Genomic DNA, 57,307 nt, shown 5'->3' with positions numbered 1-57,307 from the left:
CCCACAGCAAGGCACTCGATGCGCAACTGGCCAAGGTCAAGGATTCGTCCCTGACGCCTTCGGCCCAGGTGCTGGCGGCGATGGCCGCGCACAAGGAAAGCTTCGCGCAATTCTCCCTGCGCCAGAGTCAGGCCCATGCCGAGTTCTTCCGCAGCGAGCCGTTGGCGGCTGAGGAACAAGCGAAGTTTGAAGAACTGGCGCGTTCGTCGCTGGCGCAACAGGCTGACCTTGAGCAGAACGAGGTGGGCGATTTCGACGTGTTTGTCGGGTCTTATCAGGCGAGTATTTTGGCGATCAGCAACTGATCGTTTGTCTTTGGATTGATCGTTCCCACGTCGAGGCATCGAACCGCCTGTGTGGTAACGCCTCACGCTGATGATCATTCTCACGCTCTGCGTGGGAATGCCTCAAGGGACGCTCTGCGTCCCAGTGACGCGGAGCGTCACAAGCTGAATTCCCACGCAGAGCGTGGGAACTATCAAATACTCCCCGGCTTAGATTTTTCCGCTCATAAGCTAATTCTAAAAAGTTATTTATTTCTAGATTCTTAGATCATTTAGTCTCCTTTCACGCCGACGCTCGGTCGCCTGATATGGAGCTCTTCAATGAAACTGAATTTCCCGCTTCGCCTGCTGGCCGTGGCCTCTCTGGCTGCCGCGAGTTTCCTGGCTCAGGCCGCCGACCTCACCGTCGCCTACCAGACTACCGTTGACCCGGCGAAAGTCGCCCAGGCCGACGGCACCTACGAAAAAGCCACCAAGGCCGACATCAACTGGCGCAAATTCGATAACGGTGCCGACATCATTGCCGCCATCGCCTCCGGCGACGTGCAGATCGGCTACCTCGGTTCCAGCCCACTGACCGCTGCGATCACCCGCAAAGTCCCGGTGGAAACCTTCCTCATCGCCACCCAGATCGGCGCCGCCGAAGCGCTGGTCGCCCGCGACGGCTCCGGCATCAAGACGCCACAGGATCTGGTCGGCAAGAAAATCGCCGTGCCGTTCGTGTCCACCGGTCACTACAGCCTGTTGGCCGCACTGAAGCACTGGAACATCGACCCGTCGAAAGTCACCGTCCTCAACCTCGCCCCACCAGCGATCATTGCTGCGTGGAAACGCGGTGACATCGACGCCACCTACGTCTGGGATCCAGCGCTGGGTGTGGCCAAGGAAAACGGCAAAGTGCTGATCACTTCCGGTGAACTGGCCAAGTTCGGCGCGCCGACCTTCGACGCCTGGATCGTGCGCAAGGACTTCGCCGAGAAGCACCCGGAAATCGTCACCGCGTTCGCCAAGGTCACCCTCGACGCCTACGCCGACTACCGCAAGGATCCGAAAGCCTGGCTCGCCAATCAGAGCAACGTCGACAAGCTGGTGAAGCTCTCGGGCGCCAAAGCCAGCGACATCCCATTGCTGCTGCAAGGCAACGTCTACCCGCTGGCGGCGGATCAGGTCAGTGACCTCGGCGCGCCGACCACCAAAGCCATCACCGACACTGCTGCATTCCTCAAGGAGCAAGGCAAGGTCGAAGCGGTACTGCCGGACTACGCGCCGTACGTCAGCGCCAAGTACATCACCAACTGATCGGGAGTTAATTGCGATGGCCTTGCTACAGCTGGAGCGCATCAGCGCACAGTACCCCGGCAGCCCGGAACCGGTACTGTCCGACATTTCCCTGACCCTCGGCCCTCAGCAATTGCTGGTGGCCCTCGGCCCGTCCGGCAGTGGCAAGACTTCGCTGTTGAACCTGATTGCCGGCTTCGTCGAACCGAGCGCCGGCCGTATCACCCTCGACAACGTGCCGGTCAAAGGCCCGAGCGCCGAGCGCGGCGTGGTGTTCCAGGATGACGCCCTGCTGCCCTGGCAGGACGTGCTGGCCAACGTCGCTTTCGGTCTGGAACTGGCCGGTGTGGCCAAGGACAAACGCGAACAGCGCGCCCGGGAAATGCTCGCGCTGGTCGACCTTTCCGGCTTTGAACATCGTCGCATCTGGCAGCTTTCCGGCGGCCAGAAGCAACGCGTTGGCCTGGCCCGCGCCCTCGCCGCCGATCCGCGTGTTTTGCTGATGGACGAACCCTTCGGCGCCCTCGACGCCTTTACCCGCGAACAGATGCAGGAGCTGTTGCTGCAAGTCTGGCAACGCACCGCCAAACCGGTGTTCCTGATTACCCACGACATTGAAGAAGCGGTGTTCCTCGCCACTGACCTGATTCTGCTCGCGCCGAATCCGGGGCAGATCGTCGAGCGCCTGCACCTCGACTTCGGCCAGCGCTACGCCGCCGGCGAATCGGCGCGGGCGATCAAGTCCGATCCGCGCTTCATCGAAACCCGCGAACACGTGCTGGCCAAAGTGTTCTCGCAACGCAGCGCCGTTCAACGGCAGGAGCGCGCATGAGCAGTTACGACGTTTCCGCCACCGCCGTGAAACCCGCCGCCACATCGGTGGTGATTCCCGTGCGTCGCAGCCTCAGCACCCGCTGGATCAGCCTGCTGACCCTGTTCGCGTTGCTGGTGATCTGGTGGGCCGTCACGGCCACCGGTCTGATCGAACCGCTGTTCCTGCCGCCACCGTCCGCCGTGCTGCAAAAAGGCTGGTTGCTGGCGACCACGGGCTACATGGATTCGACGTTGTGGCAGCACCTGGGCGCCAGTTTGAGCCGCATAGGCCTGGGCCTCGGTTTTGCGATTCTGACCGCAGTGCCGGTAGGCATTGCCATCGGCGCCAACCGAATCGCCCGTGGCGTGCTCGATCCGCTGATCGAGTTCTACCGGCCGATTCCGCCACTCGCCTATCTGCCGCTGATCGTGATCTGGTGCGGCATCGGCGAGTTGTCGAAAGTGCTGCTGATCTACCTGGCGATTTTCGCCCCGATCGCGATTGCCACCGCCACCGGTGTGCGCACTGTCGACCCGGCTAAATTGCGCGCCGCGCAGTCGCTGGGCGCCACTCGCGCGCAACTGATCCGCCACGTGATTTTGCCAAGCGCCCTGCCGGACATTCTGACCGGTGTGCGCATTGGTCTGGGTGTCGGCTGGTCGACTCTGGTCGCCGCCGAACTGATCGCGGCCACCAGCGGCCTGGGCTTCATGGTGCAGTCGGCTGCGCAGTTCCTGGTCACCGATGTGGTGGTGCTGGGGATTCTGGTCATCGCCCTGATCGCCTTCGCGATGGAGATGGGCCTGCGCGCCCTGCAACGCAAACTGGTGCCGTGGCACGGCCAGGCCCACTGATTTTTCAGCACTGACTACCCCGACAGTTTCGGGGCCCCGGAATTGAAGAGAACCACCATGAGCAGCCTGAACATCACCCCTTTAAGCTCGGCCCTCGGCGCACAGATCAGCGGCGTCGACGTCAGCCAACCGCTGAACCTGGAACAGCGCGACGCCATCGAGCAGGCATTGCTCAAATATCAGGTGTTGTTCTTCCGCAATCAGCCGATCGAGCCTTCGCAGCAGGCGCGTTTTGCCGCCTATTTCGGCGACCTGCACATTCACCCGATCTACCCGAACGTGCCGGAACAGCCGGAAGTGCTGATCCTCGACACCGCCGTCACCGACGTGCGCGACAACGCGATCTGGCACACCGACGTGACCTTCCTGCCGACCCCGGCCATGGGCGCGGTGCTCAGCGCCAAGCTGTTGCCGGAGTTTGGTGGCGACACATTGTGGGCCAGCGGGATTGCCGCGTATGAAGCGCTGTCGGCGCCGATGAAAGCCATGCTTGAAGGGCTGACCGCGACTCACGATTTCACCCGCTCATTTCCGCTGGAGCGCTACGGCAACACGCCTGAAGCACTGGCGCAGTGGGAAGCGGCACGGCGCAAGAATCCACCGTTGTCGCACCCGGTGATTCGCACGCATCCGGTGAGCGGACGGCGTTCGCTGTTCGTCAGTGAAGGGTTCACGTCGAAGATCAATGAGCTGTCGGAAACCGAGGGCGAAGCGGTGCTGAAGTTTCTGTTCGCCCACGCTACGCGGCCGGAATTCACCATTCGCTGGCGCTGGCAGAAGGATGACATTGCGTTCTGGGACAACCGCGTGACGCAGCATTACGCAGTGGATGATTACCGGCCGGCGCGGCGGGTGATGCAGCGAGCTACGGTGTTGGGGGATGTGCCGTTTTTTCGTTGAGCCTTTACGTTGATCGTTCCCACGCTCTACGTGGGAACGATCATCAGTGTGTCATTACTCAGCCGTCGAAGGCTTCTCCCAAAGATTGATCCCGCCCTCCTGGGCAAACCGGTCAATCTCCGCCAGCTCTTCCGCACTGAAGCTCAAGTTCTTCAACGCCCCGACGTTTTCGATAATCTGCTCCGGCCGGCTCGCGCCGATCAGTGCCGAAGTCACTCGCGGATCCCGCAGCGTCCACGCCAACGCCAGTTGCGCCAGGCTCTGCCCACGACGCTTGGCGATTTCGTTCAGCGCCCGGACGTGAGCAATATTCGCCTCGGACAAGTGCGAAGACAGCAACGAGCCGCCGCCCGGACGATTGACCCGCGCATCCGCCGGCACGCCGTTGAGGTATTTGTCGGTCAGCAATCCTTGCGCCAGCGGGGTGAAGGCAATCACGCCGGTGCCGAGTTCGTCGGTGGTGTCGAGCAGGTCCTTTTCCACCCAGCGGTTGAGCAGGTTGTACGCCGGTTGGTGAATCAGCAGCGGCACTTTCCACTCTTTGAGCAACGCGGCGATTTCGCGGGTTTTCACCCCGGAGTACGACGAGATACCGATGTACAGCGCCTTGCCCTGCTGTACCGCAGTGGCCAGGGCGCTCGCGGTTTCTTCCAGCGGGGTGTCCGGGTCGAAGCGGTGCGAATAGAAGATATCCACATAGTCCAGGCCCAGGCGTTGCAGGCTCTGGTCGAGGCTGGCCAGCACGTATTTGCGCGAGCCGCCGCCCTGGCCGTAAGGGCCGGGCCACATGTCCCAGCCGGCCTTGCTGGAGATGATCAGTTCATCGCGATACTGCTTGAAGTCTTCGCGTAGCAAACGACCGAAATTGGTCTCGGCGCTGCCGTAGGGCGGGCCGTAGTTGTTGGCTAGGTCGAAGTGGTTGATCCCCAGATCGAACGCCGTGCGCAGCAACGAGCGCTGGGTGTCGATCGGCGTGCTGTCGCCGAAGTTGTGCCACAGGCCCAGGGACAGCGCCGGCAGCACCAGACCGCTGCGTCCGACGCGGCGGTAAGGGATGGAGTTGTAGCGATTCTCGGCAGCGGTGTAAGTCATCGAATCCTCTCTTGTCGGTCTTGAATCGGGTGTCGATTGCTACGCAAATCTATTGCCGGGCCGGGCGAGGCCAAGGTTCTGGCGCAAGGTCCGGCCCTCGTATCCGGTTCTGAACAGTCCGCGCCGTTGCAGTTCCGGGACCACGCCATTGGCGAAGTCTTCGAGCCCGCCGGGCAGGTGCGGCACCAGCACGTTGAAGCCGTCCGCCGCGCCCTGCTCGAACCATTCCTGCAAACGGTCGGCAATCTGCGACGGTGTGCCGACGACGCTGTAATGCCCGCGACCGCCAGCGATTCTGCGCCCCAGTTCGGCCAGGGTCAGATGCTCCCGGCCAGCCAGTTCGGTCAGCAGTTTCTGCCGGCTCTGCTGGCCGCTGTCAGTCAGCGGCAACTCCGGCAGCGGCCCGTCCAGCGGGTACTTCGACAGATCGAAGTTGCCCAGCATACGCCCAAGAAGGGCGACGCCAACCTCGGGTTCGACCAATTGCTGAAACGTTTCACATTTTTCCTGCGCTTCGGCTTCCGTCTGTCCGACCACGACGAATACGCCGGGCATGATTTTCAGCGAATCGGCACTGCGTCCGTACTTCGGCAAGCGTCCCTTAAGGTCGGCGTAAAACGCCTGGGCGCTGGCCAGCGAGGTCTGCGCGGTGAACACCACTTCGGCCGTCTGCGCCGCCAGTTCACGTCCGGTTTCCGACGAACCGGCCTGCACGATCACTGGCTGCCCCTGTGGCGAACGCGCAACATTCAGTGGGCCTTTGACCTTGAAGTGCTCGCCGACGTGATTCAGCACGTGCAGTTTTTCCGGGTCGTAATAGGCGCCGCTGACCTTGTCGCGGATGAAGGCGTCGTCCTGCCAACTGTCCCAGAGCCCGGTCACCACCTGATGAAATTCCCGGGCGCGGCTGTAGCGTTCGGCATGGCCGATGTGTTCGTCGCGGCCGAAATTCTGCGCTTCGGCGGCGTTGTCCGAGGTCACCAGATTCCACCCCGCTCGCCCGCCCGACAGGTGATCGAGGGAGGCGAATTTACGCGCCACGTGGTACGGCTCGTTGTAGCTGGTGGTGGCGGTGGCGATCAGGCCGATGTGTTCGGTCACTGCGCTCAGGGCCGAGAGCAAGGTCAGTGGTTCGAAGTGATCCGAACGGGCCATGCGGCTAGCAATGTCCTGGGTTGGCGCGGCGACGCTGTCGGCGACGAACAAGGTGTCGAATTTCGCCGCCTCGGCAATCTGCGCCAGGCGTTTGTAATGGGCGAAATCCAGCCCGGCGTTGGCCGGCACGTCCGGATGACGCCACGCGGCAACGTGGTGCCCGGTGGCCATGAGGAACGCGCCGAGTTTCAGCTGTCTGCTCATCTCAGAAGTCCTTGCGCAGTTGCACGCCGAAGTAGCGCTCGTCGTCGCGAGGCACAGCGCGGTAGATGTAGTTGCCACCGCTGGCGAGCAATGGCGAATACGACTTGTCGGTGAGGTTCTTGCCGAGCAACGCCACGCGCCAGCCGTTGGTGTAATCGGCCAGAGCCACGCTGGCGTTCCAGAGGCCGTAGGCGCCCTGTTTGGTGTCGGCGTTCTGGCTGATGTCGTACTGCACTTCGCTCTGCCAGCTGTAGTCGGTGCCGAGTTCGATATCCAGGCCGTTCTCCAGCGGGATGGTGTAATCGGCCCGCACGTAGCTTTTCCAGTCCGGGCTGAACGGCAGCGGTTTACCGTTGACGTTGCACGACGCCGCCGCGCCTGCCGGGCAGGCGAACTCGTCGATGCGGGCGCGGGTGTAGGCCAGCGCACCCGAGAATTTCAGTTGCTGGGTCGCCTGCAGGGCGAAATCAAGTTCCACACCCTCGGTGCTGACGCTGCCGGCGTTGATCAGGCGCGTTACGACTTGCCCGGCGACGGTGTCGAAAAAGTTCGCCTGATAGTTGTCGTAGTCGCTGTGGAAAACCGCGAGGTTGGTGGTCAGGCGATTGTTCCAGCTTGAGGCTTTGATCCCCGCCTCCCAGGTGTTGGAAGTCTCCGGTTTCAGCGCTTCGGTATCGCGTGGCTGCATGTTGAAGAACACGTTGTAGGCCGGGCCTTTGTAGCCACGCGAGTAGGTCAGGTAAGTGGTGACGGTATCGCTCAGGTCGTACTGCAAACCGAGCCGGCCCGACCAGCCGTCCTCATCCACCGAACCGGAACTGCGGGTGGCCGGTTGAATGCCGCTGACGGTGGTGGCGGAAGTCGAAACACGACGGTGATCGTATTCCAGATCGTCGTGGGTGTAGCGCAGGCCGGCGATGCCACGGAAGTCCGAAGTGAAATTCAGCGTGCTTTCGCCGAACACCGCGTAACTGTCGCTGGTGGTGCTGTAATCGGCGACGCCGCGATCAGTTCGTGTGGTGGTGGTCAGCGTGCGCTGATAGGTCTCGTCATCCTTGCCGTGCATGTAGAACAGGCCGCCGACGTATTCGAGGAACTCGCCTTTCGGCGACGCCAGACGCAGCTCCTGCGAGTACTGGTCGAAGGCCAGATCGCCCTTGTCCGCTGTGCCCGGGAACGCCGCCGTTACCGTGCCGAGGCGGTCACCGTCCTGATACTGGGTGTTGTCCCAGCCGCGCCACGCGGTGATCGAGGTCAGGGTGTAATCCCCCAGTTGCCAGTCGAGCTGGCCGGACAGGCCCTTGTTGGTGTCTTCGACGTGGGTACGGGTGTCGGTGTTGATGTCGCGGTTGTGGCTGGTCGCGCCGACCGGGCTCAGCGCATTGGCGAAGGCCGGGGTCAGAGCCTTGGTGACGACGCCGTTGGGGCCGTCATCGTGGGACTGCATGTAGTCGGCGATCAGGGTGAACGTGATGTCGTCATTCGGAGTGAATTCCAGTTTGCCGCGCACGCCGCGATGGTTGTAACCGTTGACCTCCTGACCGTTGTGCTTGTTGTCGACGTTGCCGTCGTAAGTGCCGAACAAGGTGCTGATCGAGCCCTTGAGCGTGTCCGGAATCAGGCTGCCGCCGATGCCGAAACGGGTGCGGCTTTCGTTACCGCTGTAGTACGACTGATCAATGTAGCCGTGGGTCTCGGCGGTCGGCGCCTTGCTGGTGATGTTCAGCACGCCGGCCGAGGCGTTCTTGCCGAACAGCGTGCCTTGCGGGCCGCGCAAGACTTCGACGCGTTCCAGATCCAGCAGATCGAGAGTGGACTGGCCGGGACGGGCGTAGACCACGCCATCGATTACCGTGGCCACGGTCGGCTCGACGCCCGGCGAGGTGGAAATAGTCCCCACGCCACGCACGAATAGCGAGGTGTCCTTGTTCGACGCGCCAGTGCGGAAATTCAGCGACGGCACTTGCTGGACGATGCTCGCCACGCTGTTGCGGTTGTCGCGCTCCAGCTGCTCACCGTCGATCACCGACACCGCCACCGGCACCTTTTGCAGCGACTCTTCGCGGCGGGTGGCAGTGACCGTGACGGACTTGAGTGTCGGCTCCTGATCGGAGCTGTCGGCGGCGAACGCGGCCGGCAGCGGCAGCGCGGCCAGCCCGGTGAGTAGCCAGCCCGCAGCGCGGATCGATTGCGCCAGTTTGTGTGTCGCCCCAGGAATGTTGTGCATGTTTGCCCGCTCGAAAAGTTGCCCTGAACCGCTGCCGTTCTGCGACGACAGCGCCTGTCTCGGTGTCTTGGGCATTCGCTCGAGCGAGTAGCAGACAACGCGCCTTGTTAGCGCTAACATCGCCAGTATTGGCAAGTCGGACATAGACCGTCCAATACTGAAAAATTACTTTTATATGCGTTTTGGTTTTTAAGAAGGATCGAGCCTTGAGCGAAGAAAAGCCCCGCAAACGCCGTGGTGCCGGCCGCGTGACCCTCAACGCGGTAGCGCGCCAGGCCGGTGTTTCGGCGATTACCGTGTCGCGCTACTTCAACCAGCCGGAACAGGTCTCGCCCGAACGCCGCGAACGGATCGCGGCCGTGGTCGCCGAACTGGGTTACGTGCCGAATCTAGTGGCCGGCGGGCTCGCCTCGGCGCGGGGGAAAATCGTCGGCATGGTGATCCCGAACATCTCCGGGCCGATCTTCGCCAACACCATTCAGGGTTTCAGCGACACCCTCAGCCGTCACGGTTATCAGCTGTTGCTGGCCTCGAGTTACTTCAGCACAGAACAGGAAGAAAACGCCGTGCGGGCGTTCCTCGGCTGGTCGCCTGCAGCGCTGGTGGTCACCAGTCATTTCCACAGCGCGGGCACGGAAAAGATGCTCGCCGAGGCGGATATCCCGGTGATCGAAACCTGGGATTACCAACCGGATCGCGAGCCGATGCAGATCGGCTTTTCGCACTTTGAAGTGGGTGTCAGCGCCGCTCGTTATCTGCACGGCAAAGGCTATCGACGCATCGCGTTCGTGCAGAACAGCGCACCCGGCGACTTCAGCGCACTGGAGCGCCGGGACGGTTATGCGGCGACCGTGCGTGAGCTAGGACTGGAACCGTGGGTATTCGCACCCGACGCCGATCGCGCCCCGTTCGAGGCCGGCAAGCAAGCAATGGAAGCGCTGATGAACGCCTCACCCCGCCCCGACGCCATCATCTTCGCCAACGACAACCTCGCCGCCGGCGGCCTGCTCGCCGGACAACGCGCCGGCCTCAAGATCCCCGAAGACTGCGCCGTCCTCGGCTTCGGCGACTACCCGTTCGCCGAAATGCTGCTGCCGAGCCTGAGCACGATCAAACCGCCGGCGCTGGAGATCGGCGTGCTGGCGGCAACCCGGGTGCTGGAAAGTCTGGGCGTGTTGCCGAGCGATGAGGTGCAGCGGCTGAACTTGCTGCAGTGCACGGTTATTGAGCGGGAAAGTACCTGACGAATATGGCGTGGGCGGGTTTGGCTATGCTCTAAATGAAACCGAGGTGGCGCCTTCGCGGGCAAGCCCGCTCCCACAGGTTCTGTGTTGCGTACAGAATCTGTGGAGGACACAGAACCCTTGTGGGAGCGGCGGTGCGACGATTCGACTTGCCCGCGAAGGCGCCCGACCAAACACCGACTATGCCGCAGGCCTCCCCATGCACACCGCAATCATCATTTTCTTCGGCCTGATCCTGCTGGCGCTGATGTTTTACATCGGCGAGCGCATCGGCTTCAGTCGGCAGACGCTGGCCTATGGTTTCGCGGCGTTGTGGCTGGCGTTGACGGTGATCAATGGTGCGGTCGGCGTGGTGCACGCCGGGCAGCCGTTGGGGTCAGAGATTGCGATCGGCAGCGCCGTGTATGGCGTGCCGCTGGCGGCGATGGTGTTGTTCATGGTGCTGAGCGCCGAGACCTGAATCCGTCCCGGCGCCCTGCCCCGATCAACGCACCAGATGCAGGAACTGCATGTGCCGTTCGTACTGGTCGAGGATGTCGTTGATGATCTGCTCTTTAGTGTAACCGACCAGATCGTAGTCCTGACTGCCCTCGCTCAGATGCACTTCGGCGCGGTAGTAGCGGCGATTGTTCAACTGCTTGGAACCCATGCCGCCTCGCGCGAACGACGGCGTGAAGTAGCCGCGCATCTGCACCTGGTAGATGAACGGGTGCTGCTCGCCGTGACCGATTTCCAGGTTGACGCTGTCGTGCGCCGGATCCGGCTGGGTGACCACGTTCAGGCCTTTCTCGGCGAACACGGCCGTCACTTCTTCGATGGCCGGTTTCACCGTGGTGTCCATGAAGCGGTACACCTCGTCGCGCGACGGGAAGTGCACGGCCTGGCTCAGACGCTGGCGCCAGCCGCCCTTGCCACGCCGTGAGCCGGACACCGGCGCCAGCGAATGCAGTTGCGCGATCTGCTTCTGCGACTCCAGATAGAACGCCTTGTGCAGGCCCCACATCATCAGCAGCAGAATCAGCGAGAACGGCAACGAGGTCAGCACCACCGCCGACTTCAGCGCATCGATGCTGCCGGAGAACAGCAGCGCACTGGTGATCAGCGCGGTCATCGCACCCCAGAACACCCGCAGCCATTTCGGACCGTCTTCATCCGGGTTGCCGCCCTTGGCCGACAGGGTCGAGAGCACTACGGTGCCGGAGTCGGCGGAGGTGACGAAGAACACGAAGCTGATGAACACCGTCACCGCGATGACGGTCTTGCTCCACGGATAGGTTTCCAGCAGCAGGTAAAGCGTCATCGACGGGTTGTCGAGGGCCGACATGCCCAGTGCCGACATACCGTGATTGAGCACCTGGTCGATGGCGCTGTTGCCGAAGATCGACATCCACGCCAGGGTGAAACCGAGCGGAATCAGCAGCACGCCGAAGACAAATTCGCGGATGGTCCGGCCACGGGAAATACGTGCGATGAACAGGCCCACGAACGGCGACCACGCGATCCACCAGGCCCAGTAAAAGACTGTCCAGCCGCCGAGCCAGTCGCTCGGTTTGTCGTAGGCGTAGAGGTCGAAACTCTTCATCGGCAACGCGCCGAGGTAGTCGCCCAGATTCTGGATCAGGGTGTTGAGCAAATGCTGGGTGGGGCCGGCGAACAACACGAACAACAGCAGCGCACAGGCCAGCAGCATGTTGATGTCGGACATGACCCGCACGCCTTTATCCACACCGGAGACGGCGACGATGATCGCCGCGCCCATCATCAGCGTGATCAGGCCGACCTGAATCCACTGGGTGTGGGCGATACCGAACAGGTAGTCCAGACCGGAGTTGAGATGGAGCACGCCGAAGCCCATGTCCGCACCGAGGCCGAACACCGTGGCGATGATGCCGAAGCCGTCCACCGCGTAGCCGATGGGGCCGTTGATGCGCTTGCCGATCAGCGGATACAGCGCCGAACGCAGGGCCAGCGGCAGGTTATGCCGGTAGGCGAAATACGCCAGCGCCATCCCGACGAAGGCGAACACGCCCCAGCCGTGCAGGCCCCAGTGCAGGAACAGAATCTGCATCGCCTGACGCGCCGCCTCCGCGGTGCCGGCCTCGCCTTGCGGCGGCTGAAGCATGTGGGTCAGCGGCTCGGACACGCAGAAGAAAAACAGCGTGATGCTGATCCCGGCGGCGAACAGCATGCCGGCCCAGGACAGGTAACTGAATTCGGGTTCGTCGTGGTCGGCACCGAGTTTGATCTTGCCGTAGCCCGATAACGCGGTGACCACCACGAAGACCAGATACAGGGTCATCGCGAGCATGTAGTACCAGCCGACCGTATTGGCCGCCCAGTTTTGCGCTTCGAGAAGCCAGGCGCCGGCCTGTTCCGGCATGGCGATGACCGTCAGGCCGAACAGCAGGATCACCGTCGCGGCGAACCAGAACACCGGCGGATTCATGCGCACCAGACCGCTGGCGGGGGTGGACGATGCACTCATGAACGGTGCACCTCAAGGGGTTGGAAAATGGCTGAAATGATCGGACTCAGCAAAGGCAAGCCTCCTGTTGTGAGCGGGCAGCGAACCGCCGGTTTAACTTGAATGAACGTTCAAGTTAAACATGGATAGTACGCTCAGGACTAATCGCAGGGCTCAGCGGTACCTTTCGTACGCTAGCTCAAGAGGGGGTATGACGCTGTGGCGAGGACGATCGTTCCCGCGTTGCGCGGGAACGATCAGACAGAAAAATTACTTCTGCGTCCCGTCATCATGCTGCAGGTTGGCCTGGGTCAGGTTGCACCCGGCCGGCACGCTGCGGGTCAGCCACACGTTGCCGCCGATGGTCGAGCCTTTGCCGATGGTGATCCGCCCGAGAATCGTCGCCCCGGCGTAGATCACCACGTCGTCCTCGACAATCGGATGGCGTGGATGGCCCTTCTGCAACTGGCCGTCCTCGTCCGCCGGGAAGCGTTTGGCGCCGAGGGTCACCGCCTGATAGATCCTGACGCGCTCGCCGATGATCGCGGTCTCGCCGATCACCACGCCGGTCCCGTGGTCGATGAAGAAACTGCGGCCGATCTGCGCGCCCGGATGGATATCGATGCCGGTCGCCGAGTGGGCGATTTCCGAACTGATCCGCGCCAGCAGCGGCAGGCCCGCGCGATACAAATGGTGAGCCAGACGATGGTGAATAACCGCCAGAATCCCCGGATAGCACAGCAGCACTTCATCGACGCTGCGCGCCGCCGGATCGCCGTGATACGCGGCCAGCACATCGGTGTCGAGCAGGCTGCGCAAGCCCGGCAACGCGAGGGCGAAATCCTGGATGATCCTGATCGCCTGCGCCTCGACTTCAGTGTCAGCCTGGGCGCTGTGGCGGGCTGCATAACGCAGTTCCAGTCGTGCCTGGGCCAGCAATGCATTCAAGGCAACGTCGAGGGTATGGCCGACGTAAAAATCTTCGCTTTCCTCACGCAGATCCACCGGCCCCAACCGCATCGGAAACAGTGCGCCGCACAGGGCTTCGAGAATCTGCGCCATCGCATCACGGGACGGCAATTCGCGCCCGCCCTGCTCGCCGGAAGCACGGCCATTTTGTGCCCGCCACTGATCCCGCGCGGTACGCAGCTGACTGACGATGGTCTGCAATTGCCAATGGCTGGAACGCTCGCTCACGGTAAAGACTCCTCACGGGCGGCCGGACTGTCTGGCCGCGTCAACGGCGCCTACTTTACGGCAACCCCACCGGGGCGAATTAAGAACCGATAGTGCTGGGCTAAGCACATTTGGCTATAAGCGATTGGCGGTTGCCCCGGTAAATCGGCGTGCCTATAGTCCTGACATCTCCTTGCATCAGTACGGAACCATGTCCACACAACCGATCAAACAACAGCTGGATCGCTTTAACCGCCTCGACCTGCTCGGCCAACCGACCCCACTGGAAAAACTCGAGCGCCTGTCCACCTGGCTCGGCCGCGATGTCTACATCAAGCGCGATGACCTGACGCCTCTGGCCATGGGCGGCAACAAGCTGCGCAAGCTCGAATACCTCGCCGCCGATGCCCTCACCCAAGGCGCCGATACGCTGATCACAGCTGGTGCACTGCAATCGAACCATGTTCGCCAGACCGCCGCGCTGGCCGCGAAACTGGGTCTGGGCTGCGTGGCCCTGCTGGAAAATCCGCTGGGCACCGACGACAGCAACTACACCGGCAACGGCAACCGCCTGTTGCTGGATCTGTTCGACACCAAGGTCGAGCTGGTCGACAACCTCGACAACGCCGACGAACAACTGGCCGCCCTCGCCGTGCGCCTGCGCAGCAACGGCAAGAAGCCGTATCTGGTGCCGATCGGTGGCTCCAACGCCCTCGGCGCGCTGGGTTACGTGCGCGCCGGCCTGGAGCTGGCGGAGCAGATCAAGGACACCGGCCTGCAATTTTCCGCCGTGGTTCTGGCCTCGGGCAGCGCCGGCACTCACAGCGGTCTGGCGCTGGCCTTGAGCGAAGCCCTGCCGCAACTGCCGGTGATCGGCGTGACGGTTTCGCGCAGCGAAGAAGATCAGCGTCCGAAAGTCCAGGGCCTGGCCGAACGCACCGCCGACCTTCTGGGTGTGGCGCTGCCGGACAGCTTCAAGGTCGAGTTGTGGGACGAATACTTCGGCCCGCGCTACGGCGAGCCTAACGCCGGAACCCTGGCGGCGGTGAAGCTGCTGGCGAGTCAGGATGCCGTGCTGCTCGATCCGGTCTACACCGGCAAGGCCATGGCCGGGCTGCTCGACGGCATCGGTCGCGGACGTTTCGACGACGGCCCGATCATCTTCCTGCACACCGGCGGCGCCCCGGCGTTGTTCGCGTACAAGGACTTTCTGTAGGCCTGAGCGCGTTCCCGCGCCAGACGTGGGAACGCTCAGCGTCAGCTCGAATACATATTCATTAAAAGAATAACAAACGGAAAATTCATTATTTTCCATTCTAAAAGAACCGTCATATAGTCTCGCCGCAGGCGAATTTCGCGAGAGACGCATAAGCTGCTTTAAGGCAGGATAGCGCTGTCGTCCAATTCCCGGATTCGCCAACTTTCCTTAAGCGTCTTCCATAAGAAAACACAGGGGCTTGTCATGATTCTTTCCGCACTACGTCGAAATCTGCTGGTAGGTTCGCTGGGCCTGGCACTGAGCGCCGGTCTGCTGGGGCAGGCGGTTGCCGGTGAGCAACTGCAACAGATCAAGGACAAGGGCGTTATCAACGTCGGCCTGGAAGGCACTTACCCACCGTTCAGCTTCGTCGATGCCGACGGCAAGCTGTCGGGGTTCGAAGTCGAGCTGTCCGAAGCCCTGGCCAAGAAGCTGGGCGTGAAGGCCAAGATCCAGCCGACCAAGTGGGACGGCATCCTCGCAGCCCTGGAATCCAAGCGTCTGGACGTCGTGGTTAACCAAGTGACCATATCCGAAGAGCGCAAGAAGAAGTATGACTTCTCCGAGCCGTACACCGTTTCCGGGATTCAGGCGCTGGTGCTGAAAGACAAGGCAGCCGCGCTGAACATCAAATCCGCCGCTGACCTGTCCGGCAAGAAAGTCGGCGTGGGTCTGGGCACCAACTACGAACAATGGGTCCGCGCCAACGTGCCGGGTGCCGACGTGCGCACCTACGACGATGATCCGACCAAGTTCGCCGACCTGAACAACGGCCGTACCGACGCGATCCTGATCGACCGTCTGGCGGCACTGGAATACGCCAAGAAAGCGCCGAAAACCGTCGCCGCCGGTGAAGCCTTCTCGCGTCAGGAAGCCGGTATTGCCCTGCGCAAAGGCGAGCCTGAACTGCTGGCCGCCGTGAACAAGGCCCTCGACGAACTGCGTGCCGACGGCACCCTTGAGAAGCTGTCCACGAAATACTTCAACGCTGACGTCACCCAATAATGGAAGAAGCTTTCCAACTCGCACTGGACTCCGCGCCCTTCCTGTTGAAGGGCGCGTACTACACGGTAATCCTCAGCCTCGGCGGCATGTTTTTCGGCCTGCTGCTGGGCTTTGGCCTGGCGTTGATGCGCCTGTCGCGTTTCAAGTCGGTCAGTTGGCTGGCCCGCATCTACGTGTCGTTCTTTCGCGGCACGCCGTTGCTGGTGCAACTGTTCGTGATCTATTACGGCTTGCCGCAATTGGGCATGGAACTCGACCCGCTGCCGGCGGCGCTGATCGGCTTCTCGCTGAACATGGCCGCCTACGCCTGTGAAATCCTGCGGTCCGCAATCGGTTCAATCGAGCGCGGCCAGTGGGAAGCCGCTGCGAGCATCGGCATGACCCGCGCGCAGACCCTGCGCCGGGCCATCCTGCCGCAAGCGATGCGCACGGCCTTGCCGCCGCTGGGCAACAGCTTCATTTCGCTGGTCAAGGACACCGCACTGGCCGCCACCATTCAGGTGCCGGAGCTGTTCCGTCAGGCACAGCTGATTACCGCCCGGACTTTCGAAGTCTTCACCATGTATCTTGCCGCCGCGCTGATCTACTGGATTCTGGCCACGGTGCTGTCGCACTTCCAGAACAAGTTGGAAGAGCGGGTCAATCGGCACGACCAGGAGTCCTGACCCCATGATTGTCGTGGAAAAACTGACAAAGCAGTTCAAGGGTCAAGTCGTGCTCAACGGCATTGATCTGGAGGTGAAGGAAGGCGAGGTCGTGGCAATCATCGGCCCCAGCGGCTCGGGCAAGACCACGTTCCTGCGCTGCCTGAACTTCCTCGAACAACCCACCAGCGGCCGGATCAAGGTCGGCGATATCGAAATCGATACCAGCCGCCCGCTGAACCAGCAGCAGAGCCTGGTGCGCAACCTGCGCCAGCACGTGGGCTTCGTGTTCCAGAACTTCAACCTGTTCCCGCACCGCACCGCCCTGGAAAACGTCATCGAAGGCCCGATCGTGGTCAAGAAGACGCCCCGTGATGCAGCCATTGCCCTGGGCAAGAAGCTGCTGGCCAAGGTTGGCCTGGCGGGCAAGGAAGACGCCTACCCACGGCGCCTGTCCGGTGGCCAGCAACAGCGCGTGGCGATTGCCCGGGCGCTGGCGATGGAGCCGGAAGTGATCCTGTTCGACGAACCGACCTCGGCCCTCGATCCGGAACTGGTAGGTGAAGTGCTGGCGACCATCCGCGGCCTCGCCGAGGAGAAACGCACCATGGTCATCGTCACCCACGAAATGGCGTTCGCCCGTGACGTGGCCAACCGCGTGGTGTTTTTCGACAAGGGCGTGATCGTCGAACAAGGTGAAGCGAAAGCGTTGTTTGCCAATCCGAAAGAAGAACGCACTCGACAGTTCCTCAGCAAGTTCAGAAACAACGGCTGATCCGTTAACTTTCTCGAATAAAAACTTCCATGGATGGAAGTTTCGCTTACACCCCCCCAATAAAAAACTTAATCCAGCGACTGCATTACATATATATGTCCTGCAACAGTCTCGCCGCGATTAAAGTTCGCGCCCTGCAAATTTCCAGCTGTACAAACCGACCGACGACAGAACAATAAAATCCGGCAAAAGCTGTGGCCCGATTCGCTATGCAGAATAGGTAGAGTGCCTTATCCGCGTAGGAAGCTTCTGATAAATCCGTAATTCTTCAATTAACTAATCCTCTCCGTTGACACGCCATTCAGCGAACTTTTATCTAGTCACTCATCGCGCCCCCACAACATTACCTAGACCCGATAACGAATGGCCGAACGACCCTGTTTTTATTACCGGGCAATTCACGCCATTTGAACTTTCAGAAACGGATTTCGCTGCAAGGCTTCAAGGAGAGGACTTCATGACCCGCACTTCGCACATCCCCGAACTGGCCGCGCCGAGCCTGGCGCCATTCCAAAACAACGGCATCAACCTTGCGGCAGCGGCCCATCTGCTGGTCGATGTGCCCCCTTATCAGGACATGGACACCGGCGATCTGATCGAACTGTTTTGGGACAACTGCTACGTCGCCTCTCACGTGCTGACAGCACAGGACGTCGCAACCCCAGTCAGCCTGCGAGTGCCGGAAAGCTTCATCGCCAGCGGCTCGTCACGCATCCACTATCGGGTCATGCGGGTGGGTCACGGGCCATCGCTGTCGGCAGCCGCGCAGGTCACGGTCAAACTCGACTGCCCCGGCGGACAGCCTCCAGCGCTGTGTGGCGACGAAAACCAGCAACTGGCACCCGTCACGCTGCCCGAAACCATTCGTCGTCAGGGGGTCAACGCGAACCAGATCAGACGCGGCGTACCACTGACCATCGAGCCCTATCTGAACATGGACGAAGGCGACGCCATCACCCTGCGCTGGGGTGATGTACGGATGGATCTGGCACGCATCACCCCGGCCGATATCGGCAAGCCGATTCAGGTCTGGGTGCCGCCGGCGATCATCACCGAGGCCGGCGAGGACCTGCGGCTGGACGTGACCTACTGCATCCTCGACCGCGTCGGCAACAACTCGCGCTGGGCGCCGCCGCGAACGCTGAAGATCGGTTGCGTGAACCCCTACCTCAAGGTGCCGCTCAAGGAAACGCTGAAGGCAGCAGAGCCGCGAAAAAAATGAGCATCGACGGTCGGCGAGGGACGAATTCCTTCGCCACCGCACGCTTAACCAGACCGACCACGACCCCTTCTATACATATTCCTAAAAGTTAGTTTATTTAAATTTTATACGCGCTTAGGGTATATGAACCGGACCACCGGACATTCTTTCGTTCGCCGCACTTTTGCGGCGTTTTTCATGAGATGTGAGGTAGGTAGCATGGTCCGGAACACAATCACCCCAGTGCAGATCGCCAGGGCATTGCGTGCAGCCAAGGAGCGGCACTGATGTCCAGTCTGGCAGACGCAAACGTCCAGAGTGACCTGGACATCGCCCCGTTGTTGTTGCCCGCGCAAGTGCTGCGCAACGACGCTCAAGCCATCAAGGCCGCCCACGAACTGGCGCAAGTCGCCCGCGTGCAGGCCGCCAAACGTGATCGTCAGCGCAAGCTGCCGTGGTCGGAAATCGAACAGTTCACCCGCAGCGGCCTCGGCAGCATCGCGATTCCGCGCGAGTACGGCGGGCCGCAGGTTTCCTTCGTCACCCTGGCCGAGGTGTTCGCGATCATTTCCGCGGCCGACCCGGCACTGGGGCAGATCCCGCAGAACCAGTTCGGCATCATCAACCTGATCCTCGGCAGCGCCACCGAACAGCAGAAAAAACTGCTGTTGCAGAGCGTTCTGGAAGGCTGGCGCATCGGTAACGCCGGGCCTGAACGCGGTACCAAGGACACCCTGGAATTGAAAGCGCGCATCACCGCCGACGGCGATGACTACGTGATCAACGGCCAGAAGTTCTATTCCACCGGCGCCCTGTTCGCCCACTGGGTCGCGATCAAGGCGCTCAATGATGACGGCAAACAAGTCCTGGCTTTCGTCCGTCGCGGCACGCCGGGATTGCGCATCGTCGATGACTGGTCGGGTTTCGGCCAGCGTACAACCGCCAGCGGCACGATCCTGTTGAACAACGTGCGGGTCGACGCCGGCCTCGTGGTGGACAACTGGAAAATCAACGAAAAGCCCAATACCCAAGGCGCGGTGTCGCAGCTGATTCAGGCTGCAATCGACGCCGGCATCGCCCGTGGCGCGATCGATGACGCCATCGAATTCGTCAAGACCCGCGCCCGGCCGTGGGTCGACGCCAACGTCGAACGCGCCAGCGACGATCTCTACGTGATCGCCGACATCGGCAAACTGAAAATCGAACTGCACGCTGCCGAAGCGCTGCTGCGCAAGGCCGGGCAAGTGCTGGATCAGGTGCATGCCGCACCGCTGACCGCCGAGTCCGCCGCCCGCGCGTCGATTGCCGTGGCCGAAGCCAAGGTGCTGACCACCGAGATCTCGCTGCTGGCCAGCGAAAAGCTTTTCGAACTGGCCGGCAGCCGCGCCACCCTCGCCGAATTCAACCTCGACCGTCACTGGCGCAACGCCCGGGTGCACACCCTGCACGACCCGGTGCGCTGGAAGTATCACGCGGTCGGCGCCTATCGCCTCAACGGCAAGTTGCCGGCTCGCCATTCCTGGATCTGACGACCAGAACACTTTTGACCAGATCTCTGGAGAAACACATGACTTTTTCCCATCCCGTCGCGGTCATCACCAGCGACGAGCAAGCCCTGATCGTCGCCAGCGACCTGGCCGAAGACTTCCAGCGCGACAGCAACCTGCGCGATCGCGAACGCCGCCTGCCGCTGCCGGAACTCGACGTGTTTTCCCGCTCCGGCCTGTGGGGCATCAGCGTGCCCAAGGAATACGGCGGCGCTGGCGTGTCCAATGTGACCCTGGCCAAAGTCATCGCCCTGATCGCCCGGGCCGATGGCTCGCTGGGGCAGATTCCACAGAACCATTTCTATGCCCTCGAAGTGCTTCGGGTGAACGGCAGCCACGAGCAGAAACAACGGCTGTACGCCGAAGTTCTCGCCGGCCAGCGCTTCGGCAATGCCCTGGCAGAACTGGGCACCAAGACTGCCCATGACCGTGTTACCAGCCTGAAACGCGACGGCAGCGGTTATCGCATCAACGGTCGCAAGTTCTACGCAACCGGCGCCATTTACGCCCAACGCATTCCAACGTCGGTAGTCGATGAAAACGGCGTGCAACAACTGGCCTTCGTCCCGCGCGACAGCAAAGGCCTGACCGTGATCGACGACTGGAGCGGCTTCGGCCAGCGCACCACCGGCAGCGGCTCGGTGGTGTTCGAAGATGTGTACGTCGCCGCCGAAGATGTCATCCCTTTCCAGAGCGCCTTCGAACGCCCGACCCCGGTCGGCCCGCTGGCGCAGATCCTTCACGCCGCCATCGACACCGGCATCGCCCGCGCCGCTTACGAAGATGCGCTGCACTTCGTGCGCAGCAAGACCCGGCCATGGATCGATTCGGGTAACGACAAGGCCACCGAAGACCCGCTGACCCTCAAGAGTTTCGGCCACTTGAGCATTCGCCTGCACGCCACCGAAGCGCTGCTCGAACGCGCCGGCGAATTCCTCGACGCGGCCCAGGCCGAGACCAACGCCGAGATGGTTGCAGCGGCCTCGATTGCCGTCGCCGAAGCACGGGCGATCAGCACCGAAATCTCCCTGGCCGCCGGCAGCACCCTGTTCGAACTCGCCGGCAGCCAGGCCACCCTGATCGAGCACGGCCTCGACCGCCACTGGCGCAACGCCCGGGTGCACACCCTGCACGACCCGGTGCGCTGGAAGTATCACGCGGTGGGCAATTACTACCTCAACGATGAAAACCCTCCGCTGCGGGGGACCATCTGATGAGCAAGAAAAAGATCCTGCTCAATGCGTTCAACATGAATTGCATCGGCCACATCAACCACGGGTTGTGGACGCATCCCCGCGACACCTCGACCCGGTACAAGACCATCGAGTACTGGACCGAACTGGCGCAACTGCTGGAGCGCGGGCTGTTCGACGGGCTGTTCATCGCTGACATCGTCGGCGTGTACGACGTCTATCAGAACTCGGTGGACGTCACCCTGAAAGAGTCGATCCAGCTGCCGGTCAACGATCCGCTGCTGCTGGTATCGGCGATGTCCGCGGTGACCAAAAACCTCGGATTCGGCCTGACCGCCAACCTCACCTACGAGCCGCCGTATCTGTTCGCCCGACGCATGTCGACCCTCGATCATCTGAGCCGTGGACGGGTGGGCTGGAACATCGTCACCGGTTATCTGGACAGCGCCGCCAAGGCCATGGGCCTGAGTGAACAGGTCGAGCACGACCGGCGTTACGACCAGGCCGACGAATACCTCGAAGTGCTCTACAAACTCTGGGAAGGCAGCTGGGAAAACGGCGCGGTGCTCAACGATCCACAGCAGCGGATCTACGCGCAGCCGGACAAGGTGCACAAGGTCGAACACAAGGGCGAGTTCTATCAGGTCGAGGGTTATCACCTGTGCGAACCGTCACCGCAGCGCACGCCGGTGCTGTTCCAGGCCGGCAGTTCGGATCGCGGTCTGCTGTTCGCCGGGCGGCATGCCGAGTGCGTGTTCATCAGCGGCCAGAACAAGCCGTCGACCAAGGTGCAGGTGGACAAGGTCCGCGCCAGCGCCGTCGAAGCGGGTCGCAATCCCGAGGACATCAAGGTGTTCATGGGCCTGAACGTGATCGTCGGCGAGACCGAAGACGCGGCCTGGGCCAAGCACGCCGAATACCTGAGCTACGCCAGCGCCGAAGCGGGCGTGGCGCATTTTTCGGCGTCCACCGGGATCGATTTTTCCCAGTACGAAATCGACGAACCGATCCAGTACGTCAAAAGCAACGCGATCCAGTCCGCCACCAAAAACCTGCAGAACAACGACTGGACCCGGCGCAAATTGCTCGACCAGCACGCCCTCGGCGGACGCTACATCACCGTGGTCGGCTCGCCGCAGCAAGTGGCGGATGAACTGGAATCGTGGATCGCCGAAACCGGCCTCGACGGCTTCAACCTGACCCGCATCGTCACCCCGGAAAGCTATGTGGATTTCATCGATCTGGTGATTCCGGAACTGCAACGGCGCGGCTCGTACAAGACCGCGTACGACACCGGCAGCCTGCGGGAAAAACTGTTTCACGGCGAAGCGCATTTGCCGCAGCAACACACCGGCGCCCACTACCGACACTAACCCCGGCACTGATCGTTCCCACGCTCTGCGTGGGAATCAGGCTAATTTCACTGACTGGAAAACCACCATGACCAAGAAGCTCCTGTCCCACCCAGTCAAAGCACTGGCCCTGGCCTTCGGCCTGTTCAGCTCGGCGGTGTTCGCCGCCGATGCCCCGTTGAAAATCGGTACCACCGCCGCGTTCGCGATTCCGCTGGAAGCGGCCGTCGAGGAAGCCTCCAAACAAGGCCTGAAAGTCGAGCTGGTGGAGTTCACCGACTGGATCGCGCCGAACGTCAGCCTCGCCGCCGGTGACATCGACGTGAACTACTTCCAGCACATCCCGTTCCTGGAAAACGCCAAGGCCGCCTCCGGCTTCGACCTGGTGCCATTCGCCCCGGGCATCATCAACAACGTCGGCCTGTACTCGAAGAAATACAAAAGCTTCGACGAGCTGCCTGAGGGCGCCAGCGTCGCCATCGCCAACGACCCGATCAACAGCGGTCGCGGTCTGCAACTGCTGGCCAAGGCCGGTCTGATCACCCTCAAACCGGGCGTCGGCTACAAGGCCACCGAAGACGATATCGTCGCCAACCCAAAGAAGATCAAGATCCTGCAAGTCGAAGCCGTGCAACTGGTGCGCGCCTACGATGACGCCGATCTGGTGCAGGGCTACCCGGCCTACATCCGTCTGGCGAAGACGTTCGATGCGGGCTCCGCGCTGCTGTTCGACGGCCTCGACCACAAGGAATACGTGATTCAGTTCGTGATCCAGCCGAAGAGCAAAACCGACCCGCGCCTGATCAAGTTCGTCGACATCTACCAGCATTCGCCGGCCGTTCGCGCCGCACTGGATAAGGCCCACGGCAAGCTGTACCAGGCCGGTTGGGAAAGCTGAGGATGACAGCAGCCATTCAACGGCGACTGGATCTTCCAGAGCCACCCGCGCTGGCACAGCGCACCGAACTGCATCCCGAGCTGAACCGCGCCCATGTGCGTTTCGTCGGGCTCGGCAAAACCTACGACGGCAAACAAGGCCCGGTCGCCGCCCTGCAAGGCATCGACCTGGCGATCCAGCGCGGTGAAGTGTTCGGCATCATCGGCCGCAGTGGCGCCGGCAAGTCGTCGCTGATCCGCACCATCAACCGCCTCGAACAACCGACCTCGGGCCGGGTGCTGATCGATCAGGTGGACATCGGCGAATACGACGAGGATCGCCTGGTCGCCCTGCGCCGACGGATCGGCATGATCTTCCAGCACTTCAACCTGATGTCGGCGAAAACGGTGTGGCAGAACGTCGAACTGCCACTGAAAGTCGCCGGTGTCCCGAAAGAACAACGGGAGAAAAAGGTTCGCGAACTGCTGGAACTGGTGGGCCTGCAAGCCAAGCACAAGGCGTATCCGGCGCAGCTTTCCGGTGGGCAGAAACAGCGTGTCGGCATCGCCCGCGCGCTGGTGCACGACCCGGACATTCTGCTGTGTGACGAAGCCACTTCGGCCCTCGATCCGGAAACCACCCAGTCGATCCTTGGCCTGCTGCGCGAGATCAACAAACGCCTGGGCCTGACCATCGTGCTGATCACTCACGAGATGGCGGTGATCCGGGAAATCTGCGACCGCGTCGTCGTGCTGGAACATGGCCGCATTGTCGAGCAGGGCCCGGTCTGGGAAGTGTTCGGCAACCCGCAGCACGAGGTCAGCCAGACCTTGCTCGCACCGCTGCAACACGCCTTGCCCGAAGAATTGCAGAGCCGTTTGCAGGCGCAACCGTCGTCGTCCGACGCGGCCGTGGTGCTGCGTTTGCAGTTCACCGGCAGCCAGCAGGATGAGCCGGATCTGGCCGCGCTGTTCGCCGCGCTCGGTGGCCGGGTGAAATTGCTCCAGGGCGGCGTGGAACGGATTCAGGGCCACGCGCTCGGGCAATTGCTGCTGGCGGTGGCGGGATCAAAGCTGAACGCCGAGGAATTGCGTCAGCGTGCCAGCCAGTGGGCACAACGCACGGAGGTGCTGGGTTATGTGGTTTGATCGCTTGCTGCAGGGTTTTATCGACACGTTTCTGATGGTCGGCGTTTCGTCGCTGATCGCACTGCTGGCGGGTATCCCGATGGCAGTGATTCTGGTCACCAGCGACAAGGGCGGGATCTACGAAGCGCCGGTGCTCAATCGCGCGTTGGGTGCGTTCGTGAACCTGTTTCGCTCGATTCCTTTTCTGATTCTGATGGTCGCGCTGATTCCGTTTACCCGGCTGATCGTCGGCACCACCTACGGCGTCTGGGCAGCCGTCGTGCCGTTGACCATCGCGGCCACGCCGTTCTTTGCGCGGATCGCCGAAGTGAGCCTGCGTGAAGTCGACTATGGCCTGATCGAAGCTGCGCAAGCCATGGGCTGCCGGCGCTGGCACATCGTCTGGCATGTGCTGTTGCCCGAGGCGCTGCCGGGGATCGTCGGCGGTTTCACCATCACCCTGGTGACGATGATCAACTCCTCGGCCATGGCCGGGGCGATTGGCGCCGGTGGCCTGGGCGACATCGCCTATCGCTACGGCTATCAGCGCTTCGACAGCCAGATCATGCTGACCGTGATCGTGCTGCTGGTGGCGCTGGTGGCGCTGATTCAACTGGGCGGCGATCGCCTGGCGCGAGGGCTGAACAAGCGCTAGAACAATCGATGAGCGCTGCCCTCCCCGGCATCAATCATCGATCAGGCTGTCGAGCCACGCGTATTCAGTTTTGCTTCGATGTAGCGCCTGCATGCTTTTTGCCGCGTAAACAATGCTGTCGGCGTTGTTCGCGGCCAAATGCGCGCGCAGCGCCGGATTTGCATTGAACAGGCCGACCGCCGTCTGAAGATCCAGATCGTCGCCGATCCCCAGATAATCACTGATCCCGAACAGCAGGTTGTCGTGATCGTCCGTAAAAGCGTTCACGTACTCGACTGTCAATCCACCGCGCATGATCACTTCGGAAACACTGCGCTCCGGAATGTCGTAGACGGTCAGCGGCTCCAGACTCAGCAAGCCACGCTGGCTGTCACCCAGATAGAAGAAATCCGCGGCGTTGGGACCGATGGTCCTGAAGCGATCGATGCGGTTGGTATGCAGCATTTCATGGCCCAGGGACATGCCTAGAATCTCTTGCTGCATGTACTTGCGGTTGAGGAAGAAGCGGCCATGGAAATCCTTCTTGTACATCCAGGCGGCGCTGTTGTTTTCAGTTTCCACTGCGAAGAATTTTTCCTCGCCCCAAGTCCCTTGGTACTCCCTGGAAAGCGCAAGACCTCGCGCCACCGAGTCAGAGAACTGCTGCGCCACGGCCTGGTGCCCTGCGCCAAAAAAACTTTCGTAAACCGCGCTGGCACCGTCGTATTTCAAGCCAATGGCGTGAACGGCATCAGCGAAAACGCTTTCGACCACTCGCAACTCTGTGCGAATCAATGCGGCCTGCTCCGGTGGAAACTGCTTCAGCCCCCGTGCAATCAGCGTGGCTTCCTTTGCAGTCTCGTGCTCGATCGCGTCATCAATACCGGTGTGAACCCGACTGTGCTTTTCCGAATCTTTCCTGATATTGCGGATGAGCTCATCGATGTCGATATCGATGACATTGCCTGCGTCGCCGGATGACCGAGCCCGTTCCGGCGACCATTTCTTGCTGTGCGGATCGAAGAACAGGACCGGTCCCGAAGCCGTCCACTCGGACATCAAGGTCGCGCGATATTCACCGCCCGCTGGGGTTTGCCGAACCTGGACAATCTCGCCGGGGGCGACATCGACGAACGTGCGTCCCTTGATAACCCTCAACCCCAGGGCATCAGGCGCAGGCAGGGTGGCCGGCGCTTTCAGGCGATAGTCCGCAAGCGCCCCGTCCCCGAAACGACCCGACAGGACCTCGGCGGTCGGCAAGGATGAAACAATGACTGCGGCGTCTGGCATATCCGGTTGGCGAACGGCCTCCACATCCGTTTGATCCATGTCCCGAAAACTCTTGTGCGCAGGTTCGTACTCGGGAAAGTCAGCACCGGATCTTTTACGCAGTGCAATGGCGTCTGCCAGGCAGTGGCTGGAGGACGCGGTGGAGGTTTTGCGAGTATTGCCCATGAAAAAATCCTTGTTGAGTAAATCCCCCTGAAAAAATCGGGCAGACATCGCGCTAGTCGTCTATCGCGTGGGCGCTATTGCAACCGATCGGGAACGGTCAGGTGCGGTAAATATGTATTGCACTTGAACCGGCGTTTTGTGCTTTGTCCGGATCTGGATCCTCTGAACCGCGAAAGCGCTTATAGTCTGCCGATCTTCCTTTCAGCCCATGACGACCATGAAGCAGACCTCTACCGACCTCGAACAGATCACCGCCACCACCCTCGGCCATTACAACTCGGTGGCCGAGGATTTTCGTGAAGGCACCCGCGATCACGATGTCAGCCAGAACATCGACGCCCTGCTGCGGCACATCCAGGCTGAGGCGCCGTTTTCCATTCTCGATTTCGGCTGCGGACCGGGTCGGGACTTGCAGACATTCACCCGGATGGGACACGTCGCCGTCGGCCTCGACGGCGCGGAAAAATTCGCGCAGATGGCGCGGGAAGACAGTGGCTGTGAAGTGTGGTGCCAGGACTTTCTGAAGCTGGATCTGCCGGCAGAACGCTTCGACGGGATCTTCGCCAATGCGGTGCTGTTTCATGTGCCGTTGCAGGAGTTGCCCCGGGTCTTGAAGCAGTTGCACGGGACATTGAAACCGGGCGGCGTGCTGTTCAGCTCCAATCCGCGTGGGGATAACCGTGAAGGCTGGAACGGGCCGCGTTATGGCTCGTATCACGATCTTGAAGCGTGGCGCGGATTGTTGACCGCTGCCGGGTTCGTCGAGCTGGAGCACTACTACCGGCCGGCGGGGCTACCGCGTGAGCAGCAGCCCTGGCTGGCGAGTGTCTGGCGCAAAACGGTGTAATGCATTCAGACGTCATCGCCAGCAGGCTGGCTCCCACAGGGGAATGCATTCCAAATGTGGGAGCCAGCCTGCTGGCGATGAGCGCAAGGCGCTCGCCTTACTGCGCCTCTTTCTTCGGCTCGCGAATCTTGTACCAGGCCACGTATAGCGCTGGCAGAAACAGCAGCGTCAGCAGGGTCGCGATCACGATCCCGCCGATCATCGCGTAGGCCATCGGCCCCCAGAACACTTCCCGGGCGATCGGGATCATACCCATGCTCGCCGCCGCGGCGGTCAGCAGGATCGGGCGACGGCGGTGCTCGGTGGCTTCCACCACCGCATCCCACGGCGCGTAGCCTTTGCGCTCGAACTCGTCGATCTGGGTCACGAGGATCACCGAGTTGCGGATGATGATGCCGATCAGCGCCAGAATCCCGAGGATCGCCACGAAGCCCATCGGCGTGCCGGTCGGCACCAGCGCCAGCACCACGCCGATCAGCCCCAGCGGCGCAACACTGGCCACCAGGAACAGCTTCTGCACGCTGTGCAACTGGATCATCAGGAAGGTCGCCATCAGGAACAGCATCAGCGGCAACACCTTGGCAATCGGCCCCTGCGCCTTGCCACTCTCCTCGACCGTACCGCCGGTGGCGACCTTGTAGCCCACGGGTAGTTTGGCGGCGAAGTCATCAATGGACGGCTTGAGGATCTTCACCAGATCGGTCGGCTGAATCTCGTCACGCACCGACGCCTTGATGGTGATGGTCGGCAGGCGGTCACGACGCCACACCAGCGGCTGCTCCAGCTCATAACGAACCGTGGCGAAGGCCAGCAAAGGAATCGACGTGCCGTTGGGCGTGACAATCTGCAGGTTCTGCAGGGTTTCCGGCGTACCGCGTTCCGAACTCACCGCGCGACCGACTACGTTGATCAGGTAGATGTCGTCGTTGACCTGGGTCAGCGGCGCGCCACTGACGATGCTGTTCATCAGGTTCGCCACGTCTTCGGACGACAGCCCGAGCTGGCGCGCCTTGTCTTGGGCGATGTCGATTCGCAGGACTTTGCCTGGCTCGTTCCAGTCGTAAATGATCTCGCCGATGTGCTCGTTCTTGTCCAGTTCAGTCGCCAGGTCGATGGCATGCTTGCGCACCTGATCGATGTCCTTGCCGCTGATCCGGTACTGGATCGGACGCCCCACCGGCGGGCCCATTTCCAGCGCCTGCACGTAGCTGCCGATGCCGACGAAGTCTTTGTGCAGACGTTCGCGCAGGCGCTGGCTCAGGGCCTCGCGGGCTTCGAAGTCTTTGCTGACGATCACCAGTTGCGCGTAGTACGGGTTCTGCAATTGCTGGTCGAGTGGCAGGTAGAAACGGATCGCACCCTGGCCGATGTAGGTGCTCCAGCGCACGATGTCCGGGTCGCCCTTGAGCGTGGCCTCGAGCTTGTCGACGGCCTTGCGGGTTTCGTCGATCGAGGCGTTTTGCGGCAGGTTGAGGTCGACCAGGATTTCCGGTCGATCCGAGGACGGGAAGAACTGATTCTGCACAAACCGCATGCAGAACACCGCCAGCACAAACAACAGCACGGTGATGCCGATGGCCCACCAGCGATTGCGCATGCACCACAGCAAACCGCCATTGAATGCACGGCCAACGCGCCCCGGTTCGGCTTCATGGGGTTTCACGTTGGTGCTGAGAATGTGCACGCCGATCACCGGGGCGAAAAACACCGCCACGATCCAGGACACGATCATCGCCACGGCAATCACCGCGAACAGCGTGTAGGTGTACTCGCCGGCAGAACTGGCGTTGAGACCGATGGGGACGAAACCGGCGACCGTCACCAGCGTACCGGTGAGCATCGGGAACGCGGTCGAGGTGTAGGCGAACGTCGCCGCCTCCTCCTTGCTCTCGCCCATTTCCAGGCGCGTGACCATCATTTCCACGGTGATCATCGCGTCGTCCACCAAAAGGCCGAGGGCAATGATCAGAGCGCCGAGGGAAATCCGCTGCATGGTGATGCCGCTGTATTCCATGAACACGAACACCATCGCCAGCACCAGCGGGATCGAGCACGCCACCACCAGTCCGGCGCGCACGCCAAGGCTGATGAAGCTCACCACCAGCACGATCACCACCGCTTCGAACAAGGCACTGGTGAAGCCGCCAACGGCTTCCTCCACCACCACCGCCTGATCGGACACCGTGTGTACGCCCACGCCGACCGGCAGATCCGCCGTCAGCTCATCGATGCGTTTATGCAGGGCCTTGCCGAACTCCTGAACGTTGCCGCCCTTCTGCATGGCAATCGCCAGACCGATCGCCGGCTTGCCGTCGAAGCGGAATTCCGGGGTGGCCGGGTCGACGTAACCACGGGTGATGTCGGCCACGTCGGCCAGGCGATAGAAGCGGTCGTTGAGTTTGAGATTGACCTCGGCCAGGTCTTTTTCCGAAGCAAACTGCCCCGAAGTCCGCACGGAAATCCGCTCGGGTCCCGCCTCGATGACACCGGCCGGGGTCACCGCGTTCTGCGATTGCAGGCTCTGCACCACCTGACGCTGATCAATGCCCAGCGCCGCGAGTTTGCGGGTCGAGAAGTTCAGATAGATCACTTCGTCCTGCTGGCCGATCATTTCGATCTTGCCCAGCCCCGGCACATTGCGGATCTCGGCCCGCGCCTGTTCCACGTAATCGCGCAACTGACGCATGGTCAGGCCGTCGGCGGTGAAGGCGTACACCGAGCCGAACACGTCACCGAATTCGTCGTTGAATCCCGGCCCCTGAATGCCTTGCGGAAACTGCCCGCGAATGTCGTCGATCTTCTTGCGCACCTGATACCAGATTTCCGGAATGTCCTTGGCGCTGGTGGTGTCGCGCAGATACACGTACACCGTCGATTCGCCGGGGCGCGTGTAGCTTTTCACGTAATCGAGGGAGTCGAGCTCTTCGAGTTTTTTCTCGATGCGGTCGGTGACCTGCTTGAGGGTTTCTTCCTGGGTCGCGCCCGGCCATTTGGTCTGGATCACCATGGTCTTGATGGTGAACGACGGGTCTTCCTCGCGCCCCAGATTGAAGTAGGAGAACACCCCCATGAGCAATCCGACGAACATCAGATACCAGACGAAAGACTGATGCTTGAGGGCCCATTCGGAGAGATTGAAAGAGCCTTTCATTGACTGTCCTCGTCAAGTTTCACGGATTGTCCGGGTTTGAGACTGTTGACGCCGGCACTGACCACGCGCTCGCCGTTCTTCACGCCCCCCGCGAGCACCACGCTGCTGTCGGTGCGGCTGATCACGCTGACATCGCGCGGGTTGACGGTCTTGCTTTGGGTGTCGATGACCCAGATTCGCGGTTTGCCATCGACCTCCTGCAACGCGGTAACCGGCAATTCGATACGCGGCTTGATCGCCGAGCTAAGGGTGACGCTGATCGCCGTGCCGAGGCGGAAGCCGTCAGGCGTATTGGCCAGGGTCAATCGTGCGCGCCGGGTGCGCGTGGCGCTTTGTGCCTGCGGTTCGATCTCGCGCAGGGTCGCCGTGGTGTTGATGCTCGGATCGAGCTGCCCGGCCACCAGAAACACCACGTCGGACGGGATCTCATCGACCAGGGTGTCCGGCAGATCGATCACCGCTTCCTTGATGTCCGGTTGCGCCAGGGTCACCACTTGCTGGCCCGCCGTCACCACTTGCCCGGCCTCGGCGTTCCACGCGGTGACCACGGCTTTGTGATCGGAGCGCAGTTCGGTGTAATCGAGTTGATCCTTGCTTTGATTGACCGCCGCCCGCGCCTGATCCAGCGAAGCCTGGGTGGTTTTCAGGTCCGTCATGGCAATGTCCAGTTGCGCCTGCGCCCCGACGCCACGGTCGAACAGCGCTTGCTGACGGCGGGCATTGGCCTGGGCGTTGATCAGCTGTGCCTGTACCTTGGCCAGGTCGCCCTGGGCCGAACGCAGCTGGTTCTGCTGATCGGACGGATCGAGGGTGGCGAGCAGCGTGCCCTTCTGCACCTCGGTACCGACGTCGACGTTGCGGCTGGCAATGCGCCCGCCGACACGAAAACCGGTGTTGCTTTCATAGCGCGCCTGAATGCTGCCGGCGAAACGCCCGAGGTTTTCCTCGCTCATGGCTTCGACCTTGACCGACAACACCGGCCGTACCGGTTCCGGCGGTGGCTCGCTTTTCGAGCAGGCGGCCAGCAACACGCCAATGGATAACAGCCCCAGACGCTTCATGGCTGTGCTCCCGGTTGCAGATCCTTGTAGGTGTTTTCGGCAATTTCGACCTTCATGCCCGGATGCAGCAACTGCCCACCCGCAACAATGACTTTTTCCCCGCCCTTGAGGCCCTCGCTGATGATGACCTTGCCGATCAGGTAGCGGCTGACGGTGACGTTGTGCAACTGCGCTTCACCTTTATCGTCGACCATCCACACCGCCGGATCGCTGACGTTCTTGGTCAGCGCCGACCACGGTAATTCAACCGCCGACTTGCCGGTGCCCTTGGCCGTGGCGCTCACCACTGAGCCCAGTTGCATCCCCTGCGGCAGGCTGTCGAGGCTGACCTTGACCTGCACCGTGCCGGACTGCGCAGACACCGCCGGGGTGATTTCACGCACGGTGCCGGTGGTCTTGATGGCGGGGTTGTCGAGCAGACTGACGACGATCGAACGCTCCGCCGGCCGTTCGGCCAGCAGGGATTCGTAAACATTGAACACGGCGTCACGGTCGCCGTCCCGGGCCAAGCTGAAAATCGGTGCCGTGGCCTGAACCACCTGGCCGACTTCAGCCTGACGCTCAGTGATGACGCCCGGCGCATCGGCAATCAGCGAGGTGTAGCTCAGTTGATCCTTGGCATTGGCCAACTGCGCCTGGGCCGCACTCAAGGCACTCTGGCTGCTGCGCAAGGCGGCCTGCGCCGAATCGTATTCGCTCTGGCTGGTGTAGCCCTTGGGCAACAGTTTCTGCTGGCGGACGAACGCGGCGGCGCTCTGTTTGACCCGCGCCTGCTCGGCCACCACCTGGGCCTGGGCGGAATCGACGTTGGTCTGCAAATCCTTCGGATCGAGCTTGGCCAGCACTTGTTTGGCCGAGACCCGGTCACCGACATCGACCATGCGCTGGATGATCTTGCCGCCGACCCGGAACGACAGTTCGGTCTGCACGCGGGCCTGAACATCGCCGGTGAGGGTCACGGCGGCGGCGTAATTGGCGGGATTGACCTCCTGCACGAAGACCCGGGGCAGGTATTCGGCGGGGGCCTTTTTCTCGCCGCACGCGCTCAACAAAGCGAACAGACTCAGCATGACCGCTGTTTTCAATCCGGGACTCGCCATGCAGACTCCTTCCTGTGTACGAACGTGCAAGTGACGATACGACTGTGAGCTTAGAACAGGGTTCAACCTTCGTCCGGGCGATATATGCATTTCTGTGCAGCGAGTATCCTGACCCGGATTTCGGGGCACTCAAGAAGGATTTTCATGCTCAAGACCCTCGCGGTGGCCAATTACCGCTCGATCAATAAATTGGTAATCCCGCTGGGCCGTCTGAACCTGATCACCGGCCCCAACGGCAGCGGCAAGTCCAACCTTTACCGGGCGCTGCGGCTGTTGGCGGAAACCGCTCAGGGCGGCGTGGTCAATGCGTTGGCCCGAGAGGGTGGGCTCGACTCGACCTTCTGGGCCGGGCCGGAAACCATCAGCCGTCGCATGCGCAACGGTGAAGTGCCGATCCAGTCCACGGTGCGCCAAGGTGTCAAACGCCTGCGTCTGGGCTTTGCCGGGGAAGATTTCAGCTATTCGATCGCCCTGGGATTGCCGGAGCCAAGCCTCTCGTTCTTTTCCCTCGACCCGGAAATCAAAAAGGAATGCATCTGGGCCGGGCCGCTCTATCGTCCGGCCAGCCTGCTGGTGGATCGCGACGGGCCGATGATCCGTGCCCGTGAAGGTCGTGGCTGGGATGTTCTGGCGCAATACACGCCGAACTTCGACAGCCTGTTCGATCAGGTCGGCAGCCTGCGCACCTCGCCGGAAGTGTTCCAGATGCGCGAGTTCATCCGCCGCTGGCGCTTCTACGATCACTTTCGCAGCGACGCCGACGCCCCGGTACGCCAGCCGCAACTGGGCACGCGCACGTCGGTGCTGCACCACGACGGGCGCGATCTGGCAGCGGCGTTGCAGACCATCCGCGAGATCGGCGATCCCGAGGCGTTGCAGGCGGCGATCAGCGACGCCTTTCCCGGCGCACGGCTGAATATCGCACCGCTGGCGGGCGGACGCTTTGCCATCGAGTTTTTTCAGGAAGGATTGCTGCGGCCGTTGTCGGCGGCGGAACTGTCGGATGGCACGTTGCGCTATCTGCTGCTGGTCGCCGCGCTGCTGACGCCACGCCCGCCATCGCTGATGGTGCTGAACGAGCCGGAAACCAGCCTGCATCCGGACCTGCTGCCAGCGCTGGCGCGCTTGATCATCCGCGTGTCGGAGCAGTGTCAGGTGTGGGTGGTGTCCCATGCCCGGCGCTTGATTTCGGCGTTGCAGGAAGACCCGGAATGCAATTGCATCGTGCTGGAAAAAAACCTCGGCCAGACCGGGATCGTCGGGCAGAGGATTCTGGATGAGCCGGCGTGGAATTGGCCTGATTAGCCTCACACTCTCGATCCCACACCGTATCTGATCGTTCCCACGCTCTGCGTGGGAATGCCTCTGGGGACGCTCCGCGTCCAGTGACGCGGAGCGTCACGGGCTGCATTCCCACGCGGAGCGTAGGAACGATCATCTGTCAGGGAGTTAACCCTGCCACTTCCCGCCTTCAACAATCACGCTCTCTGGCTTGGTGTCATCACTCAGCTCTTTGCGCACATATTGGTCATACAGCTTGAGCAGGTATTTCTCTTCGCCCAGCTTGGCCAGTTCGGTGTTCACCCAGTCGCGCAATTCGATATTGCCCTTCTTCACCGCCGGGGCAATCGGCGCTTCGGCGCCAAGTTTTTCGTCCAGCACGCGGTAGCCCGGGTTCTGCTTGGCCCAGCTGAACAGCACCAGATTGTCCTGCGCGTAGGCATCGCCACGGCCGTTGGCCAGGGCTTGCAGGGACTCGGAGTTTTTCTCGAACTTCAGCAGTTTCCAGTCCGGGTGGTTCTTGGTCAGCCAGATATCGGCGGTAGTGCCGGTGGTGACGATGGTGGTGCGGGTCGCCAGGTCATCCAGTTTCTTCACTTCGCTGCCTTGGGGCACCAACGCCTGCACCGCGACCTTGAGGTTCGGATTGGTGAATTCCACCGCTTCCTTGCGCTCCGGGGTCACGGTCATGTTGGCGAGGATCAGGTCGACCTTGTCGCTTTGCAGGAACGGAATGCGGCTCGCCGGCTCGACGGCCACGAACTCGACCTTGTTTTCGTCGCCCAGCAGATCCTTGGCGAATTGACGGCCGATGTCGGTATCGAAGCCGACGTAACGCCCCGCTTCGTTGACGAAACCGAACGGCGGCTTGTCGGTGAACACGCCGACGATCAGTTTGTCGCGGGCCTTGATCTTGTCCAGGTAACCGGCCGGCGCGGTGCTTTCGCTGGCGACTTTGGGCTTGGCCGGTTCTTCGGTCTTGTTGCAGCCGGCCAGCAGCGCGAGGCTGATCAGCGGTAAAGCAAATAGGGCTTTGGCAGTTTTCATGGCAGTTCCAGTTCCTTGGGTTGAGTCGTTTTGGGCGAAGTCGTTGAAAGCAGTGCTTCAACGTAGGAGAACTTCTCCAGGAACTGCTGCGCGCGTGCGGTTTGCGGGTTCGTAAAGAAAAGCTCGGGCGGGTTCTGTTCAAGGATGCGCCCGGCATCCATGAACACGATGCGATCGGCCACCGCGCGGGCGAAGGCCATTTCGTGGGTGACGATCAACAGGGTCATGCCTTCGCGAGCCAGGCCCTGAATCACTTCCAGCACTTCCTTGACCATCTCCGGATCAAGGGCGGCGGTGACTTCGTCGAAGAGCATGACCCGCGGGTTCATGCACAACGAGCGAACGATGGCGATACGTTGCTGCTGGCCACCGGAGAGCTGGCGCGGAAAGGCGTCGCGCTTGTCCGACAGGCCCACGCGTTCAAGCAACGCTTCGGCTTGCTGCTGTGCTTCGCGGCGTTCGCGCTTCTGCACCTTGAGCGGGCCGAGCAGCAAATTGTCGAGCACGCTCATGTGCGGAAACAGGTGATAACTCTGGAACACCATGCCGATCTGCTGACGCACTTCGCGCCAGTCGGTGGCCTTGTCCAGCAATTCGCGGCCGGCGAATTTCAGAGAGCCACTGTGGGCGGTTTCCAGACCATTGAGGCAACGCAGCAGGGTGCTTTTGCCGCAGCCGCTGGGGCCGAGGATGACGATGACTTCGCCGGATTTCACTTGCAGGTCGATGCCCTTGAGCACCTGCTGTTCGCCGAAGAATTTGTTGAAGCCCTGAAACTCGATCAATGCGCTCATGCTTGCGTCCAGCGCCGCTCCAGCGCACGCGAGGCGGCCGACAGCGGGTAGCAGATGAAAAAGAAAAACAGGAACAGCGCGCCGTAGATCAGCACTGATTCGTAGGTCCGTTCGATGATCTGCTGGCCAACCTTGATCACATCCACCACACCGATCAGCACCGCCAGCGAACTGGTCTTGATGATCCGCGTGTAGACGTTGATGGTCGGTGGCGTCATGCGCTTCAGCGCCTGGGGCAACAGCACGTAGCCGTAGAGCTGCGCCGCGTTCAGGCCGATCGACAGCCCCGCCTCACGCTGCCCGCGCGGCAACGAATGCAACGCACCGCGCGCCACTTCGCCCACCTCGCTGGCGCCCCACAGCGACAGCACCAGCACCGCGCACCAGAAGCTCGGCAGGCTCAGGCCGAAGAAAATCGGCAGACCGAAAAACAGCAGGTACAACCAGACCAGCACCGGGATCGCCCGGAACAGTTCCAGATAGATCCGCAGCAGCGCGTTCAGCCATCGCACGTTGAGTGTGCGCAGCACGCCGTAGAGCACGCCGCCGACGGTGCTGATGGCGATGCTCAGGAACGAGATCGACAGGGTTTGCCCGGCGCCTTTTGCCAACTGCGGCAACGACACCCAGAGCAGTTCAAGACCCGAACTGGCCATGTTGGAGCCTCCTTTCCAGACGGCTCAACAGCAGCGACAGCGGCAGGAACAACAGCACGCAGATCAGCGTCAGCACGGCGAGCATTTCGTAGGTCTTGTAGTAGAGCGCGATGTAGCTTTTGGTGGTGTAGAGAATTTCCGGCACCGCCACGGCCGAGACCACGGTGGTCTCCTTGAGCAGGAAAATGAAGTTGGCGAACAGCGACGGCAGGCTGAGGATTCCGGCTTGCGGCAGGATCACGTAGCGCAGCAACTGGCCGTGGGACAAGCCGATGGAGCGACCGGATTCCAGTTGCGCCTGAGGCACCGCATCGACGCCGGCGCGCAGCACTTCGGTGAGGTAGGCGCCGCCGAGAAAAGTCATGGTGATGATCGCCGCAGTGAAACCGGAAACCTTGATCCCCAGCGCCGGCAGCGCGAAGTAGACGAAGAACAACTGGATCAGCAGCGGCGTGTTGCGCGCCAGCTCCACATACAGCCCGACCAGTTTTTGCAGGTAAGGCGTGCGGAACACCAGAATCGTCGCATTGAGCAATGCCACCAGCAGCGAGGTGCCAATGGCGATCAAACCGACCTGCAGCGTCACGCCCACGGCTTTGAGAAACGCCGGCAGGGTGCTGAGGATAAATGCGTAATCGAAGGTCATGAAACATCCTGACGCCGCTCGGTAAGCGACGGTGGTGCAGTCCATGGACAGCGGGTAACTGTCCGGCAGGCACCGACTTTAAAGGTATAAGAAAAAGAATTTAAATACCGTTAAAGCATATTGATATCACGCAAAAAACTATCCTGCGGGTTTGCCCCGACAGAATAAGAAGGCTATTTTTCCTTTCGCTGTAGGACGGATCTTTTTTTCGTAAAAGCCCTCCAAGGACGAACAGCTTTTGGCCAGACTCCCCCGGCCGACCCCATAACAAGGAAGAGAACATGGACGTAAAAGTGCCGCAGCGACCGGACCCGCAGGATTTCGTGAAATGGCTGGTGGCTTTGCGCAGGGCGCTGAAAACCAGCGCTGCGTAGCCCCCACTTCGATCGTTCCCACGTCGAGGCGTCGAACCCTCTGCGTGGGAATGCAGCCCGGGGCGCTCCGCGTCCCATCAAGAGCCGAACGCAGAGCGCCCGATGAGGCATTCCCACGCAGAGCGTGGGAACGATCATCGCAAACGCACACACAAAAACGCCGATGACCATCGCTGGTCATCGGCGTTTTTTTCAACCTTGAAGTGGGTTGCTGTTGCGTCGGATCAGAACGCCGGCAGTACCGCGCCGTTGTACTTCTTCTCGATGAACGCTTTGACTTCAGGGCTGGTCAGGGCAGCGGCCAGTTTCTTGATGGCGTCGCTGTTCTTGTTGTCTTCACGGGCGACCAGGAAGTTCACGTAAGGCGAATCAGCGCCTTCGATCACCAGGGCGTCCTTGGTCGGGTTCAACTTGGCTTCCAGCGCGTAGTTGGTGTTGATCATGTCCAGATCGACTTCTTTCAGAACGCGCGGCAGCAGGGCCGACTCCAGTTCCTTGAACTTGAAGTTGTGCGGGTTCTTGGCGATGTCTTTTGGCGTGGCCAGAGCGTTCTTAGGATCTTTCAGCTCGATCAGGCCAGCCTTCTGCAGCAGGATCAGTGCACGACCGCTGTTGCTGCCTTCGTTCGGAATGGCGATGGTGGCGCCGTCCGGCAGTTCGGCCAGGGTCTTGTACTTGCTCGAGTAGCCACCGAACGGTTCAACGTGAACACCTTGCACGGTCACCAGGTACTTGGCCTTGTCGTCCTTGTATTTGCCGGCGTTGAAGCTGTCCAGGTAAGGCTTGGTCTGGAAGTAGTTGGCGTCCAGACGCTTCTCGCCCACCTGTACGTTCGGCTGCACGTAGTCGGTGAAGACCTTGATTTCCAGATCCACGCCTTCTTTGGCGAGGGTCGGCTTGATCAGTTCGAGGATCTCGGCGTGCGGTACCGGCGTCGCAGCAACCACCAGTTTCTCGCCGGCCTGGGCCAGGGAAGCAGTCAGAGCAGCCGCCAATGCGGTAAACAACAGAACCTTTTTCATGCAGTGTCCTTATCGAAAATCGGTCGTCATCGACGACGGCATTAATACGTGTGCCAGCGATGTGCTACTGCTGGCGTGAAGCGGACAATACCGGGATTTTTTATTCCCGGACAATAACGTTTATTCAGCTTCATATTCCATTTTGTTCATGTTGAACAAAATGGTTACAACGCCTCGCTCAGGCTCAACAGCAATTCTTTCAATGCCTTACGTTCGTCGACGGTGCCGTTGAGGCTGATGTTCGCCACTTGACGTTCGATCTGAACCAGCGGCCCAGACACCTCGGGCAGGTTCAGGTGTTCTGGCAGAATTTCGTCGCCGGTACTCACCAGCAGCGCAAAATGAATGACGTTTTCCAGCTCCCGGGTGTTGCCCGGCCAGCTGTGCTGCTCCAGCACCTGTTGCGCCGCTTCGCTGATCAGCGGCACCGGCAGATCCAGGCGCTGGCTGTAGATGCCAAGGAAGTACTCGGCCAACGACAGAATGTCGCCGACCCGCGCGCGCAATGCCGGCAGTTCCAGATGCCCTTCGCTGAGATAGTGATAAAGCCGCTCGTGGAATTTCCCCGCCGCCACTGCTTGGGCCAGATCGATGCTGGTCGCAGCGACCAGGCGCACGTCCACGGGGCTTGGTTGATGTGCACCGACGCGGGTGACTTCGTGGTTTTCCAGGGCGGAAAGCAATTTGATCTGGATCGGCAGCGGCAGGTCGCCGATCTCGTCCAGGTACAAGGTGCCGCCGTTGGCCGAACCGAACCAGCCGGCGCGACTGCTGGCCGATCCGCTGTAGCTGCCGGCGGCGTAGCCGAACAACTCCGCATCGGCGTAGGTCGGGCTGATCGCCCCGCAATTGACCGAGACAAACAGCCCGCTGCGATCACTGGCGCGGTGTATGTGGCGGGCGAGCAATTCCTTGCCGGTGCCGGTCTCGCCGCGAATCAACACAGAGGTCGAGCGCGGTGCGAGCTGGGCCATTTCCTCGCGCAACTGACGCGAGCGTGGATCGACGAACACCAGCGCCTTGGCGCGGATGCTCAGGGGACTTTTTTCCGCATCGGGAAAGGTCAGCAACGGCTGACCGAAGGTTTCAAAACTCATGGCAGACTCCCGCCCCAAATCGCCGGGAGACGGGGGCGTTGAAAAAAATAAAAGTGATCAGGCACGGCGCCGGGCGTGATGTTCCATGCGGTTTTGCAGGCGATACAGATAAGCGAATCCCTGCTCCCAGCGTTGATGCCCGGACTTCACGTTGATATGGCCGGCGCCCGCGAGAATCCCCGCCTCGGCGCCCCAGTTGCGCGCCAGTTCCAGCGCACGCGGCGCACTGACGGCGGCGTCGTTGTCGGAGCTGACGACCTGGCTCGGGAAGGGCAGCAGATCGGTCGGGATCGGCGCGAAATTACGCAGTGCCGGCACGCACGCCGGACGCTCGACATCCGCTGGCGCAACCAGCAGCGCCCCGCGTACCTGACGCAAATGATGCAGCGGCGCGGTGGCCGCCCAGTGCGCCACAGTGATGCAGCCCAGGCTGTGCGCGATGAGAATCACCGGCGAGCTGTCGGCAGCAATTGCCTCAGCCAGCGCAGCGACCCAGTCTTCACGACGCGGCGTCAGCCAGTCGGCCTGCTCCACCCGCGCGCTGTTGGGCAGGCTGTTCTGCCAGTGGGTTTGCCAATGATCTTCTGGCGATCCTTGCCAGCCCGGCACAATCAGATAACGGATTGATTCGTTGCGCATGGGGGAGCTCTCCTGCGTCGTGTCTGTTCCTGAACGAGTATAGGGACGGGATTTATATTCGTTAAGGAATAAGAAGCTATTTATTAAGACCTGAAAAGAATATTAAGCATTGGGCAAAAAAAGGGGCCGCACCCTGCCAAGGAGACGGCCCCGGAAAAACGTGAAACCCTTATCGTGCAGTGATCACCGACAGCTTGGTGATGCCCGCCCGCTCAATCGAAGCCATGGCTCGCGCCACTTCGCCGTAATTCACCCCGTCGTCGGCCTGCAATTGCACGCGCACTTCCGGGTCCTTCGCCTTGGCCGACTTGAGGTTGAACTCCAGCAGGTCCGGCTGGATTTCGTCCTTGTTGATAAATAGTTTTCCAGCACCGTCGATGCTCACCACCAACGGGTCTTTCTGCTCGACCGGCGCCACCGCTTCGGTCTTCGGCAGGTTGATCGGTATCGCGTTGGTCAAAAGCGGCGCGGTGACGATGAACACCACCAGCAACACCAGCATCACGTCCACCAGCGGCGTCACGTTGATCTCGCTCAGCACCTCGTCGCTGTCTTGCGTGGAGAAGGCCATATCAGGACGCCTCCTTCACTTTTGTTGCGTTGCCCTGGGCCGCTGCCTTATGCGCGGTCGGGTGGATCAGCACGCGGAACGCGCTCTTTTGCGCCAGGCTGTAGAAGTCGTGGGCAAAGTCGTCCAGATCCGCCGCCGTCAGTTTCAGACGACGCAAAAAGTAGTTGTAAACCAGCACCGCCGGCACCGCGACCGCGATCCCTACACCGGTGGCGACCAGCGCTGCACCGATGGGCCCCGCGACCGTTTCCAGGCTCGCCGAACCCGCCGCGCTGATGCCTTTCAACGCTTCCATGATTCCCCACACCGTGCCGAACAGACCAATGAACGGCGAGGTGCTGCCAATACTCGCGACCACCGCCAGACCGGTTTCCAGCGAACGACGCTCGCGGACGATCTGCTGGCGCAAGGCACGTTCGAGACGATCCTGATGATTGATCGCCTGGCTCAGGTCATTGGCCTGCGGCGCCTCGCCCACCTGGATCGCCGCATAACCGGCCTGTGCCACCCGCGCTGCCGCGCCGGGCTGGGTTTCGCTCAACTCGGCGGCGGAGTCCAGACTCGACGCCGCCCAGAAGCGCTTGTGAAATTTGCGGTCCTGCGCCTTCAACCGGCCGAACTGCAGCGCCTTGAGCAAGGCCAGGCCCCAGGTGGCGACAGAGAAGACCACCAGCAGCCAGATCACCGCGCTTTCGATGGATTCCAGTGGAGATGCCAGTAACGTCATGATGTGTTCCCTCGTGTAAACGTTTAGCGCGAAATTGGTTTCGGTTTAATGAATCTTGAAATCGATGGGTACGCTGACCCAGCCGTCCTGGGCGACATCACCCTGCTTGGCCGGCACGAAGCTCCAGCGCTTCACAGCGTCCAGCGCCGCATCGTCGAGCTGTTGCCGGCCACTGCTTTTCTGAATCTGGATCTCGCCCGGTTTGCCGCTGGCCAACACGTGTACCCGCAACAACACCGTGCCTTCCCAACCGCGACGCTGGGCCAGCGACGGATACTCCGGCGCCGGGTTCTTCAGGTACGCGGCGTTGGCCGAGGCCGGCGTCACCGGAGCAGGCGCCGGTGGTGCAGGTGGCGCTGGCGCGGCGACCGGAGCGGCCGGTTGTGGCGGAGCCGGGGGTTGCTCGACGGCTTTTGGCGCTGGTTTCGATACAGGTTTGGCGACCGGTTTCGGTTTGGGAATCGGCTTCGGTTTCGGTGGTGGCTTGGTTGCCAGTTCGTCCTCCACCGGTGGCGGAGGCTCGACCACAGGCGCCGGTGGTGGCGGTACAACCACAGGTGGTGCCGGTGGCGCCGGGCGCGAAAACTCGATGGTCATCGGTGGAATTTCCGGCGGCACGATCGGCAGCGCCGGTGTCGGATGCTGGTTGATCCAGTAGATCACCGCGCCATGCACCACCAGCGCCAGAACGCCGAGCAGAATCGTTTCGCGGCGGCTCAGAATGCCCTTGGGCGCGCGCTGCAAACGCAGCTGCCCCAACGGCACACGATGGGGCCGGCCGAGATCGACCAACTCGCCGCTCGGCGCCTGGCGCCACAGCACCTCCTGTGCACTGGCGGCGGTCTGGACATTGCCCATTGATTTACTCCCTGCGGTCTCTTTGCGTTTTTTCGCGTAGCCGATTCGCCGCTTGTTGAATCCCCCACGGCGTGATCGATGGGTCAATCATTGGGCTAGACGCTTATCTCCGAAAGTAATCTTTCATGTTATGAATAGACGCTTATGGAATATATGAAACGGTCATTTCCGCCAAAGCCACGGCCTGCAAGGCTTCCAGCGATTCGCCGAAATCGACATGCTTTCCTGGCATAAAAAGTATTCATCCAAGGCATTGGGTTATCGATGACCCGGGATTCAGTGACAACTAATGCCAAGGTGATAGTTGACGAGCTTTTTAAGAGGTAAATAAAAAGGCCGATGCATGTTTAATGCATCGGCCTTCGATTTACGGAATTTCTTATTGCTTCAGAAACTCACCACCCAAATTCACAACTTCACCATCGAAGTTCACGCGCGAGCCGGTAGCCCGGAGTTTCGCGTAGTTGTGATCAGGCGAAAACAGCGTCCAGGTCTGATAACCACTATTTCCGTTCTGAGCCAGCACCGCGATTGTAGTCGGGTTGCCGGTGCTGTTCTGGAAGTGGTAGTTCCCGTAACGGATGTCATAATTCACGCCACCCTGGCTGAGGGTGCCGCTGAAGCTGCCATTGGAATCATTACCGTCGGTGATAACCAGCTTGGCGCCAGAGTTGGCATTTACATAAGTGCCATTAATGCTCGACATAACGAGATTTCCTTTATCGTTGGATAAGTGTCTTCCGATGAGAGCAAGTTTCCTCCTGGAAACTCACGACACTCAGGATGGTTGGACATTCATTTATTGTCCACGCGACTTTTCAACGAAATTGCTATATGCACTATTCATGTCGCTCATAACTTATTTCGATTCGGAAGACTCTTAATAACTAACGACTGGCATTGGTTTGTTGCACACCAATGGCCGGCGCAATCACTGCCGTTTCCGAGCGCGGCGTTCCTGCCGGCACCCAGTCATAACTCACAGGAAGGGCCCGATAGACCCAGTTGCTGATCGCGTCGCTGCCCGGCGCCTTGCCCAGATAAGGGCTGACGTATTCCCAGACGTTTTCACCACTGGCCGTCACCTGGAAAAACCGCCCGTTCATGCCTTCATCGATCAGCGTATTGCCGTTGGGCAAGCGCCGCGCGCTGCTGATGAACGAGCTGTAGAACGCCCACCCCGGCTGCTTCGAATTGGCGGCGCTGTACTGCCAGACGATTTCATTTTTCACCGGGTCGATCTCCAGCACCCGCGAACCGGAAATCAGCCCCAGCGTGACGTTCGGGTAACCCGCCGAACCCTGGTTGTCGAACACCAGCAGATTGCCCGCGCCGGGCAATCCGGCCGGGATGATGTGCGCGTCATGCTGACCGACGAACTGGTCCACCGGGCGCGGGATTTTCTGCGCGGTTTTCGGATTGGCCAACGGCAGATTCGGCCCCAGGCGCCAGACCACCTTGCCGCTGTGTTTGTCGATGATCGCGATGAAGTTGGCGTTGCGCGAATCGATCAGCAGGTTGTCCGGGTTGAAGCGCTTGTCGCCGGCATCGAACCACTTGTTCGGCCCGACCAGGCTGAGGTTGTTGATGTGCAAGTAATCCGGATTTTCACTGGCGCGAACCAGCTTCAACTGCTCGGCGGTGAAGCCGAATTCGTTCAAGTGATCCGACGCCAGCCACTGCCATTTCACCGCACCGGCGGGGCTGACTTCATAGATCGCGTCATCGATCACCTCGGGCACCTTGAAGCCTTTGACCTTGTGCACCTTGTTCGCCAGCACCACGGTGTTGCCGTTGCTCAGGCGACGCTGATCGTGATGCTGTTGCGCCGCACCACCGGGCGCCTTGTCGCCCCACTGCCAGACGACTTTGCCATTCCAGTCCAGCTCGCCGACGCTCTGATTGCCGAGGCCATTGCCGGCGGAGCCGAGCTTGCCTGGATCCTTTTCGCTCAGTTGCAGCAACACATGGCCGCGCTCGCCACCCACCAGTTTCGGGTCGATGATCGCCGACGGGAAACCCGACTGCGGCCAGTTCTTGACCTCGTTGCCGTTCATGTCGATCAGGTGCGTCTGCTTGTCGGCACCGCTGAAGATCACATATTGATTGAAGGCCTTGGCCGGGTCGTAACGGGTGACGCCGGTGGGGTAGACGCTGGGCGCGGCGAGCGCCCCGGCACTGAGCACTGCGCCGGACAACAACACCGGTAAAGCGGTTTTGATGCGCAACATGATGCAGCTCCTTGAAGGGTCGATCAGAAGTCATAGCGACCGGTGACGCCAAGGGTGCGCGGCGTACCGAGCAGGCCTTCGTAACCGCCGTTGCCGCCGGTCCACAGGGTCGTGTAGTAGGTTTTGTCGAAGGCGTTTTTCAGCCACAGCGAGACGTCCCACTGACCCTGATTGAAATCGCCGCGCAGGCCGGTGGAGAGATTGACCACCGCATAGCTCGGGATCTGGCCATAGTCGGAATCTTCGACCGTGCCCACCGCTTTGGAGCGGAACGCGTAGCTGCCGGTGACGTAAGGTTGCAGGCCGTTATCCAGATTCCATTCGTACTTGCCGTTGGCGTTGCCGATCCATTTCGAGGCGCCGACCACCTGATGACCGCTGAGGTCGCACGAGGCCGGAGCACCCGGTGCCTGGCTGACTTCCGGCGGGCACGGCGCGTCCTTGTACGAGAGGTAACTGACGTCGTTGTACGAGCCGTTGAAGTTCAGCGTCAGGCCGCGCAACGGGATCACGGTGCTCTCGAACTCCACGCCGCGCGAGCGCACTGAACCGGCGTTGGTCAGGTATTGCACACGGTTGACGTCGTCGTAGGCGTTGGTCTGGTAAGCGTTGACCTGAGTCCAGAACACGTTGGCGTTGAGCTGCAAACGCCGATCCCAGAGCGTGCTCTTGAAGCCGAGTTCGGCGTTGTTGGCGCGCTCGGTGCCGATCAGCAACGAGTCGGCACCAGCGGTCGGGGCCGAGCCGACCACGAGGTTGACCCCGCCGGATTTTTCGCCGTGAGACAAGGTGGCGTAGCCGAGCAGATCATCGGTGAAGCGATAGCTGAGGTTGAGCAATCCGGACGGGCTGGAGCTGTACTGATTCAGGTCGCCGGAATCGTAGGCGCCGGTCCGGCCGCGTCGCGCGGTGGCGGCGGCACCCGTGACAGCGGCGCCACCGACCGGCGCATCACGATTGACCCAGGCGTTCTTCTCTTCATAGGTGCCACGCACCCCGGCGGTGAAATCCAGACGCGGGGTCAGGTGCCAGGTGCCTTGGGCGAACAGCGCGAAGCTGTCGGTCTTGATATGGCCACGGCCGACACTGTTGACGTTGGCCAGTGCACCCCGTGGCGTGCCGTTCCAGATGTCTGCCTGCGGGCCGTAATAGGCGAAGGATTTGTTGTCCAGGTCCGAGCCGAAATAGTAGGCACCGAGGACGTAATCGAAGAACTCGCCCTTGGGCGACGCGAGGCGAAATTCCTGGGAATACTGTTTGTCCTCCACCGACACCCCGGCGTTGTAGGTCGCCGGCACGTTGAGACCGTCGTCGTTGCGCGGGGTGAAATTCCAGAAGCGGTAAGAGCTGACCGAGGTCAGGGTGAAGTCGCTCGGAAGGGTCCAGTTGGCCTCCACCGACGTGCCGCCCTGATGCACGGTGACGTGCTGGTCATTGTCCAGATTGACCTTGCGGTGCGAGCCGTTGACCAGCGTCGCACCGGCAGCGGCGGCGCGGGCCGAGTAGAGATTGACGCCGTTGATGGTCGGCCCGGTGTTGTACAGCACGCGGGTGCCGGCGCTGGAATCCTCTTCGTTGTAGTCACCGATCCAGCGCAGATTGAAGTTTTCGTTGGGTTTGAACAGCAACTGCGCACGGAAGCCGTCGCGGGAACCGCCGTTCAGGTCATGGCCGTTGAATTCGTTCTTGATGTCACCGTCGCTGCGGGTGCGATAGGCCGACAAACGCCCGGCCAGCACATCGTTGAGCGGCCCGGAAATCGTGCCCTTGGTCTGGAAATAACCGTCCTCGCCGACCGAGGTTTCGATGCTGCGTTCCGGGGTAAAACTCGGTGCGCGGGTGCTGATGTTGATCACCCCGGCGGTGGTGTTCTTGCCGAATAAAGTCCCCTGCGGCCCGCGCAGGACTTCGAGCTGTTCGATGTCCATCAGGTCGAACACCGCCATCCCCGGGCGACCCAGATAAACGTTGTCGATGTACAGCCCGACGCTGCCTTCCAGACCGTCGCTGGCCGGGTTGTTGCCCAGGCCCCGGATCGACACGCTGGACTGGCGCGCATGCATGTAGGCGACGTTGACGCTGGGCACCAGTTGCTGCAGATCCTGAATCCGGTAGACCCGTTGCGTCTCCAAAGTCGTGCCGCTCACCACGCTCATGGGCGTCGGCACGTCCTGAGAACTTTCTTCGCGACGGCGGGTGGTGACGGTCACGGTTTCCAGTTGCGAAGTGGCGGTCGCGGTCTTGCCTGCCGGTGCCGGCACAGGGGTTTCCGTTTCCGCAGCGTAGCCGTGGGTCCAGCTGGCACTCCCCGCCAGCAACAGGGCCAGAGGCAGACGTTTGAGCCGTCGTGGCGGCGGCGGTGAAGCGAGGTTCAACGGACTCATGGGGCTGCTCCTGGTCAAAAAACACGCAGACATCTTCCGTGCTGCATATTCTTTTAAGTTATTTATTTATGTTTTTACAAAGATTTACTGCATAAGAGATTGCCTTTATAAGGAGTCGACCTAATGCATATCCAATGCATTTCCCGGATTTTTTTTATGTGAAAAATGCATATCGACTTGCGCCAGCTCAGACACTTCATCGCCCTCGCCGAACAACGCAGCTTCGTCGCCGGCGCGCAGGCGGTGAACCTGTCGCAGTCGGCATTCAGCCGCAGCATTCAGGCGCTGGAACACAGCGTCGGTTGTCAGTTGGTGGATCGCGGGCGCAAGGAATTGCCACCGACCAAACAGGGCCAGGTGCTGCTTGAACATGCGCGGCGACTGGTCAGCGGTGCGCAGCAGATGGCCAACGAGATCAGCCAGTTCAACGGGCTGGAGGCGGGGGAATTGCGCTTCGGTTGCGGCCCGGCGCCGGCGGCAGGATTGATCCCGCGAGCGATCGGCAGCTTCATCGGCCGATACCCGAAAGCGCGGGTGCATTACCAGGTCGATGACTGGCAGAGCCTGAGCAAACGGCTGCTGAGCGAAGAGTTCGAATTCTTCGTTGCCGATACTCGGCACTTCGAGGCGGATCCGGATTATCTGACCCACCGGTTGCGACCGCGCAAATGGCATTTCTGCTGCCGCTCCGGGCATCCGCTGGCCGCATCGGATCGGGTCACGGCCGAGCAATTGATGAGTTATCCACTGGCCGTGAGCATTCGTCCGCCGAATCTACGCAAGGTCATCGTCGATCTTAGTGGCCGCCCGGATTTCGTCCCGAATGTGGAGTGCGAGAACAGCGCCAGCCTGCTCGGCGTGGTGCTGCGCTCCGACGCGATCGGCATCGTCGGCGCCTATTCGGATGCGCTGCATCAGGCCCGGGGTGAGTTGGTGTGCTTGAAGGTCGAAGGGTTGGCGGATGATCTGGAGGAGCTTTACACCCGTTACGGAATTGTCAGCCGCGCCGGGTATCGGTTGTCGCCACTGGCCGAGGCGATGATCGAGCAGATCAAGGCGATCGATGCGGTGGAAGAAGAGGTGTGTTCACTGGAGAACTTTGCCGTCTGACACACCGCCTTCGCGAGCAAGCCCGCTCTCACATTTGAAACGCGTACTCCTGTGGGAGCGGGCTTGCTCGCGAAGAGGCCGGTACAGGCGCCAATGCATTTCTTGCATGAAACACATTCCCCGAATGCACTTGCCGAACACCCTCGCCGAAAGCGAAAAACCTCGCCTGTCTTTCTGACTGGTGAACCCCATGTCCAACCCGCAAAACCCTGTGCGCAACGTGCTGTACATCATGTGCGATCAGCTGCGCCGCGATTACCTGTCCTGCTACGGCCACCCGCACCTGCACACCCCGAACATCGATCGCCTGGCCGCCGCCGGCGTGCGCTTCAGCCGCGCCTATACACAGGGCACGATCTGCGGGCCGTCGCGGATGTCGGCCTACACCGGGCGCTATGTCAGCAGCCATCAAGTAGCGTGGAACGCGGTGCCGCTGCCGCTGGAAGAACTGACCATCGGCGATTACCTGCGGCCCCACGGCATTCGTACTGCGCTGGTCGGCAAGACCCACGCCACGGCCAACGTGGATGCCTTGCAGCGGCTGGCGATCAACCCCGAAAGCGCCCAGGCCGAAGTGCTCAACGAAGTCGGCTTCGAGCCGTACTTTCGACACGACGGCATCTTCCCGGACGATCCACTGTTCGATGACAAACGCGAATCCGCGCCTTACACCCATTACCTGCGGGAACAGGGTTTCGAAGGGCGTAACCCCTGGCACGACTGGGCCAACGCGGCCGAAGGCGACAACGGCGAAATCCTCAGCGGCTGGAAAATGCGCAATGCCCATTTGCCAGCGCGAATTCCCGAGCAACATTCAGAGACTGTCTACACTACAAATCGAGCCATCGACTTCATCGGTGAGCAAGGTGAAAAACCGTGGTTTTTACACCTGTCCTATATCAAACCCCACTGGCCCTACATCGTACCGGCGCCATACCACACCTTGTACAGTACGAAATCGATTCTCGAACCGGTACGTAATGCCTCTCCAAGCGACCACCCGGTCTATCAGGCCTTTCGCCAGCATGAGGAAAGCCTGAATTTCTCCAAAGATCCGGTACGACTGAACGTAATCCCGACGTACATGGGCCTGGTCAAACAGGTCGATGATCAGTTGGGGCGGCTGTTCGATTTCCTGCAAAGCAACGGTCGCTGGGAGGACACGCTGATCGTGTTCACCAGCGATCACGGCGACTTTCTGGGCGATCACTGGCTGGGCGAGAAGGAGTTTTTGCTGGAGCAGGCGGTGGGCGTCCCCCTGATCGTGCGCGACCCGCGTGCGGCGGCGGATGTCACGCGGGGCACGGTGGACGAACGCCTGGCGGAAACCATCGACGGCGTGCCGACCTTTCTCGAAGCGCTGGGTGTGAGGGGCGCCGAGCATCGACTGGAGGGTCGCTCGTTGATTCCGCTGCTGCACGGTGAAAGTCCTGACTGGCGCCGCTATGCGATCAGCGAATACGACTATGCCTTCCAGGCCCCGGCACGTGAGCGACTGGGCCAGCCGATCGACCGCTGCCGCATGACCATGGTGCGCAGCGAGCGCTGGAAATACCTGGCGTACGACGGCTTCCGGCCGCAGCTTTTCGATCTGTTGAATGACCCGCAGGAGCTGCAGGATCTGGGCGCTGATCCGGCGTATGCGGCAGTGCGCGAGGAGCATGCGGGGTATCTGTTCGAGTGGGTGCGCGGGTTGAAGCGGCGCACGACCATCAGTCATCAGGAGATTGATTTGCGTGGGCAGCGGTTTCGTTATGGGGAGCCGGAGACCGAGAAGCTCGTTCAGATTGGCGTCTGGTGATTGAGATTGTTGTTGATCGTTCCCACGCTCCGCGTGGGAATGCAGCCCGGGACGCTCCGCGTCCCAAAGCGGACGCAGAGCGTCCCTTGAGGCATTCCCACGCAGACGGTTCGACGCCTCGACGTGGGAACGATCAGTCAGACGCCGACGATTTCTGCGCCTTTGATGGTCTGGCTACGCTGCCCATTCGCCCCGACCGGCACTTCCCCTTTGAGCGTCACCCGACGCACCACACGATCCTGAGTGCCGTAATCATCAATCGCATAATGCTGCGTCGAGCGGTTATCCCAGATCGCCACGTCACCGGCCTTCCAGCGCCAGCGCACGACGTTCTCCTGGCGAATCACATGGCTCTGCAGCAAGCCGAACAGGTGCGCCGAATCAGCCTGGGAATAGCCCTTGATGCGCTTGACGAAATGCCCCAGCAACAAGCTCTTTTCGCCGCTGATCGGGTGCACACGCACCACCGGGTGCTCGGTCTCGTAGACGGTCGAGGTGAAGATCTTGCGATAGCGCTCGAGCTTCTCCGCCGACACGTCCGGCTTCACGGCGGCGTAGTCGTACTCGTTGCTGTGCACAGCCACCAGTTTGTCTGCCAGCTCACGCAATTCAGTCGGCAGTTCGTTGTACGCGGTCGCGGTGTTCGCCCACAGCGTGTCGCCACCGAACGCCGGAGCCACCACCGAACGCAGGATCGAGGCTTTCGGGTAGGCATCGACGAAGGTCACGTCGGTGTGCCAGGAGTTGGCGCGCTGCCCTTCGGCGCCGTCCAGTTCCAGCAGATAACGGGTGCCCTCGCGGGACGGCACGGTCGGGTGCGCCACGGGCTCGCCGAGCAGATGCGCGAAGGCTTCCTGACGTTGATCGTCGAGCTGGGTCTGCTCGCGGAAGAACACGACCTTGTACTGGATCAGCGCCTGTTGAATGGCTTCAACCGTCGCGGCATCCAGCTCACCGGACAGGTGCACTCCACGGATTTCGGCGCCGATACGGCCGGCCACCGGATGAATGTCCAGCGCGTGGACAGCGGGTTTTACAGCGAGTGCGGCATTGCTCATGGGTAGACCCTCATCGACTGCTTGCGGTTGGACGGCAGCGAAACAACGCTCTATCTATATTCCATTTACATCTAATAGATATTCACATGCTTCGTTGACGGAATAAGAGCTTGCATTTAAAACCTCAAGCAACCTCGTCGCAAATGCCTTCGAGCTATTTTTAGGATGCCGGAAAAGCATATGGATCTTCGCCAGTTGCGCTACTTCATCGCCCTCAACGAACACCGCAGTTTTGTCCGTGCGGCTGACGCCATGGGCATCACTCAACCGGCGTTCAGCCGCAGTATTCAGGGGCTGGAGCAGGAGTTCGGCTGCGTGCTGGTGGATCGCGGCAACAAGGATCTGCGCCCCACGCCCGAAGGCCAGGTGGTTCTGCAACACGCCCTCACCCTGGTGCAGGGCGCCGCATTACTCAGCGCCGAAGTGACGCAGATGACCAAGCTCGACGCTGGCGAACTGCACTTCGGTTGCGGCCCGGCGCCGGCGGTAAAACTGGTGCCGGACGCGGTGGCGCAATTCATCAATGCGCACCCGAAAGTGCGCACCTGTTTTCAGGTGGATAACTGGGAAAAACTCAGCCGCGCCCTGAGCCGCGAAGAGATCGAATTCTTCATCGCCGACATCCGCCATTTCGAGTCCGACCCGAACTTCCAGACCCAGCCGCTGACACCCAAGCGCGGGGTGTTTTTCTGCCGGCCGGGGCATCCGCTGCTGGCCAAGGAAAGCCTGTCGACCAACGACATGTTCGACTACCCGCTGGCGACCACGCTGATCCCGCCGGGCATTCGCAAACTGCTGGCAAATCTCAGCGGGCGGATCGATTTCTCACCGACCATCGAGACCGAGCATTTTCCAGCGCTGGTGAAAGTGGTGCTGCAATCCGACGCGATTGGCGTGGGCACTGAAGAGGCGTTTGTCGAGGACATCGCCCAAGGCTCGCTGGCGCTGCTGCACTGGCGCAATCTGCCGCAGAACCTGGAGAGCATGAATGCGCGATGCGGGATAGTGAGCCGCACGGGATTCCGGCTGTCACCGGCGGCGCGGGCGATGATCGAGACGCTGGTGGCGGTGGATAAACAGGCGATCAGCGTCGCGGTTTGAGGGTCATTCCCACGCCTTGCGCGGGAATGACTGCATGACTCAGAGCTTCGCGGCCGCCAGCTCAGGCGCCACCCACTCGTTCACCTTGAACGGCTTGCGAATCAGCTTCTGCTGCGCCGCCAGATCCACCTTGCCCTGCAGGTTTTCGAGGAACAGCGGATCCAGTGTCGACGGGAACACTTCGCTCAGGTTCTGATCCTTCAGATCCTGGGTCAGGATCACTGGCGGATAGCTCGCGAGTCCCGACACAAGCTGCACGTAAGCGTCCTTGTTGCTGTCCTGAGTCAGCCACTCCACTGCCTGCTGCTGCGCCTTGAGCAGCTTCGCCACGGCTTCCGGATGCCCGTCGACAAACTTGCCGGTGCCCACCAGCACCGCCTGCACACTGCCGGCGCCACCGAGGTCTTTGGTGTTAAGCGGCAACTCGGCCAGGCCTTTGGCCTGCAATGCAGTCAGCCCGGAACTGCCCCACGACGCATCGATCTGCTTCGCCGCCAGCGCCGCAACCGCTGCGTTGAAATCGAGGTTGATCACTTTCACGTCCTTCTCGCTCAGGCCCACGCTGGCCAGCGCCGCATCGAACGACAGCTGGGTCGCGGTGCCCCGGAAGATCGCCACGCGCTTGCCTTTGAGATCCTGCAGCGTCTTGATCCCCGAACCCGGCACCACGCCCAGGTATTGCTTCACACCCCGGGCGCTGGCGCTGAGCAGGCGCGTATCCAGACCGTTGGACTTGCCGATGATGGCCGCCAGATCTCCGAGATAGGCCAGATCCACCTGACCGTTGGCGAACGCCTCGTTGATCACCGGCCCGGCGCCCTTGAAGAAGCTCCACTGAATCTTGATGCCCTGATCGGCGAAGGCCTTTTCGAAGATCTGCTGATCGCGCAGCACGTCCACGATGCCCCCGCCGCTGTGTTGAGTACCCGCGCTCAGATCAGGCACGGCAATCCTGATTTCCTTGAGCTCGTCGGCCTGGGCAGAGAACGCCAGCAGACCCGCCAGCGCCGGCGCGGCAAACAGACTGATGACACGTTTGAAGGGAAGGTTCATGGGTGCGGCTCCTGATCACGGCGGGCATTGAGGAGCCGAAAGTAGGCGCAATCCGTATCAGCGTTTAAATACTTAAAAAGCACATTTTTATAGCTTTTCAAGCTAAGCCAGCAAAGTCGGGACATGCAGAGCAGTATGCATGGAGAGCATCGAAAATATTCTTCAAATGCATTGGATGCGCGCCGGGCTGGAGGCCTTAAATGGCGCTGCTTATCTCCAAAATGATTATTTTCCAACTCACTTATAACAATTTGTTTTTAGCTAATTCCGCTGACTCGATCCAACCCGACAACGGAGGTCACCATGGCCCGTGAATCCCTGCTCAGCCTGCCACTGGCCGCACCGCCGTTGAAAAGCCGGCGAACCTGGCCAAGCCTGAGCCACCGCGTTTTACCCTGGATATTGCCGCTCGGACTGTTCGCCCTATGGTGGCTGGCGGCGCGCAATCAATGGATGAGCGAACAGATCCTGCCGGCGCCATCGCTGGTGTGGAACAGCGCGATCGAGTTGTCCCAGGGCGAGTTATGGAGCCATTTGTGGATCAGTCTGCAACGGTTGTTCTGGGGCCTGCTGGCGGGCGTTACCGCCGGCGCGGTACTCGGTGCGGCGCTGGGCTTCAGCCGTCGTCTCGAACGCCTGATCTTCCCGACCTTCGCCGGCCTGGCCCAGGTGCCGACGCTGGCGTGGATTCCGCTGTTCATGGTGTTTTTCGGCATCGGCGAAACGCTGAAACTGGTGGTGCTGGTCAAGGCCATCGTGGTGCCGGTGACTTTGCACACACTGGTCGGCGTACGCGATGCGCAACCCAAACTGCGTGAAGCCGCCGCGGTTTTACGTCTGCCGCCACGCGTGTTGATCCGCCGACTGGTGCTGCCCGCCGCGCTGCCAGCGTTCATGGCCGGCGTGCGTCTGGCACTGGCCGCTGGCTGGACGTCGTTGCTTGCCGTCGAGCTGCTGGCCTCCAGCGAAGGCATCGGTTACCTGATGGTCTGGGCGCGTCAGCTGTTCATGCTCGACATCGTCTTCGTGTGCATCGTGGTGATCGGTCTGATCGGCGTGGCGATGGATCGCGGCATCGGTCTGCTGGACAGGAAACTGGTGCACTGGCCGCACCCAGCCACGGCGGAGATTCGTCGCGGCCCGCGCTACGAAGGCTGGCAACGCGTGCAGCCGTGGCTGCTGCCGCTGGCGCTGTTTGCATTGTGGCAACTGGCGGTCGATCAGCAATGGATCGATGCCAACATTCTGGTCAGCCCGTGGGTGGTGCTTGAGGCGACGAAAAACGGATTGCTCGACGGCACGTTGATCTCCGGCATGGCCCTGAGCCTGGGCCGCACACTTGGTGGCCTGTTGATTGGCGGCGGCCTCGGCCTCGTGCTGGGTTTATTGCTGGGTCTGTCGCGCACCAGCGAACGCGTACTCGGCCCGACCCTCGCCGCCCTGCGCCAGATCGCGATTTTTGCCTGGGTGCCTCTGCTCACCGCGTGGTTCGGGCTGGGCGAACTGGCGAAGTGGGTATTCGTCGCCCTCGCCGCTTTCTTTCCGTTGTTTGTCGCGACCCAACGCAGCGTCGCCAACCTCTCGCCGCAACTCAACGAAGCCGCGCAGGTCCTTCGCCTGAGCCTCGGCCAGCGTCTGCGTCGCCTGGTATTGCCGGGCGCCGCGCCGGGGATTTTCGCCGGGCTTCGACTGAGCCTGATCTACGCCTGGCTCGGCACCATCGGCGCCGAATATTTCATGCCGTCCAACGGCGGCATCGGCAGCCAGATGATCGGCGCCCAACAACTGCTGCGCATGGACCTGATCATGGCCGGGATGCTGCTGGTCGGCCTCACCGGCGCCCTGCTCAACCTCATTGGCCAACGCCTGGAAATCCGCGCCACCCGCTGGAGACACGCATGAACGCACCGATTGTCAGCTTCAACCATGTAGGCAAATCCTTCGACGTCGACGGTTTCGAACTGGAGGCGATTCGCGAATTCAACCTCGACATCGCCGAGGGCGAATTCGTCGCCATCGTCGGCTCCAGCGGCTGCGGCAAATCCACTTTGCTGCGTTTGCTGGTGGGCCTCGATACGCAATTTCGCGGTCAGATCACAGTCGATGGCAAAGCCGTCAACGGCATTGGCGGCGAGCGCGGCATCGTGTTTCAGGAACACCGTTTGTTCCCGTGGCTGACCGTAGCCGACAACATCGGGCTGGGTCTGGTCAACGAGCCGCTGAGCGCCGCTGAAAAACAGCAACGCATCAACGATTTCATCGAGCTGGTGGGCTTGCGCGATTTCACCCGCGCCTACCCGCATCAACTCTCCGGCGGCATGGCCCAGCGCGTGGCGATTGCTCGCGGACTGGTGGCGAGCCCACGGATCCTGTTGCTCGACGAACCCTTCGGCGCCCTCGACGCGCTGACCCGCCAGCAGATGCAGGACGAGCTGCTGGCGATTCGCGAACGGGCAAAGATCACCACGATTCTGGTCACCCACGATGTCGAGGAAGCGATCTTCCTCGCCGACCGCGTGGTGGTCATGGAACCGCGCCCCGGCCGGATCAAACAGGTGGTGGACATCGCCCTGCCCCATCCGCGCCAGCGCAGCAGTTTCGACTTCCACCAGTTACGCGAAGAACTGCTGCACGAACTGACCAGTGACGACCATTACCAACCGAGCGCACCGGTGCAGATCCGCGATCTGCCGCTGTCGTTCATTGCCTGCTGAACAGGAGCCTGTTGATGCCGCAACGTCCCAACTTTCTGGTGATTCTGGCCGATGACCTCGGCTTCTCCGACATCGGTGCCTTCGGCGGCGAAATCGCCACGCCGAACCTCGATGCCCTGGCCAACAACGGCCTGCGCCTGACCGATTTTCATACCGCACCGACCTGCTCGCCGACCCGCTCGATGCTGCTCACCGGCACCGATCACCACATCGCCGGCATCGGCACCATGGCCGAAACCCTGACCCCGGAGCTGATCGGCAAACCGGGTTACGAAGGCTATCTCAACGACCGTGTCGTCGCGTTGCCGGAGTTGCTGCGCGAAGCCGGTTACCAGACCTTGATGAGCGGCAAATGGCACCTGGGCCTGACCGCGGAACTGGCGCCTCACGCCCGTGGCTTCGAGCGTTCGTTCTCGCTGCTGCCCGGCGCGGCCAACCACTACGGATTCGAACCGACCTACGATGAACACACGCCCGGCCTGCTGAAATCCACCCCGGCGCTGTACATCGAGGACGACACGTTCATCGACGAATTGCCCAAGGATTTCTATTCCTCCGACGCCTTCGGCGACAAGCTGTTGCAGTACCTCAAGGAGCGTGACCAGAGCCGGCCGTTCTTCGCGTACCTGCCGTTTTCCGCGCCGCACTGGCCGTTGCAGGCGCCCGCCGACATCGTCGAAAAATACCGTGGCCGCTACGACGCGGGGCCGGAAGTGCTGCGCCTCGAGCGTCTGGAAAAACTCAAATCGCTGGGGCTGATCGAGCCGGATATCGAGCCGCATCCGCTGATCCAGCTGACCGCGCAATGGGACGCGCTGAGCGATGAACAAAAACGCATTTCCGCCCGGGCGATGGAGGTCTACGCAGCGATGGTCGAGCGCATGGACTGGAACATCGGCCGCGTCGTCGACTACCTGCGCCAGCAGGGCCAGCTCGACAACACTTTCATCCTGTTCATGTCCGACAACGGTGCCGAAGGCGCACTGCTGGAAGCCTTCCCGAAATTCGGTCCGGAGCTGGTGACGTATCTGAGCCAGCACTACGACAACAGCCTCGAAAACATCGGGCGCGCCAATTCCTACGTTTGGTACGGGCCGAACTGGGCGCAGGTGGCGACCGCGCCGTCACGCCTGTTCAAGGCCTTCACCACCGAGGGCGGGATTCGCGTTCCGGCACTGCTGCACTATCCGCAGCTGCCGCTGAAGGGGCAGATCAGCCATGGTT

At 61.3% G+C, this 57,307-nt stretch carries 50 protein-coding genes (2 of these 50 only partly in view); 26 read left to right on the top strand and 24 right to left on the bottom strand.

Annotation, left to right across the window (positions count from 1 at the left end):
- The 5 genes from gshA to tauD form a co-directional block, all read left to right on the top strand.
- Positions 1-305, top strand: partial view of a glutamate--cysteine ligase gene (gene gshA, locus ABTV87_RS01295; RefSeq protein WP_085608612.1) — the final stretch only. Its footprint begins 1,279 nt before the window's first position; only the last 305 of its 1,584 coding nucleotides appear in the window; the start codon falls outside the window, past its left edge; its stop codon occupies positions 303-305.
- A gap of 300 nt (positions 306-605) precedes the next feature.
- On the top strand, positions 606-1,583 hold the full coding sequence (gene tauA / locus ABTV87_RS01290; RefSeq protein WP_433898883.1) for a taurine ABC transporter substrate-binding protein: 978 nt from the start codon (positions 606-608) through the stop codon (positions 1,581-1,583).
- A gap of 16 nt (positions 1,584-1,599) precedes the next feature.
- Positions 1,600-2,394 (top strand): taurine ABC transporter ATP-binding subunit, encoded by a 795-nt coding sequence (gene tauB / locus ABTV87_RS01285; protein WP_011331959.1) that lies wholly within the window; start codon positions 1,600-1,602, stop codon positions 2,392-2,394.
- Positions 2,391-3,230, top strand: coding sequence for a taurine ABC transporter permease TauC (tauC, locus tag ABTV87_RS01280; RefSeq protein WP_064382739.1), 840 nt, complete (start codon positions 2,391-2,393; stop codon positions 3,228-3,230). The genes tauB and tauC overlap by 4 nt, the downstream gene beginning before the upstream one ends.
- A 57-nt stretch (positions 3,231-3,287) precedes the next feature.
- Complete coding sequence (gene tauD / locus ABTV87_RS01275) at positions 3,288-4,130, top strand: taurine dioxygenase (protein ID WP_433898882.1); 843 nt, start codon at positions 3,288-3,290, stop codon at positions 4,128-4,130.
- Between the two features lie 54 nt (positions 4,131-4,184).
- Here the strand turns inward: tauD and mgrA are convergent, their stop codons facing one another.
- The 3 genes from mgrA to ABTV87_RS01260 are packed head-to-tail and all read right to left on the bottom strand — an operon-like array spanning position 4,185 to position 8,808.
- Positions 4,185-5,222 (bottom strand): L-glyceraldehyde 3-phosphate reductase, encoded by a 1,038-nt coding sequence (mgrA, locus tag ABTV87_RS01270; protein WP_221533601.1) that lies wholly within the window; start codon positions 5,220-5,222, stop codon positions 4,185-4,187.
- Between the two features lie 39 nt (positions 5,223-5,261).
- Complete coding sequence (locus tag ABTV87_RS01265; RefSeq protein WP_433898881.1) at positions 5,262-6,581, bottom strand: LLM class flavin-dependent oxidoreductase; 1,320 nt, start codon at positions 6,579-6,581, stop codon at positions 5,262-5,264.
- Between the two features lies 1 nt (position 6,582).
- Positions 6,583-8,808, bottom strand: a complete 2,226-nt coding sequence (locus ABTV87_RS01260; protein WP_433898880.1) for a TonB-dependent receptor — start codon at positions 8,806-8,808, stop codon at positions 6,583-6,585.
- A 206-nt stretch (positions 8,809-9,014) separates the two neighbouring features.
- Here ABTV87_RS01260 and ABTV87_RS01255 point away from each other — a divergent pair, with 206 nt between their 5' ends.
- Positions 9,015-10,052, top strand: a complete 1,038-nt coding sequence (locus ABTV87_RS01255) for a LacI family DNA-binding transcriptional regulator (RefSeq protein WP_433898879.1) — start codon at positions 9,015-9,017, stop codon at positions 10,050-10,052.
- 199 nt (positions 10,053-10,251) lie between these two features.
- Complete coding sequence (locus tag ABTV87_RS01250; RefSeq protein ID WP_007952727.1) at positions 10,252-10,512, top strand: hypothetical protein; 261 nt, start codon at positions 10,252-10,254, stop codon at positions 10,510-10,512.
- A 24-nt stretch (positions 10,513-10,536) separates the two neighbouring features.
- On the opposite strand, the gene betT is transcribed toward ABTV87_RS01250, so the two are convergent.
- Both betT and epsC read right to left on the bottom strand, forming a co-directional pair.
- Positions 10,537-12,498 carry a choline transporter BetT gene (betT, locus tag ABTV87_RS01245; RefSeq protein ID WP_433899828.1) on the bottom strand — a complete coding sequence of 654 codons (1,962 nt, stop codon included), beginning with the start codon at positions 12,496-12,498 and terminating at the stop codon, positions 10,537-10,539.
- Positions 12,499-12,786: 288 nt separating this feature from the next.
- The gene (gene epsC / locus ABTV87_RS01240; RefSeq protein WP_221533597.1) at positions 12,787-13,713 is read right to left on the bottom strand and encodes a serine O-acetyltransferase EpsC; all 927 of its coding nucleotides are present in this window, start codon (positions 13,711-13,713) and stop codon (positions 12,787-12,789) included.
- A gap of 190 nt (positions 13,714-13,903) precedes the next feature.
- On the opposite strand from epsC, the gene ABTV87_RS01235 reads away from it, so the two are divergent.
- The 11 genes from ABTV87_RS01235 to ABTV87_RS01185 all read left to right on the top strand — a co-directional run bounded on the left by ABTV87_RS01235 (position 13,904) and on the right by ABTV87_RS01185 (position 25,326).
- Complete coding sequence (locus ABTV87_RS01235) at positions 13,904-14,908, top strand: D-cysteine desulfhydrase (protein ID WP_085608604.1); 1,005 nt, start codon at positions 13,904-13,906, stop codon at positions 14,906-14,908.
- A 246-nt stretch (positions 14,909-15,154) separates the two neighbouring features.
- Positions 15,155-15,955, top strand: coding sequence for a cystine ABC transporter substrate-binding protein (tcyJ, locus tag ABTV87_RS01230; protein ID WP_221533596.1), 801 nt, complete (start codon positions 15,155-15,157; stop codon positions 15,953-15,955).
- Positions 15,955-16,620, top strand: coding sequence for a cystine ABC transporter permease (gene tcyL / locus ABTV87_RS01225; protein ID WP_007952735.1), 666 nt, complete (start codon positions 15,955-15,957; stop codon positions 16,618-16,620). Before tcyJ ends, tcyL begins: the two co-directional genes overlap by 1 nt.
- 4 nt (positions 16,621-16,624) lie before the next feature.
- On the top strand, positions 16,625-17,374 hold the full coding sequence (gene tcyN / locus ABTV87_RS01220) for an L-cystine ABC transporter ATP-binding protein TcyN (RefSeq protein WP_007952738.1): 750 nt from the start codon (positions 16,625-16,627) through the stop codon (positions 17,372-17,374).
- A gap of 457 nt (positions 17,375-17,831) precedes the next feature.
- On the top strand, positions 17,832-18,596 hold the full coding sequence (locus ABTV87_RS01215) for a hypothetical protein (RefSeq protein ID WP_433898878.1): 765 nt from the start codon (positions 17,832-17,834) through the stop codon (positions 18,594-18,596).
- Positions 18,597-18,862: 266 nt separating this feature from the next.
- A complete protein-coding gene (locus ABTV87_RS01210; protein WP_433898877.1) occupies positions 18,863-20,104 on the top strand; it encodes an SfnB family sulfur acquisition oxidoreductase in 1,242 nt (413 codons plus the stop codon).
- A 38-nt stretch (positions 20,105-20,142) separates the two neighbouring features.
- Positions 20,143-21,336, top strand: coding sequence for an SfnB family sulfur acquisition oxidoreductase (locus ABTV87_RS01205; RefSeq protein ID WP_433898876.1), 1,194 nt, complete (start codon positions 20,143-20,145; stop codon positions 21,334-21,336).
- Positions 21,336-22,688: an LLM class flavin-dependent oxidoreductase gene (locus ABTV87_RS01200; RefSeq protein WP_085608598.1), complete on the top strand. Its 1,353-nt coding sequence runs from the start codon at positions 21,336-21,338 to the stop codon at positions 22,686-22,688. The genes ABTV87_RS01205 and ABTV87_RS01200 overlap by 1 nt, the downstream gene beginning before the upstream one ends.
- Before the next feature lie 67 nt (positions 22,689-22,755).
- Positions 22,756-23,565 carry a MetQ/NlpA family ABC transporter substrate-binding protein gene (locus ABTV87_RS01195; protein WP_007952748.1) on the top strand — a complete coding sequence of 270 codons (810 nt, stop codon included), beginning with the start codon at positions 22,756-22,758 and terminating at the stop codon, positions 23,563-23,565.
- Between the two features lie 2 nt (positions 23,566-23,567).
- On the top strand, positions 23,568-24,692 hold the full coding sequence (locus ABTV87_RS01190) for a methionine ABC transporter ATP-binding protein (protein ID WP_433898875.1): 1,125 nt from the start codon (positions 23,568-23,570) through the stop codon (positions 24,690-24,692).
- Entirely contained in the window at positions 24,682-25,326 is a 645-nt protein-coding gene (locus ABTV87_RS01185; RefSeq protein ID WP_007952752.1) for a methionine ABC transporter permease, read from the top strand. The genes ABTV87_RS01190 and ABTV87_RS01185 overlap by 11 nt, the downstream gene beginning before the upstream one ends.
- Positions 25,327-25,356: 30 nt before the next feature.
- On the opposite strand, the gene ABTV87_RS01180 is transcribed toward ABTV87_RS01185, so the two are convergent.
- Entirely contained in the window at positions 25,357-26,760 is a 1,404-nt protein-coding gene (locus ABTV87_RS01180) for a hypothetical protein (RefSeq protein ID WP_433898874.1), read from the bottom strand.
- Positions 26,761-26,977: 217 nt separating this feature from the next.
- Here ABTV87_RS01180 and ABTV87_RS01175 point away from each other — a divergent pair, with 217 nt between their 5' ends.
- On the top strand, positions 26,978-27,607 hold the full coding sequence (locus tag ABTV87_RS01175; RefSeq protein ID WP_433898873.1) for a class I SAM-dependent methyltransferase: 630 nt from the start codon (positions 26,978-26,980) through the stop codon (positions 27,605-27,607).
- Positions 27,608-27,704: 97 nt separating this feature from the next.
- On the opposite strand, the gene ABTV87_RS01170 is transcribed toward ABTV87_RS01175, so the two are convergent.
- The 3 genes from ABTV87_RS01170 to ABTV87_RS01160 are packed head-to-tail and all read right to left on the bottom strand — an operon-like array spanning position 27,705 to position 32,919.
- A complete protein-coding gene (locus tag ABTV87_RS01170) occupies positions 27,705-30,758 on the bottom strand; it encodes an efflux RND transporter permease subunit (protein ID WP_433898872.1) in 3,054 nt (1,017 codons plus the stop codon).
- Positions 30,755-31,819, bottom strand: a complete 1,065-nt coding sequence (locus ABTV87_RS01165) for an efflux RND transporter periplasmic adaptor subunit (RefSeq protein WP_085608592.1) — start codon at positions 31,817-31,819, stop codon at positions 30,755-30,757. The genes ABTV87_RS01170 and ABTV87_RS01165 overlap by 4 nt, the downstream gene beginning before the upstream one ends.
- The gene (locus ABTV87_RS01160) at positions 31,816-32,919 is read right to left on the bottom strand and encodes an efflux RND transporter periplasmic adaptor subunit (protein WP_085608591.1); all 1,104 of its coding nucleotides are present in this window, start codon (positions 32,917-32,919) and stop codon (positions 31,816-31,818) included. The genes ABTV87_RS01165 and ABTV87_RS01160 overlap by 4 nt, the downstream gene beginning before the upstream one ends.
- A 144-nt stretch (positions 32,920-33,063) precedes the next feature.
- On the opposite strand from ABTV87_RS01160, the gene ABTV87_RS01155 reads away from it, so the two are divergent.
- Complete coding sequence (locus ABTV87_RS01155) at positions 33,064-34,224, top strand: AAA family ATPase (RefSeq protein WP_433898871.1); 1,161 nt, start codon at positions 33,064-33,066, stop codon at positions 34,222-34,224.
- A 144-nt stretch (positions 34,225-34,368) separates the two neighbouring features.
- Here ABTV87_RS01155 and ABTV87_RS01150 read toward each other — a convergent pair whose 3' ends face one another.
- The 13 genes from ABTV87_RS01150 to ABTV87_RS01090 form a co-directional block, all read right to left on the bottom strand.
- Positions 34,369-35,247, bottom strand: a complete 879-nt coding sequence (locus tag ABTV87_RS01150) for a transporter substrate-binding domain-containing protein (RefSeq protein ID WP_007952765.1) — start codon at positions 35,245-35,247, stop codon at positions 34,369-34,371.
- Entirely contained in the window at positions 35,244-36,041 is a 798-nt protein-coding gene (locus ABTV87_RS01145; RefSeq protein ID WP_433898870.1) for an amino acid ABC transporter ATP-binding protein, read from the bottom strand. The genes ABTV87_RS01150 and ABTV87_RS01145 overlap by 4 nt, the downstream gene beginning before the upstream one ends.
- Positions 36,038-36,697 carry an amino acid ABC transporter permease gene (locus tag ABTV87_RS01140; protein WP_221533588.1) on the bottom strand — a complete coding sequence of 220 codons (660 nt, stop codon included), beginning with the start codon at positions 36,695-36,697 and terminating at the stop codon, positions 36,038-36,040. The genes ABTV87_RS01145 and ABTV87_RS01140 overlap by 4 nt, the downstream gene beginning before the upstream one ends.
- The gene (locus ABTV87_RS01135; protein WP_007918712.1) at positions 36,678-37,343 is read right to left on the bottom strand and encodes an amino acid ABC transporter permease; all 666 of its coding nucleotides are present in this window, start codon (positions 37,341-37,343) and stop codon (positions 36,678-36,680) included. Before ABTV87_RS01135 ends, ABTV87_RS01140 begins: the two co-directional genes overlap by 20 nt.
- Before the next feature lie 598 nt (positions 37,344-37,941).
- A complete protein-coding gene (locus tag ABTV87_RS01130) occupies positions 37,942-38,739 on the bottom strand; it encodes a MetQ/NlpA family ABC transporter substrate-binding protein (RefSeq protein ID WP_011331930.1) in 798 nt (265 codons plus the stop codon).
- Positions 38,740-38,903: 164 nt separating this feature from the next.
- Complete coding sequence (locus ABTV87_RS01125; RefSeq protein WP_433898869.1) at positions 38,904-39,836, bottom strand: sigma 54-interacting transcriptional regulator; 933 nt, start codon at positions 39,834-39,836, stop codon at positions 38,904-38,906.
- 57 nt (positions 39,837-39,893) lie between these two features.
- The gene (locus ABTV87_RS01120) at positions 39,894-40,475 is read right to left on the bottom strand and encodes an alpha/beta hydrolase (protein WP_007952774.1); all 582 of its coding nucleotides are present in this window, start codon (positions 40,473-40,475) and stop codon (positions 39,894-39,896) included.
- Between the two features lie 169 nt (positions 40,476-40,644).
- Positions 40,645-41,046 carry an ExbD/TolR family protein gene (locus ABTV87_RS01115; protein ID WP_003220570.1) on the bottom strand — a complete coding sequence of 134 codons (402 nt, stop codon included), beginning with the start codon at positions 41,044-41,046 and terminating at the stop codon, positions 40,645-40,647.
- A gap of 1 nt (position 41,047) precedes the next feature.
- The gene (locus tag ABTV87_RS01110; RefSeq protein WP_085608585.1) at positions 41,048-41,773 is read right to left on the bottom strand and encodes a MotA/TolQ/ExbB proton channel family protein; all 726 of its coding nucleotides are present in this window, start codon (positions 41,771-41,773) and stop codon (positions 41,048-41,050) included.
- A 45-nt stretch (positions 41,774-41,818) separates the two neighbouring features.
- The gene (locus ABTV87_RS01105; RefSeq protein ID WP_221533586.1) at positions 41,819-42,631 is read right to left on the bottom strand and encodes an energy transducer TonB; all 813 of its coding nucleotides are present in this window, start codon (positions 42,629-42,631) and stop codon (positions 41,819-41,821) included.
- A gap of 379 nt (positions 42,632-43,010) precedes the next feature.
- The gene (locus tag ABTV87_RS01100; protein ID WP_039764506.1) at positions 43,011-43,337 is read right to left on the bottom strand and encodes a hypothetical protein; all 327 of its coding nucleotides are present in this window, start codon (positions 43,335-43,337) and stop codon (positions 43,011-43,013) included.
- 181 nt (positions 43,338-43,518) lie between these two features.
- Complete coding sequence (locus ABTV87_RS01095) at positions 43,519-44,862, bottom strand: aryl-sulfate sulfotransferase (protein WP_258712721.1); 1,344 nt, start codon at positions 44,860-44,862, stop codon at positions 43,519-43,521.
- Positions 44,863-44,885: 23 nt separating this feature from the next.
- Positions 44,886-47,246: a TonB-dependent receptor gene (locus ABTV87_RS01090; protein ID WP_236187784.1), complete on the bottom strand. Its 2,361-nt coding sequence runs from the start codon at positions 47,244-47,246 to the stop codon at positions 44,886-44,888.
- Positions 47,247-47,411: 165 nt separating this feature from the next.
- Here ABTV87_RS01090 and ABTV87_RS01085 point away from each other — a divergent pair, with 165 nt between their 5' ends.
- The gene (locus ABTV87_RS01085) at positions 47,412-48,356 is read left to right on the top strand and encodes a LysR family transcriptional regulator (protein ID WP_236193010.1); all 945 of its coding nucleotides are present in this window, start codon (positions 47,412-47,414) and stop codon (positions 48,354-48,356) included.
- A gap of 190 nt (positions 48,357-48,546) precedes the next feature.
- Positions 48,547-50,157 carry an alkaline phosphatase family protein gene (locus tag ABTV87_RS01080; protein WP_007952789.1) on the top strand — a complete coding sequence of 537 codons (1,611 nt, stop codon included), beginning with the start codon at positions 48,547-48,549 and terminating at the stop codon, positions 50,155-50,157.
- 137 nt (positions 50,158-50,294) lie between these two features.
- On the opposite strand, the gene ABTV87_RS01075 is transcribed toward ABTV87_RS01080, so the two are convergent.
- Positions 50,295-51,215 carry a TauD/TfdA dioxygenase family protein gene (locus ABTV87_RS01075; RefSeq protein ID WP_007952791.1) on the bottom strand — a complete coding sequence of 307 codons (921 nt, stop codon included), beginning with the start codon at positions 51,213-51,215 and terminating at the stop codon, positions 50,295-50,297.
- Between the two features lie 180 nt (positions 51,216-51,395).
- Here ABTV87_RS01075 and ABTV87_RS01070 point away from each other — a divergent pair, with 180 nt between their 5' ends.
- Positions 51,396-52,316: a LysR family transcriptional regulator gene (locus ABTV87_RS01070; RefSeq protein WP_085608580.1), complete on the top strand. Its 921-nt coding sequence runs from the start codon at positions 51,396-51,398 to the stop codon at positions 52,314-52,316.
- Between the two features lie 39 nt (positions 52,317-52,355).
- On the opposite strand, the gene ABTV87_RS01065 is transcribed toward ABTV87_RS01070, so the two are convergent.
- The gene (locus tag ABTV87_RS01065) at positions 52,356-53,369 is read right to left on the bottom strand and encodes an ABC transporter substrate-binding protein (protein WP_433898868.1); all 1,014 of its coding nucleotides are present in this window, start codon (positions 53,367-53,369) and stop codon (positions 52,356-52,358) included.
- Between the two features lie 303 nt (positions 53,370-53,672).
- On the opposite strand from ABTV87_RS01065, the gene ABTV87_RS01060 reads away from it, so the two are divergent.
- The 3 genes in view from ABTV87_RS01060 to ABTV87_RS01050 are tightly spaced (at most 14 nt apart) and all read left to right on the top strand, a layout consistent with a single transcriptional unit that may run on beyond the window.
- Positions 53,673-55,271, top strand: coding sequence for an ABC transporter permease (locus ABTV87_RS01060; protein ID WP_433898867.1), 1,599 nt, complete (start codon positions 53,673-53,675; stop codon positions 55,269-55,271).
- Positions 55,268-56,083: an ABC transporter ATP-binding protein gene (locus ABTV87_RS01055; protein ID WP_207984681.1), complete on the top strand. Its 816-nt coding sequence runs from the start codon at positions 55,268-55,270 to the stop codon at positions 56,081-56,083. Before ABTV87_RS01060 ends, ABTV87_RS01055 begins: the two co-directional genes overlap by 4 nt.
- Before the next feature lie 14 nt (positions 56,084-56,097).
- A protein-coding gene (locus ABTV87_RS01050) for an arylsulfatase (RefSeq protein ID WP_433898866.1) crosses the window boundary here: on the top strand, positions 56,098-57,307 show its 5' portion. The gene runs 401 nt beyond the window's last position; only the first 1,210 of its 1,611 coding nucleotides appear in the window; it begins with the start codon at positions 56,098-56,100; its stop codon lies off the right edge, out of view.

Source organism: Pseudomonas sp. PSE1(2024), assembly GCF_050990555.1.
GTDB classification, from domain to species: Bacteria; Pseudomonadota; Gammaproteobacteria; order Pseudomonadales; family Pseudomonadaceae; genus Aquipseudomonas; species Aquipseudomonas aphyarum.
Note: the sequence above shows the minus strand (reverse complement) of the source record. Positions and strands in the feature narration are given on the sequence as shown.

Bases quoted from the DNA above. Each gene is read 5' to 3' on its own strand.
- ABTV87_RS01200 (WP_085608598.1), top strand. From the start codon at position 21,336: ATGAGCAAGAAAAAGATCCTGCTCAATGCGTTCAACATGAATTGCATC.
- ABTV87_RS01090 (WP_236187784.1), bottom strand. From the start codon at position 47,246: ATGAGTCCGTTGAACCTCGCTTCACCGCCGCCGCCACGACGGCTCAAA.
- tauC (WP_064382739.1), top strand. From the start codon at position 2,391: ATGAGCAGTTACGACGTTTCCGCCACCGCCGTGAAACCCGCCGCCACA.
- ABTV87_RS01185 (WP_007952752.1), top strand. From the start codon at position 24,682: ATGTGGTTTGATCGCTTGCTGCAGGGTTTTATCGACACGTTTCTGATG.
- tauB (WP_011331959.1), top strand. From the start codon at position 1,600: ATGGCCTTGCTACAGCTGGAGCGCATCAGCGCACAGTACCCCGGCAGC.
- ABTV87_RS01060 (WP_433898867.1), top strand. From the start codon at position 53,673: ATGGCCCGTGAATCCCTGCTCAGCCTGCCACTGGCCGCACCGCCGTTG.
- tcyL (WP_007952735.1), top strand. From the start codon at position 15,955: ATGGAAGAAGCTTTCCAACTCGCACTGGACTCCGCGCCCTTCCTGTTG.
- ABTV87_RS01170 (WP_433898872.1), bottom strand. From the start codon at position 30,758: ATGAAAGGCTCTTTCAATCTCTCCGAATGGGCCCTCAAGCATCAGTCT.
- ABTV87_RS01070 (WP_085608580.1), top strand. From the start codon at position 51,396: ATGGATCTTCGCCAGTTGCGCTACTTCATCGCCCTCAACGAACACCGC.
- ABTV87_RS01265 (WP_433898881.1), bottom strand. From the start codon at position 6,581: ATGAGCAGACAGCTGAAACTCGGCGCGTTCCTCATGGCCACCGGGCAC.
- ABTV87_RS01190 (WP_433898875.1), top strand. From the start codon at position 23,568: ATGACAGCAGCCATTCAACGGCGACTGGATCTTCCAGAGCCACCCGCG.
- ABTV87_RS01175 (WP_433898873.1), top strand. From the start codon at position 26,978: ATGAAGCAGACCTCTACCGACCTCGAACAGATCACCGCCACCACCCTC.
- ABTV87_RS01215 (WP_433898878.1), top strand. From the start codon at position 17,832: ATGACCCGCACTTCGCACATCCCCGAACTGGCCGCGCCGAGCCTGGCG.
- ABTV87_RS01210 (WP_433898877.1), top strand. From the start codon at position 18,863: ATGTCCAGTCTGGCAGACGCAAACGTCCAGAGTGACCTGGACATCGCC.
- ABTV87_RS01145 (WP_433898870.1), bottom strand. From the start codon at position 36,041: ATGAGCGCATTGATCGAGTTTCAGGGCTTCAACAAATTCTTCGGCGAA.
- ABTV87_RS01160 (WP_085608591.1), bottom strand. From the start codon at position 32,919: ATGGCGAGTCCCGGATTGAAAACAGCGGTCATGCTGAGTCTGTTCGCT.
- ABTV87_RS01150 (WP_007952765.1), bottom strand. From the start codon at position 35,247: ATGAAAACTGCCAAAGCCCTATTTGCTTTACCGCTGATCAGCCTCGCG.
- ABTV87_RS01085 (WP_236193010.1), top strand. From the start codon at position 47,412: ATGCATATCGACTTGCGCCAGCTCAGACACTTCATCGCCCTCGCCGAA.
- ABTV87_RS01260 (WP_433898880.1), bottom strand. From the start codon at position 8,808: ATGCACAACATTCCTGGGGCGACACACAAACTGGCGCAATCGATCCGC.
- tcyN (WP_007952738.1), top strand. From the start codon at position 16,625: ATGATTGTCGTGGAAAAACTGACAAAGCAGTTCAAGGGTCAAGTCGTG.
- ABTV87_RS01205 (WP_433898876.1), top strand. From the start codon at position 20,143: ATGACTTTTTCCCATCCCGTCGCGGTCATCACCAGCGACGAGCAAGCC.
- ABTV87_RS01195 (WP_007952748.1), top strand. From the start codon at position 22,756: ATGACCAAGAAGCTCCTGTCCCACCCAGTCAAAGCACTGGCCCTGGCC.
- tauA (WP_433898883.1), top strand. From the start codon at position 606: ATGAAACTGAATTTCCCGCTTCGCCTGCTGGCCGTGGCCTCTCTGGCT.
- ABTV87_RS01135 (WP_007918712.1), bottom strand. From the start codon at position 37,343: ATGACCTTCGATTACGCATTTATCCTCAGCACCCTGCCGGCGTTTCTC.
- tcyJ (WP_221533596.1), top strand. From the start codon at position 15,155: ATGATTCTTTCCGCACTACGTCGAAATCTGCTGGTAGGTTCGCTGGGC.
- ABTV87_RS01155 (WP_433898871.1), top strand. From the start codon at position 33,064: ATGCTCAAGACCCTCGCGGTGGCCAATTACCGCTCGATCAATAAATTG.
- ABTV87_RS01065 (WP_433898868.1), bottom strand. From the start codon at position 53,369: ATGAACCTTCCCTTCAAACGTGTCATCAGTCTGTTTGCCGCGCCGGCG.
- ABTV87_RS01095 (WP_258712721.1), bottom strand. From the start codon at position 44,862: ATGTTGCGCATCAAAACCGCTTTACCGGTGTTGTTGTCCGGCGCAGTG.
- ABTV87_RS01165 (WP_085608592.1), bottom strand. From the start codon at position 31,819: ATGAAGCGTCTGGGGCTGTTATCCATTGGCGTGTTGCTGGCCGCCTGC.
- betT (WP_433899828.1), bottom strand. From the start codon at position 12,498: ATGAATCCGCCGGTGTTCTGGTTCGCCGCGACGGTGATCCTGCTGTTC.
- ABTV87_RS01075 (WP_007952791.1), bottom strand. From the start codon at position 51,215: ATGAGCAATGCCGCACTCGCTGTAAAACCCGCTGTCCACGCGCTGGAC.
- ABTV87_RS01080 (WP_007952789.1), top strand. From the start codon at position 48,547: ATGTCCAACCCGCAAAACCCTGTGCGCAACGTGCTGTACATCATGTGC.
- ABTV87_RS01140 (WP_221533588.1), bottom strand. From the start codon at position 36,697: ATGGCCAGTTCGGGTCTTGAACTGCTCTGGGTGTCGTTGCCGCAGTTG.
- ABTV87_RS01180 (WP_433898874.1), bottom strand. From the start codon at position 26,760: ATGGGCAATACTCGCAAAACCTCCACCGCGTCCTCCAGCCACTGCCTG.
- ABTV87_RS01100 (WP_039764506.1), bottom strand. From the start codon at position 43,337: ATGTCGAGCATTAATGGCACTTATGTAAATGCCAACTCTGGCGCCAAG.
- ABTV87_RS01120 (WP_007952774.1), bottom strand. From the start codon at position 40,475: ATGCGCAACGAATCAATCCGTTATCTGATTGTGCCGGGCTGGCAAGGA.
- ABTV87_RS01110 (WP_085608585.1), bottom strand. From the start codon at position 41,773: ATGACGTTACTGGCATCTCCACTGGAATCCATCGAAAGCGCGGTGATC.
- ABTV87_RS01105 (WP_221533586.1), bottom strand. From the start codon at position 42,631: ATGGGCAATGTCCAGACCGCCGCCAGTGCACAGGAGGTGCTGTGGCGC.
- ABTV87_RS01125 (WP_433898869.1), bottom strand. From the start codon at position 39,836: ATGAGTTTTGAAACCTTCGGTCAGCCGTTGCTGACCTTTCCCGATGCG.
- ABTV87_RS01130 (WP_011331930.1), bottom strand. From the start codon at position 38,739: ATGAAAAAGGTTCTGTTGTTTACCGCATTGGCGGCTGCTCTGACTGCT.
- mgrA (WP_221533601.1), bottom strand. From the start codon at position 5,222: ATGACTTACACCGCTGCCGAGAATCGCTACAACTCCATCCCTTACCGC.
- ABTV87_RS01235 (WP_085608604.1), top strand. From the start codon at position 13,904: ATGTCCACACAACCGATCAAACAACAGCTGGATCGCTTTAACCGCCTC.
- ABTV87_RS01115 (WP_003220570.1), bottom strand. From the start codon at position 41,046: ATGGCCTTCTCCACGCAAGACAGCGACGAGGTGCTGAGCGAGATCAAC.
- ABTV87_RS01055 (WP_207984681.1), top strand. From the start codon at position 55,268: ATGAACGCACCGATTGTCAGCTTCAACCATGTAGGCAAATCCTTCGAC.
- tauD (WP_433898882.1), top strand. From the start codon at position 3,288: ATGAGCAGCCTGAACATCACCCCTTTAAGCTCGGCCCTCGGCGCACAG.
- ABTV87_RS01250 (WP_007952727.1), top strand. From the start codon at position 10,252: ATGCACACCGCAATCATCATTTTCTTCGGCCTGATCCTGCTGGCGCTG.